This is a genomic window from Neobacillus pocheonensis, from assembly GCF_050477905.1.
Classification (GTDB): domain Bacteria; phylum Bacillota; class Bacilli; order Bacillales; family Cytobacillaceae; genus Neobacillus; species Neobacillus pocheonensis_A.
In genome coordinates, this window is record NZ_JBCNAD010000047.1 from 57,672 (window position 1) to 115,342 (window position 57,671).

51 protein-coding genes and 2 pseudogenes (2 of these 53 cut by a window edge) are annotated in these 57,671 nt (G+C 39.7%); 19 read left to right on the plus strand and 34 right to left on the minus strand.

Annotated features, from left to right (window positions below; all coding sequences use genetic code 11):
• On the plus strand, nucleotides 1-118 hold the 3' portion of the coding sequence (locus ABES02_RS24255) for a hypothetical protein (protein WP_430140340.1). 287 nt of this gene lie to the left of the window's left edge; only the last 118 of its 405 coding nucleotides appear in the window; its start codon lies off the left edge, out of view; it ends in the stop codon at nucleotides 116-118.
• A 267-nt stretch (nucleotides 119-385) separates the two neighbouring features.
• On the opposite strand, the pseudogene ABES02_RS24260 reads toward ABES02_RS24255, so the two are convergent.
• The 8 genes and pseudogenes from ABES02_RS24260 to gvpA all read right to left on the minus strand — a co-directional run.
• A pseudogene (locus tag ABES02_RS24260) lies at nucleotides 386-673 on the minus strand (gas vesicle protein); the annotation flags it as partial.
• Between the two features lie 22 nt (nucleotides 674-695).
• The gene (locus ABES02_RS24265) at nucleotides 696-980 is read right to left on the minus strand and encodes a gas vesicle protein K (protein WP_430140341.1); all 285 of its coding nucleotides are present in this window, start codon (nucleotides 978-980) and stop codon (nucleotides 696-698) included.
• Nucleotides 889-1,170: a gas vesicle protein gene (locus ABES02_RS24270; protein ID WP_430140342.1), complete on the minus strand. Its 282-nt coding sequence runs from the start codon at nucleotides 1,168-1,170 to the stop codon at nucleotides 889-891. Before ABES02_RS24270 ends, ABES02_RS24265 begins: the two co-directional genes overlap by 92 nt.
• 2 nt (nucleotides 1,171-1,172) lie before the next feature.
• Entirely contained in the window at nucleotides 1,173-2,000 is an 828-nt protein-coding gene (locus ABES02_RS24275; protein WP_430140343.1) for a GvpL/GvpF family gas vesicle protein, read from the minus strand.
• 23 nt (nucleotides 2,001-2,023) lie between these two features.
• Nucleotides 2,024-2,266 carry a gas vesicle protein GvpG gene (locus tag ABES02_RS24280; RefSeq protein ID WP_430140344.1) on the minus strand — a complete coding sequence of 81 codons (243 nt, stop codon included), beginning with the start codon at nucleotides 2,264-2,266 and terminating at the stop codon, nucleotides 2,024-2,026.
• Complete coding sequence (locus ABES02_RS24285; RefSeq protein WP_430140345.1) at nucleotides 2,263-3,021, minus strand: GvpL/GvpF family gas vesicle protein; 759 nt, start codon at nucleotides 3,019-3,021, stop codon at nucleotides 2,263-2,265. The genes ABES02_RS24280 and ABES02_RS24285 overlap by 4 nt, the downstream gene beginning before the upstream one ends.
• Complete coding sequence (gene gvpN, locus ABES02_RS24290; RefSeq protein ID WP_430140346.1) at nucleotides 3,018-3,887, minus strand: gas vesicle protein GvpN; 870 nt, start codon at nucleotides 3,885-3,887, stop codon at nucleotides 3,018-3,020. The genes ABES02_RS24285 and gvpN overlap by 4 nt, the downstream gene beginning before the upstream one ends.
• Nucleotides 3,888-3,965: 78 nt before the next feature.
• Nucleotides 3,966-4,217 (minus strand): gas vesicle structural protein GvpA, encoded by a 252-nt coding sequence (gene gvpA, locus ABES02_RS24295; protein WP_430140347.1) that lies wholly within the window; start codon nucleotides 4,215-4,217, stop codon nucleotides 3,966-3,968.
• A gap of 285 nt (nucleotides 4,218-4,502) precedes the next feature.
• On the opposite strand from gvpA, the gene ABES02_RS24300 reads away from it, so the two are divergent.
• Complete coding sequence (locus tag ABES02_RS24300; RefSeq protein ID WP_430140348.1) at nucleotides 4,503-4,796, plus strand: YciI family protein; 294 nt, start codon at nucleotides 4,503-4,505, stop codon at nucleotides 4,794-4,796.
• A 195-nt stretch (nucleotides 4,797-4,991) separates the two neighbouring features.
• Entirely contained in the window at nucleotides 4,992-6,320 is a 1,329-nt protein-coding gene (locus ABES02_RS24305) for a YheC/YheD family protein (protein ID WP_430140349.1), read from the plus strand.
• A 119-nt stretch (nucleotides 6,321-6,439) separates the two neighbouring features.
• Here the strand turns inward: ABES02_RS24305 and ABES02_RS24310 are convergent, their stop codons facing one another.
• The 4 genes from ABES02_RS24310 to ABES02_RS24325 form a co-directional block, all read right to left on the minus strand.
• The gene (locus ABES02_RS24310) at nucleotides 6,440-7,432 is read right to left on the minus strand and encodes an agmatinase family protein (protein ID WP_430140350.1); all 993 of its coding nucleotides are present in this window, start codon (nucleotides 7,430-7,432) and stop codon (nucleotides 6,440-6,442) included.
• Nucleotides 7,404-8,702, minus strand: coding sequence for an imidazolonepropionase (gene hutI / locus ABES02_RS24315; protein ID WP_430140351.1), 1,299 nt, complete (start codon nucleotides 8,700-8,702; stop codon nucleotides 7,404-7,406). The genes ABES02_RS24310 and hutI overlap by 29 nt, the downstream gene beginning before the upstream one ends.
• A 22-nt stretch (nucleotides 8,703-8,724) precedes the next feature.
• Complete coding sequence (hutU, locus tag ABES02_RS24320; protein WP_430140352.1) at nucleotides 8,725-10,401, minus strand: urocanate hydratase; 1,677 nt, start codon at nucleotides 10,399-10,401, stop codon at nucleotides 8,725-8,727.
• A gap of 378 nt (nucleotides 10,402-10,779) precedes the next feature.
• Complete coding sequence (locus ABES02_RS24325) at nucleotides 10,780-12,291, minus strand: helix-turn-helix domain-containing protein (RefSeq protein WP_430140353.1); 1,512 nt, start codon at nucleotides 12,289-12,291, stop codon at nucleotides 10,780-10,782.
• Nucleotides 12,292-12,391: 100 nt separating this feature from the next.
• On the opposite strand from ABES02_RS24325, the gene ABES02_RS24330 reads away from it, so the two are divergent.
• Nucleotides 12,392-13,438: a putative glycoside hydrolase gene (locus tag ABES02_RS24330; protein ID WP_430140406.1), complete on the plus strand. Its 1,047-nt coding sequence runs from the start codon at nucleotides 12,392-12,394 to the stop codon at nucleotides 13,436-13,438.
• Between the two features lie 48 nt (nucleotides 13,439-13,486).
• Here ABES02_RS24330 and ABES02_RS24335 read toward each other — a convergent pair whose 3' ends face one another.
• On the minus strand, nucleotides 13,487-13,894 hold the full coding sequence (locus ABES02_RS24335) for an acyl-CoA thioesterase (RefSeq protein WP_430140354.1): 408 nt from the start codon (nucleotides 13,892-13,894) through the stop codon (nucleotides 13,487-13,489).
• 700 nt (nucleotides 13,895-14,594) lie between these two features.
• On the opposite strand from ABES02_RS24335, the pseudogene ABES02_RS24340 reads away from it, so the two are divergent.
• Nucleotides 14,595-15,167, plus strand: a pseudogene (locus tag ABES02_RS24340) (amino acid permease); the annotation flags it as partial.
• A 198-nt stretch (nucleotides 15,168-15,365) separates the two neighbouring features.
• Here ABES02_RS24340 and ABES02_RS24345 read toward each other — a convergent pair.
• The 3 genes from ABES02_RS24345 to ABES02_RS24355 all read right to left on the minus strand — a co-directional run bounded on the left by ABES02_RS24345 (nucleotide 15,366) and on the right by ABES02_RS24355 (nucleotide 18,067).
• Nucleotides 15,366-16,394, minus strand: coding sequence for an ATP-grasp domain-containing protein (locus ABES02_RS24345; protein WP_430140355.1), 1,029 nt, complete (start codon nucleotides 16,392-16,394; stop codon nucleotides 15,366-15,368).
• A 126-nt stretch (nucleotides 16,395-16,520) separates the two neighbouring features.
• Nucleotides 16,521-17,015 (minus strand): flavodoxin domain-containing protein, encoded by a 495-nt coding sequence (locus ABES02_RS24350; RefSeq protein WP_430140356.1) that lies wholly within the window; start codon nucleotides 17,013-17,015, stop codon nucleotides 16,521-16,523.
• A 140-nt stretch (nucleotides 17,016-17,155) separates the two neighbouring features.
• Nucleotides 17,156-18,067, minus strand: coding sequence for an alpha/beta hydrolase (locus tag ABES02_RS24355; RefSeq protein ID WP_430140357.1), 912 nt, complete (start codon nucleotides 18,065-18,067; stop codon nucleotides 17,156-17,158).
• Nucleotides 18,068-18,259: 192 nt separating this feature from the next.
• Between ABES02_RS24355 and ABES02_RS24360 the strand changes: the two genes are divergently transcribed.
• The 4 genes from ABES02_RS24360 to ABES02_RS24375 all read left to right on the plus strand — a co-directional run bounded on the left by ABES02_RS24360 (nucleotide 18,260) and on the right by ABES02_RS24375 (nucleotide 22,362).
• Nucleotides 18,260-19,567, plus strand: a complete 1,308-nt coding sequence (locus ABES02_RS24360) for an ectonucleotide pyrophosphatase/phosphodiesterase (protein ID WP_430140358.1) — start codon at nucleotides 18,260-18,262, stop codon at nucleotides 19,565-19,567.
• 18 nt (nucleotides 19,568-19,585) lie between these two features.
• On the plus strand, nucleotides 19,586-20,860 hold the full coding sequence (locus ABES02_RS24365; protein ID WP_430140359.1) for an MFS transporter: 1,275 nt from the start codon (nucleotides 19,586-19,588) through the stop codon (nucleotides 20,858-20,860).
• Nucleotides 20,861-21,025: 165 nt separating this feature from the next.
• Nucleotides 21,026-21,601: an RNA polymerase sigma factor gene (locus ABES02_RS24370; RefSeq protein ID WP_430140360.1), complete on the plus strand. Its 576-nt coding sequence runs from the start codon at nucleotides 21,026-21,028 to the stop codon at nucleotides 21,599-21,601.
• Complete coding sequence (locus ABES02_RS24375) at nucleotides 21,598-22,362, plus strand: anti-sigma factor domain-containing protein (RefSeq protein WP_430140361.1); 765 nt, start codon at nucleotides 21,598-21,600, stop codon at nucleotides 22,360-22,362. The genes ABES02_RS24370 and ABES02_RS24375 overlap by 4 nt, the downstream gene beginning before the upstream one ends.
• A gap of 58 nt (nucleotides 22,363-22,420) precedes the next feature.
• On the opposite strand, the gene ABES02_RS24380 is transcribed toward ABES02_RS24375, so the two are convergent.
• The 9 genes from ABES02_RS24380 to ABES02_RS24420 form a co-directional block, all read right to left on the minus strand.
• Entirely contained in the window at nucleotides 22,421-22,948 is a 528-nt protein-coding gene (locus tag ABES02_RS24380; protein WP_430140362.1) for a hypothetical protein, read from the minus strand.
• 153 nt (nucleotides 22,949-23,101) lie between these two features.
• On the minus strand, nucleotides 23,102-25,294 hold the full coding sequence (locus tag ABES02_RS24385) for a PKD domain-containing protein (protein ID WP_430140363.1): 2,193 nt from the start codon (nucleotides 25,292-25,294) through the stop codon (nucleotides 23,102-23,104).
• Nucleotides 25,295-25,357: 63 nt separating this feature from the next.
• Entirely contained in the window at nucleotides 25,358-29,830 is a 4,473-nt protein-coding gene (locus ABES02_RS24390; RefSeq protein ID WP_430140364.1) for a multicopper oxidase domain-containing protein, read from the minus strand.
• Nucleotides 29,831-30,135: 305 nt separating this feature from the next.
• A complete protein-coding gene (locus ABES02_RS24395; protein WP_430140365.1) occupies nucleotides 30,136-31,449 on the minus strand; it encodes a multicopper oxidase domain-containing protein in 1,314 nt (437 codons plus the stop codon).
• A 63-nt stretch (nucleotides 31,450-31,512) separates the two neighbouring features.
• Nucleotides 31,513-33,039, minus strand: a complete 1,527-nt coding sequence (locus tag ABES02_RS24400; protein WP_430140366.1) for a multicopper oxidase domain-containing protein — start codon at nucleotides 33,037-33,039, stop codon at nucleotides 31,513-31,515.
• A 246-nt stretch (nucleotides 33,040-33,285) separates the two neighbouring features.
• A complete protein-coding gene (locus ABES02_RS24405; RefSeq protein WP_430140367.1) occupies nucleotides 33,286-33,477 on the minus strand; it encodes a hypothetical protein in 192 nt (63 codons plus the stop codon).
• Nucleotides 33,478-33,923: 446 nt separating this feature from the next.
• Nucleotides 33,924-34,130 (minus strand): copper chaperone CopZ, encoded by a 207-nt coding sequence (gene copZ, locus ABES02_RS24410; protein WP_430140368.1) that lies wholly within the window; start codon nucleotides 34,128-34,130, stop codon nucleotides 33,924-33,926.
• Between the two features lie 13 nt (nucleotides 34,131-34,143).
• A complete protein-coding gene (locus ABES02_RS24415; RefSeq protein ID WP_430140369.1) occupies nucleotides 34,144-34,482 on the minus strand; it encodes a metal-sensitive transcriptional regulator in 339 nt (112 codons plus the stop codon).
• Between the two features lie 102 nt (nucleotides 34,483-34,584).
• Nucleotides 34,585-36,783, minus strand: a complete 2,199-nt coding sequence (locus ABES02_RS24420) for a heavy metal translocating P-type ATPase (protein WP_430140370.1) — start codon at nucleotides 36,781-36,783, stop codon at nucleotides 34,585-34,587.
• Nucleotides 36,784-37,511: 728 nt separating this feature from the next.
• Here ABES02_RS24420 and ABES02_RS24425 point away from each other — a divergent pair.
• Nucleotides 37,512-38,621 (plus strand): metallophosphoesterase, encoded by a 1,110-nt coding sequence (locus ABES02_RS24425; RefSeq protein ID WP_430140371.1) that lies wholly within the window; start codon nucleotides 37,512-37,514, stop codon nucleotides 38,619-38,621.
• A 227-nt stretch (nucleotides 38,622-38,848) separates the two neighbouring features.
• Entirely contained in the window at nucleotides 38,849-39,013 is a 165-nt protein-coding gene (locus ABES02_RS24430) for a hypothetical protein (RefSeq protein ID WP_430140372.1), read from the plus strand.
• Between the two features lie 49 nt (nucleotides 39,014-39,062).
• On the opposite strand, the gene ABES02_RS24435 is transcribed toward ABES02_RS24430, so the two are convergent.
• Entirely contained in the window at nucleotides 39,063-39,626 is a 564-nt protein-coding gene (locus ABES02_RS24435) for a DNA-3-methyladenine glycosylase I (protein ID WP_430140407.1), read from the minus strand.
• Between the two features lie 239 nt (nucleotides 39,627-39,865).
• On the opposite strand from ABES02_RS24435, the gene ABES02_RS24440 reads away from it, so the two are divergent.
• From ABES02_RS24440 to ABES02_RS24465, 6 genes are all read left to right on the plus strand, one after another.
• Nucleotides 39,866-40,714, plus strand: coding sequence for a MurR/RpiR family transcriptional regulator (locus ABES02_RS24440; RefSeq protein ID WP_430140373.1), 849 nt, complete (start codon nucleotides 39,866-39,868; stop codon nucleotides 40,712-40,714).
• Nucleotides 40,715-40,726: 12 nt separating this feature from the next.
• Entirely contained in the window at nucleotides 40,727-41,857 is a 1,131-nt protein-coding gene (locus ABES02_RS24445) for an amidohydrolase (protein WP_430140374.1), read from the plus strand.
• A 27-nt stretch (nucleotides 41,858-41,884) separates the two neighbouring features.
• Entirely contained in the window at nucleotides 41,885-43,369 is a 1,485-nt protein-coding gene (locus tag ABES02_RS24450) for an amino acid permease (RefSeq protein ID WP_430140375.1), read from the plus strand.
• 20 nt (nucleotides 43,370-43,389) lie between these two features.
• On the plus strand, nucleotides 43,390-44,199 hold the full coding sequence (locus ABES02_RS24455) for a GNAT family N-acetyltransferase (RefSeq protein ID WP_430140376.1): 810 nt from the start codon (nucleotides 43,390-43,392) through the stop codon (nucleotides 44,197-44,199).
• Between the two features lie 4 nt (nucleotides 44,200-44,203).
• Nucleotides 44,204-45,313, plus strand: coding sequence for an o-succinylbenzoate synthase (menC, locus tag ABES02_RS24460; protein ID WP_430140377.1), 1,110 nt, complete (start codon nucleotides 44,204-44,206; stop codon nucleotides 45,311-45,313).
• A 338-nt stretch (nucleotides 45,314-45,651) separates the two neighbouring features.
• Complete coding sequence (locus ABES02_RS24465; RefSeq protein WP_430140378.1) at nucleotides 45,652-46,185, plus strand: hypothetical protein; 534 nt, start codon at nucleotides 45,652-45,654, stop codon at nucleotides 46,183-46,185.
• Between the two features lie 81 nt (nucleotides 46,186-46,266).
• On the opposite strand, the gene ABES02_RS24470 is transcribed toward ABES02_RS24465, so the two are convergent.
• Genes ABES02_RS24470 through ABES02_RS24485 form a run of 4 tightly spaced genes read right to left on the minus strand, consistent with a single transcriptional unit; the run spans nucleotide 46,267 to nucleotide 50,437 of the window.
• Nucleotides 46,267-47,742, minus strand: a complete 1,476-nt coding sequence (locus ABES02_RS24470) for a sodium:solute symporter family protein (RefSeq protein WP_430140379.1) — start codon at nucleotides 47,740-47,742, stop codon at nucleotides 46,267-46,269.
• Complete coding sequence (locus ABES02_RS24475) at nucleotides 47,742-47,939, minus strand: DUF3311 domain-containing protein (protein WP_430140380.1); 198 nt, start codon at nucleotides 47,937-47,939, stop codon at nucleotides 47,742-47,744. Before ABES02_RS24475 ends, ABES02_RS24470 begins: the two co-directional genes overlap by 1 nt.
• A gap of 49 nt (nucleotides 47,940-47,988) precedes the next feature.
• Nucleotides 47,989-49,173 carry a M20 family metallopeptidase gene (locus ABES02_RS24480; protein ID WP_430140381.1) on the minus strand — a complete coding sequence of 395 codons (1,185 nt, stop codon included), beginning with the start codon at nucleotides 49,171-49,173 and terminating at the stop codon, nucleotides 47,989-47,991.
• A gap of 16 nt (nucleotides 49,174-49,189) precedes the next feature.
• On the minus strand, nucleotides 49,190-50,437 hold the full coding sequence (locus ABES02_RS24485) for a Zn-dependent hydrolase (protein WP_430140382.1): 1,248 nt from the start codon (nucleotides 50,435-50,437) through the stop codon (nucleotides 49,190-49,192).
• A 290-nt stretch (nucleotides 50,438-50,727) separates the two neighbouring features.
• On the opposite strand from ABES02_RS24485, the gene ABES02_RS24490 reads away from it, so the two are divergent.
• The gene (locus ABES02_RS24490; RefSeq protein WP_430140383.1) at nucleotides 50,728-52,587 is read left to right on the plus strand and encodes a helix-turn-helix domain-containing protein; all 1,860 of its coding nucleotides are present in this window, start codon (nucleotides 50,728-50,730) and stop codon (nucleotides 52,585-52,587) included.
• A gap of 100 nt (nucleotides 52,588-52,687) precedes the next feature.
• On the opposite strand, the gene ABES02_RS24495 is transcribed toward ABES02_RS24490, so the two are convergent.
• A complete protein-coding gene (locus tag ABES02_RS24495) occupies nucleotides 52,688-53,626 on the minus strand; it encodes a manganese-dependent inorganic pyrophosphatase (RefSeq protein ID WP_430140384.1) in 939 nt (312 codons plus the stop codon).
• 295 nt (nucleotides 53,627-53,921) lie between these two features.
• Nucleotides 53,922-54,773 (minus strand): GNAT family N-acetyltransferase, encoded by an 852-nt coding sequence (locus tag ABES02_RS24500; protein ID WP_430140385.1) that lies wholly within the window; start codon nucleotides 54,771-54,773, stop codon nucleotides 53,922-53,924.
• A gap of 233 nt (nucleotides 54,774-55,006) precedes the next feature.
• On the opposite strand from ABES02_RS24500, the gene ABES02_RS24505 reads away from it, so the two are divergent.
• The gene (locus tag ABES02_RS24505) at nucleotides 55,007-55,621 is read left to right on the plus strand and encodes a TetR/AcrR family transcriptional regulator (RefSeq protein ID WP_430140386.1); all 615 of its coding nucleotides are present in this window, start codon (nucleotides 55,007-55,009) and stop codon (nucleotides 55,619-55,621) included.
• A gap of 44 nt (nucleotides 55,622-55,665) precedes the next feature.
• Here the strand turns inward: ABES02_RS24505 and ABES02_RS24510 are convergent, their stop codons facing one another.
• On the minus strand, nucleotides 55,666-56,877 hold the full coding sequence (locus tag ABES02_RS24510; RefSeq protein WP_430140408.1) for an acyl-CoA dehydrogenase family protein: 1,212 nt from the start codon (nucleotides 56,875-56,877) through the stop codon (nucleotides 55,666-55,668).
• Nucleotides 56,878-56,994: 117 nt separating this feature from the next.
• Nucleotides 56,995-57,671, minus strand: the 3' portion of a protein-coding gene (locus tag ABES02_RS24515; protein ID WP_430140387.1) for an iron-containing alcohol dehydrogenase. It continues 532 nt past the right edge of the window; the window shows 677 of its 1,209 coding nt (coding positions 533-1,209); the start codon falls outside the window, past its right edge — the gene reads right to left on this strand; the stop codon is at nucleotides 56,995-56,997.

Genomic DNA, 57,671 nt, shown 5'->3' on the forward strand with positions numbered 1-57,671 from the left:
GAAAATTGCAAATGATTTTTCAGAAATAAAAAATGAATTATTGGCAATAAAGGAACAAAATGAAAATCTTACTAAGTTAGTAAAGAAAATATATAAATACTATTCGAAAAATAAATAGTATATGATGTTAAAGAAAACCTTGAAATCCAAGGTTTTCTTCATTCAACAGCACTAAATTTTCATTTTAATGTTTTCCTGGCTTTTTCTTATCTGATTTCTTACTTTGTAAGTCCTTCTCTTTCTCGTTTTTTGTTGAATTAGCCTTATTCGATTCTTCCTCAGGCTCATCCGGAATCTGTGGAATTACCTTTTCATCCGTTGAATGTATGCCCTTTTCACTTATTGGTCCAATCAAAACATGATCATCAACTTCGTGAGGGATTGCCTTCGTCTCAACGAGCTGTTCAAGGCGATCGATTCTTTCCAGTAATTGAGTACGCTCTTTTTCCGCCAATCTTCCCTTCGAAGAATAATACGGATCACTTTCCCACCAGTCCATACCTATTTCTTTCGCTTTATCAACCGATGCGACCAGCAGCCTGATTTTAATCGTGAGCAAGTCGACGTCAGCTATAGCTATTTTAATGTCCCCTGCAATCACGACTCCCTTATCAAGGATTTTTTCTAAAACTTCCAGTAAATTTGTGGATTGTGATACATGCTGAATGGGCATAAAAATCTCTCCTGTCAGTGGTTTAAAGAAGTCTTCCCAACGGGCCCAATTCTATATTGAGATCTTCATGTTCTAAACCAAAAATCACTTTTAATTCTTCCATTTTTTCCTCAAGCCTCATTAATGTTAACCCTAATTCCTCCAACTGCTCTTCCGTGAGGGAATCACTTTCCACCCGTCTCATAGCCTGTCGCTCCATTAACTGGCGAAGCAGTTCAATGATCGTAAGTACTAATTTTGCCAATCCTTGCTCTACCGTGTTCGAGTCTAAGGGCATCCGTTCCATTAACGATGACCTCCCCTCCATTTTTCCGATCTCTAGTGCCAAAGGCGCTTTCAATTGATGAAATCAAAAGCTTAAGATCAACAACGATTAAATCGATATTGGCAATCGAGATTAATATTTCTCCCTGAACCACGACCCCTGTATCAATGATTCCATCCAATAAATCCAACAAGGTCATTTCTTTATTTTCAAAAAGATGATTCCGCTCCATACTTAGGTCTCCTTCACCATTTTTGAAAAATGATAGGCCGGCCATGGACCGGTAATATGAAATGTACACCCAAATGGTGTGTATGTTTTTTCTATGTCCTGAATTTTGTTTAAAAAATGATCAACATTATTAGTTTCTAATAGATAATCACAATTAATAATCATCTCATCTTTTCGTTCGGTTACTTCTTTCCCCCAATTTTTCCGTAAATTTATATCGTGGACAAATGGCATTAGTTCTTGATTGATTTCTTGCCACCATTTCATTTGTTCTACCTCAAATTGGGATGCAATCAAATTTTCCAGCTTTTTCTTCATAATAAACTGCTTACCCTTTGGCATCATCGTTAATTTTTCTTTTAATTCCATAACAGCTGGACTATGATCTATGACATATGCTAAGGCTTTCTCCTTATTACAAAACATCTTTACATTCCACTCTTGCTTACCTTTGAGGGAAAGGAGCTTCTGGTAAAAAACATCATATTGCTCAGAAAGTAAGCTTTCTAACGTTTCCTCTTTTTGGAAAATGGTGCAAAAGGACATGGGAAGGACGGTAACTTGCTTGTGGACAGCTTCGATAACTTCATGATGGTGAAAGGCTTTTTCCTTTAACCATTCAGCATTTTTAACTAGAAGGTCAAGTTGCTGCTGAGAAAAATCAGGGGCATTAACCGGTGTAAGGACGACAGCTAAATCTTTGTAAATTTTCGTATAAATGGGTTTTTGGTCAATTCCCTTGATTGAAGGGACCTCTGAATATTGGAGTTCCTCTGTTAAAATGACCCCGTACATATATAAAAAGTCTGTTCCAATCTTTGTTAGAGTCATAATGCATCCCCCTTATAAATGCTCTAATCTTCTAATAGCTCATTTTTTTCACGTTCTTTGGCTATTTTATATCTTTCAAGCAATTCCTGTTCCCGAAGAACATAGGCTTCTTCATCAATTTCCTCCAATTCGTACATCATATGCAACTCGATGAGCTGTTGTTGAATAATATGGAGATCGTACAATTCTTGGTCAACTTCTTCTTGGATTTTTTCACCGAGCTTGATGATGGAACGGAATGGTAATGTGAATAGTTTGAATATCATATTTTCCCTTCTATCCTTAATCGAATATCGACAAAATTATATGCCGGCCATGGTCCGGTATACTTAAAATCTACCTTATCCTTCCATAATTCATATAGATCATTTACCCTTTGATCGAATGCTTCTTCCTTATCACGGTCGACCAAAAAGGCGGCATTTAAAAGAGTTTTTCCTGGAAGGGTTGCATTTTGTTTCCCTGCTTCCGCTAACTCTAGTAATGAGTGATAGATTTCTTGTTCTACCTTATTCTCCAGCCCTAAAACAAAGTTATGGGCTTGCTCTCCTATTTGAATCTGGTCATAAAAAGAAGCAGGATTTGAAATGTCTATTTTCGAGGACTGCCATTCATTTAAAAGCGGATTATTTTTCATCTCTTCCTTCATCCAATCTTTTTTGGCAATAACCTTCAATCCGACCTCGATCTTGTTCTGCAAATGGATAAACAATTTTTCAAATTCATCATGCATATGCTTTGTGATCAGCAATACATCCTCTTCTGAATGAAATACATTTCCAAAGCTCATTGGGATTATGCTGTATTGCTTAATGATTTCAGTTATAATATGCTGATGGGCAAATAGGTTATTTCGGTCAGGTAAAAGATCCCCATTCACCTTTGTCACCACCATGGCTATATTCTGGTAGTGAATCGTATAAACGTCATTTTCTAAACCATTGAAATTTACTTTTCCAAATTGCTTTGGAACATTTTCCTTTATGGCACAAAAAACATACACCCCACTTTGGCTATTCATTGCTGCTCTTCCTTCCTTTTCAATTCTTTAATAATAAGCTCCTGAACACCTTTATGATTCAAATCAGGTAAAATTTGCATAACCGGTCTTGTTAATACATCTAGACAAAGCGCTTGGTACTGTTTATCCTCTGATATAATTGGAATGTTTGCTTTCTGGGCTATCGTTGCAATCATCAATGAAGCCCGTAAACTTGGACAAAATCCCTTTCCATAGGATCGTAGCTTAGAAACAATCCGCACCACTTCCTCAGCCTCTTCCTGGCTGATTCCTGTTTTATTGTGAAGAATTTTTATTTCATCTCCTGTGTCACATGTATCTAAGCTGATGGTGATTAATCGGTCGAGGAGAGCATCTTGAGTATGGAAGGTTCCTGCATACTCATCCGGATTACTGGTAAAAATGATGGCAAAATCAGGATGACAAGGAATAAATGAGTCTTTTTCTTTCCCATAAAGAGGCAAGACTTTTTCTTCTAAAAGGGCTAAAAATATATTATTCGTTTCAGGAAGGGAACGTGAAAATTCATCATAAATAACTACATGTCCATGTTTTACCGCTTCAATAAGCTGTCCTTGGACCCAAATGGGTTTAATGACCTGCTCTCGCTTATAAACGGAGTGAATATAATTATCGATGATCTCTTTTTTCGTTATCCCATAATGTTGGCCTAATAAATCCTTATTCGATAATTCATGGTGGCCCCTTATGATAGTAACTGGCCTGTTCAATTGAGAGGCAATATGGACTGCCAAGCTTGTTTTTCCAATGCCCGATGGTCCAACAAAATGAACTGGATAACCGGCTTTCATATACTTTATCGTCTTGGTAATGATTTCCTCTATTTTTTCAGTCTTGACGAACATCATCACACCTCCTATTCACTGTTTTTTTCAAGAAAGGAGCCAAGGCGTCACCTGCCTTGGCTTCACCTTTCCAATTGTTTACGATGCAGATTCTACTTCGCTGCCCTCTTCAAATAAATGATGAGGACTATCTTTTAATAATCCAACCGCTTCGGCATATTTCAGCCATGTTTTTACGCTGGCAATGACAATCCGGGCTTCAATTGTTAGCAGTTCAATGCCAACCAATGAAACGACAGCCCAAATGTCAATGACAACACCCTTATCCAAGATGCGGTCAACTACCTCTGCTAAACTGGATGTATTTACACTCTTTTGTATAGCAGCCATTCATGATCTCCTCCTTTCGTTGGCTGCGTTCAAGGGAAATCTATATAGCTTATTCTTCATTTCTAGCTAATGTGATGAATCTATACCTTTAACTACAGCAGAATTCTTCGTTTAAAACGAATTACTATAGTATATGTTTACTAGTAATTATTGCATGGACAAGTGTTTAAGCAGTGGCGCAGATGGTTTATTTTAATTGTAGCTGTTTGAATTAAAATGACTTTACAAAGCCTAAAATTGATCTTACTCTATCAGTAGTTAACTTTTTTGATAGGAGGGTTATCTTTGGAGGAGTTTGTTTATTTGATTCGACCAAACCGCAGTAATTTTATTGAAACGATGACACAGGAAGAAGCTAATTTAATGGATGACCATTTTCAATACCTTAAAGATTTATTAGCAGAAGAAAAATTAATTATGGCAGGACCTTGTTTAGACGGAGCATTTGGGATTTGCGTTTTTAAATCAGATTCATGGGAGAATGCTGAGGCCATTATGAATCATGACCCCGCTGTTTCCAACGGAATCATGACTTCAGAATTACATAAATATCGAGTTTCTCTAATACAAGGGAAATAAATATTATTTCTTAATAATGCGGGTGACAATTAGTCACACGCTTTATTTTTGTCATTATCAAGGCTAAGTTAAAGGAAAACTAATAAACTAATGACCAATTTAACCCCCTTGTCCCCCATTTTTTGTTCAGATTAAAACAATATTAATAAAGTATTCATATAATAACTTATCCACATTTATGTTAGGGGGTTAACTATGGAAAGTTTTTTTCGCTTACGGAGGGATACTGTTGGCGAAGGTGTAATGAGCCTGCATCCCGAAGTTGCAAAATTCATAGGTATCACTCGCCCAGCTGAAAGGTTAATTTGCTTTGGCAGCCAATCGGTTCGAGCAATTGTTTATACATCTCAAAGCCTTAAGGAAAATTATGCAAGCATATCTTCTGATTTACTCGATGAATTAAACATTCCTCTCAATTGTCATTATGAAATTCTACTAAAAGGTAACGAAATTCACTTCGGACCCTTTATCAGTTTACTAGCCGGAAATACGGATAAATCTATCGAAAAAAAACTGGACGATCTTTTGGATTATTTATTATATTACAAAGAAATAAAGGGAGCTGTGTTAGTTTTTTCAATTGAAGGAGTCAATAAGGAAACTCAAACGATCAATGGTTATCTTTATAATCCCAAATCTAAACAATGGGAAAAAGGGACATATCCCTATCCATCCTCAATTTTTGTCTTGACGAAAAAGGCAAGTTCTAAATGGATTAAGCATTTTAAATCTATTATCGGTGACGCTGTTTTTAATGATTTTCATTATAATAAATGGAATATCCATAAGATATTAAAAACATCTTATAATGTGAAGGAATCTCTGCCACATTCCATTCTTTACGAATCTCCTGATGATCTCTATTCCTTTCTACAGAGATACTCTAAAATAATGGTTAAATCGATTAGCACCTCTAAGGATTCCTCCATTTACAAAATCTCGAAAGAAAATAACTATCTCGTGATTACCCATCCACAAAAAGGCGAATCTAAAAAAATAAAATTCTCTGAACAAGAACAAGTCTATGAATTGTTTTCAAAGTATTTTAAAAATGGACAGTATATGATCCAACAATCCATAGAATTACAAACGACGCATGACCGTACTATTGATTTTCGGGTGATTGTCATTAAGAATCCCGATGGTAAATGGCAGGTCATGAACATGTTTGCCAGACAAGGTAAACCAGGGACTGTATTAAGTAATATTTATCCTTATGTGGAATTAGGCAAGGAGACACTGCAAGAAGTTTGGGATCTTAATGACGTAAAAACGGCGATGATGATGAAGGATATTTCCGATAAATCGATTGAAGCGGTAAGGGTAATCGAGGAAAAAGGTGTCCACTTTGCCAATGCAAGTGTGGATATTAAGGTGGATGAGAATGAAGATATTTGGATTTTAGATGTCCAGCACCGTAATCCTTCCCATGAAATAGCTCTTGTTGCCGGATTCCCTGACCTTTACTATGAAATCCTTAAAACCAATATGCTATATGCCAAAAAACTTGCTGGGTTCATTTAATTCAAGATTATCAGTTAACATAACATTATTATGTATTTTATTTTTAAAAGATAGCAAAGCATTTGTCGACCTTAGGCGGACAAATGCTTTTGACTATCTTTTTTAATGTGGCCTCTCACCTATCGTAACATTACCCCAGTTACAAAGGTTAGGAATACATGCGTTCCTAGTTTTACAGTTGGTTGGACGGCTGTATCTTTTAGTGGGTCGAGACAGACGATGTCCATGGCTTTTACTTTTGGATGGCGACCTGCTGCTAGTACCCCGTCTAGCAGTTCAGCTGTTGTCATACCCCCTGGTGTTGATGCCGGTACCCCCGGTGCGTAGGCAATATCAAGAACATCCATATCGACCGTTAGGTAAATCGTATCAACTTTAGCTGAAAGCTCTTCTAAGCATTGAAGAACAGTCTCTTCGATGCCTTTTTTCCGTGCACGGCCCAATGTAATGTAGTTAACACCCTTTTCATCTGCGTATTGCTTTAATTCCTTCGTATTGAAAAAACCGTGCAATCCGATGTTGTACATGTCTGTTCCGTTCAGAACACCGCTCTCAATCAGATTCCTCATCGGTGTTCCGTTCGATGGACCGTTATCGCTCATATCCCGCAAATCAAAATGAGTATCAAACTGGAGGATCCCAATACGCTCCTCTGGTTTCGCTTTTTTCAGCCCTTTCACCATCATTGCGGTAATGGAATGGTCACCGCCAATTGCACACACTTTGGAATTGACAAAATGACTGTGAAGTGCTGTAGAGGCCTCAATTATATTTTCATGACAACGAGGAATATCAGTGACATGCATTGGGACGTCACCCACATCCAATGCGGTCATTTCTGCCAAATCAACATCTTCGTCCAGATTATATGTTGTAAATCCTTTCCAAGCCCTTCTAAATGCGTCTGGAAATTCAGATGCCCCGGAAGCACTTATCGATGAACGGGATAATGGCACACCTACAACCACAATCTCTGCCTCTTTGCTCTTTTCAGGATCTGCCGCTGAATCTATCGGCTGAATCCATTCATGGACCTTTTCCGGAATACGCCCCTCCGGTCTTACCCATGTAAAGCTATGAGAGTTAATTTTTGGATAAAGAAAGCTCTTCACTGAGCTGACCTCCCCTGACAACCACTGAACCATTTTTCACAACAGTGTCCACATGGTTAACCCCATAAGAGTATTGAAGCTTCATATAGTTTGGCACATTAAAAATCGTCAAATCGCCTTTTTTGCCTACCTCCAAGCTGCCGATTTCACCCGCACGATTAATTGCATGTGCCGCATTAATCGTCGTTGCCGTAATAACTTCTGCTGGAGTCATCCCCATTTTCAAACAGCCTAGACTCATTATGAATGGCAATGAAACAGTTGGTGAAGAACCTGGGTTACAGTCAGTCGATAAGGCAACCGGTACACCTAGATCAATCATTTTACGGCCATTCGCTGACTCAGCCATTAAAAAGTATGCTGTTCCTGGAAGCAACACGCCTACAACGCCCTTTTCCGCCATCGCTTTCATGCCCTTTTCTGATGCCTTTAATAAATGGTCAGCAGAAACGGCGCCAACTTCGGCCGCTAGCTCCGCCCCTTCATATGGCTCAATTTCATCAGCGTGAATTTTTGCCAGCAGACCGTGGCGCTTACCCGCTTCAAGAATCCTGCGAGATTGCTCCGGAGTAAACACGCCATGCTCGCAAAATACATCATTGAATTCTGCAAGGCCGAGCTCTGCCACCTTTGGAATCATTTCATCAATCAATAAATCCACAAACGCATCTGGATTTTCCTTATATTCCTTCGGTACCGCATGCGCACCCATAAAGGTAGAGACAACATCAATTACATGCTTTTCGTTCAAATCTTTTGCCACTTCAAGCTGCTTCAATTCCGTTGCCCATTCCATCCCATATCCGCTTTTTGCTTCTACCGTGGTAACACCGTGTCGTAAGAACACGTTCAAACGTTCATAACTTTCACTAAAAAGCTGCTCATGACTTGCAGCCTGGGTAGCCCTTGTTGTAGCATGAATGCCCCCGCCGGCATTCATAATTTCCATATACGTAGCACCTTGAAGACGCATGTTGAACTCGTTTTCCCTGCTTCCGGCAAAAACAACATGCGTGTGTGGATCTACAAGTCCTGGTGTTACAAGCTTACCGGAAGCATCTACAACTTCCGCTTCTGCAATGCGTGCCCCATACTTGACCGCAAGCTCTTTATCTGTACCAACAGACTGGATCATACCATCTTCAATCCAAACACTGCCGTTCTCAATTATGTTAAGCTCAGACATCGCACCCTTAACAAGGGGAGCCTTGGAGCTCCCCTGTAAGGTAACGAGCTGAGAAGCATTTCTAATAAAAATTGCTTTACTCATTCGTAATCAATTCCTTTCAAGATTAATCTTGTTGCAACATTGGCATTTTAATGCCTTTTTCTTTTGCTGTCTTAATCGCTAGTTCATAGCCGGCATCTGCGTGACGAACAACACCCATACCAGGATCCGTTGTTAATACGCGCTGTAAGCGAACCTCAGCATCCTTTGTACCATCTGCTACAATCACCATACCAGAGTGTTGAGAATAACCCATACCAACACCGCCGCCATGGTGTAAGGAAATCCAGCTTGCACCGCCGACAGCATTAATCATTGCATTTAGAATTGGCCAGTCAGAAACAGCATCACTACCATCCTTCATTGCTTCCGTTTCACGGTTTGGCGATGCAACTGAACCAGCATCTAAATGGTCACGTCCGATAACAATAGGTGCTGAAACCTCACCTGAAGCAACCATGTCATTGATCACTTTACCAAATCGAGCACGATCTCCATAACCTAACCAGCAAATACGTGCAGGCAGACCTTGGAAAGAGATTCTTTCTTGAGCCATTTTTACCCATTTACAAAGGTGCTCATCATCTTTGAATTCACGTAGTAATGCTTCGTCAATTTTGCGAATATCTTCAGGGTCGCCAGATAATGCAGCCCAACGGAAAGGTCCTTTGCCTTCGCAGAATAAAGGACGAATATAAGCTGGAACAAATCCAGGGAAGTCGAATGCATTTTCAACACCTTCATCTTTTGCTACCTGACGAATGTTGTTTCCGTAGTCAAATGTAACGGCGCCCTTTTGCTGCATTTCTAACATCGCTTTTACATGTGTGGCCATGCTTTGTTTAGAAAGTTTCACATACAATGTTGGATCTTCAGCTCTTAACTTCGCCGCTTCTTCTAATGAATAGCCAACTGGCACATAGCCGTTAAGCGGGTCATGGGCAGATGTCTGGTCTGTCAATACATCTGGGTTGAAACCTTTTTCAATCATTAATGGTAAGATTTCTGCCGCGTTGCCAAGAAGACCGATAGAAAGTCCCTTACCTTCTTTTTTCGCTTCAAAAGCTAATTTCAAAGCTTCGTCCAGATCATTGGTTTTTACATCAAGGTATCTTGTTTCAATACGACGGTCAATTCTTGTTTCATCCACATCAATGGCGATACATACACCATCGTTCATGGTTACAGCAAGAGGCTGAGCGCCGCCCATGCCGCCGAGACCTGCTGTTAATGTGATGGAGTGTTTTAATGAGCCGCCGAACTCTTGTCGAGCAAGCTCTGCGAAAGTTTCATAAGTTCCTTGCACGATACCTTGGCTGCCGATATAAATCCAGCTTCCTGCTGTCATTTGCCCGTACATCATTAAACCCTTTTTATCTAACTCGTGGAAATGTTCCCAGTTTGCCCAAGCAGGTACAAGGTTTGAATTTGCAAGTAATACGCGTGGTGCATCCTTGTGGGATTTCCACACAACAACAGGCTTACCTGATTGAATTAAAAGTGTTTCGTCTTCCTCTAACTCTAAAAGCGTTTTCACAATTGCATCAAAAGATTCCCAGTTCCGAGCTGCTTTCCCAATTCCACCATATACCACTAGATCTTCTGGTCTTTCTGCAACCTCTTGGTCAAGGTTATTTAAAAGCATGCGAAGCGCAGCCTCTTGAATCCAGCCCTTGGCGTGAAGTTCAGTTCCTTTATAATTTTGAATTAAGCGTGGTTTTGAAGTATTTGTCGTTTCCATTTATTTCACTCCTAATTAAGATTCTATAAGTATTATAAAAATAAAATCTTCAGAAAAATACGAATGAAAAATTGGATGAAGGATAATATTTATGTTTTAATCTAGAAGATATTTAGAGGACAACCCTATAAAACTATAAAATTTTTAGATAGATGTAATTTTTTTAGAAATAGGCTCTGTTAAATTTGGCTGTTGATTTCCGCTCCAGGCGCTCGCTTTCCGCGGCCGTGCCGGGGAGCCTCCTCGGCGCTTTGCGCCTGTGGGGTCTCCCCTGCCCCATACTCCCGCAGGAGTCGAGCGCCTTCCTCTCCAATCAACAGAGTATAAAAAATGAACAATATCGTTTAACAGAGCCTAGAAATAAAAATCAGACTCAGTTTATTCCGAGCCTGATTCATCTTGAAGCATATTGATTTTTTTCATACGAAATTCTCTTGGTGAGGTGCCAATGGCTTCTTTAAACATTCTGCTAAAGTAGTTAGCATTTTGAAAACCCACTTGATTTGAAACTTCTTTTATCGGCATATTTGTTTCTGTTAATAATCGTTTCGCTTCTTTCATTCTTATCCTCGTCAAAAAATCAGTAAAGCTTGAGCCCGTTTTCGTGATCAAGAGATGGCTAAAATAGGACGGATTTCGGTCCACATATTGAGCTACATCCTCTAGCCTTAAATGGCTGTTCGAAAAATGAGCCTCAATAAAGGCGATCCCTCGTTCAATCGGGTCTTGCTTAAAATTGCGAATGCTTGCCTGCGCCGCTAAAAATAATTTTTGAATAAACAGGATAAGGTTTTGGACCGTCCGGTACAGGACCGCATCATATAAAATGGAATTAAAAATATAGCGATAGTCCTGTTCACAGCTTTGATCCTCATCAAGATTATAGGTCATCATATATCTTCTCACTTGTGCTAGAATGCTTGTTAGTCTGATTCTAACTAAGCCTGGGTCTGGATACCGCTCTTTTAATTGAAGAAACTCATCATAAAGCCACTTTTTAATTTTTTCTAAATCAAAGTTTGCGAGCATATCCACCCAGGCTCTCTGCTCAGGTGGAGCTAAGAAAGGATCAATATGGACCCAATCGGGTGAATAATCAAGCTCCACCACTTGTTGATAACCCTTATAATAAGTAAACTCAAGCATTTTTCTCGTTTGCATGTACTTCTGGTTAAGCGTTTTTGTAGAATTGTTCCCCTTATGAACTACAATGGCAAGTGGGTCAGAGAATTCTTCCTCCCACTTTCTCATCACTTTTTGGCATTGTTCCGTTACATTTGGACAAGTTTCCTTAAATATAAGGACGACCATATCACTAATGGCAAAAATCCCATGTAAATCTTTGAATGGATATTCCGTTAAAAAAGAGTACAATTTATCAATTGTTTCGATACTTTCTGTTTGGAATGCGGCCATATGGTAATTCCCTAACACAGAATCCTGTGGAATAAATAATGCCTCATACGACATGTCTTTATATGAGCTCGTATGATAACTCCCATTGGTGGCGTTTTTTGTCCCAAGCTTTCGCGAAGCTTTTTGGTAAGCAGACTTGACCTTGGTTGTCGAAAAAGGTTTAATCATTAACTCCAATGCCAGCATATCAATCGCCAGTCTCGCCTTTTCAAAAGTCGCCTCGGCACTTGTAAAAAGTAGAATAGGGTCATAAATTTGCATGAGTTCACGGAAGTTATACCATTCCTGCTTGCCAATCATATCAAGTTCCATCAGCACAACATCAGGAGTTTCTTTTTCAAACAAAACGATGAATTCCTGAAAATTCGATGCTAAAAAAATATTGGTTACTGGAATTGAAGAGGTTTTCAATAACCACTTTAATCCTTCGCGCTCATTTAAATCGCGATCGGCGATCAGCCATTTCCCTTCCATCGTCACTCACTCCTATCAGTCACATTATACATAAAAAATGTTGTCATTGGTAAACGATAATAATAATGGAAAAGGATGTGACTCTGTGAGAAAAGTCTTTATGTTATTAATCTTCCTGATTGCTTTTTCAATCAATAAACCATATTTAACAAACGCACAAGAACCAATTAGAGGAATTTATGTTAAGGCAGAGAACACGAATGGTCCAAAATTTGAAAAGTTACTGCACCTCGTTAACCAAACAGAATTAAATGCGATGGTAATCGATATTAAGGATGATAATGGCAACCTAACCTTCCAACCCGGAAAAAATTCACCCTATTATGCTGCCAGTCGACCATATATTAAAGACACTGCTGTACTTATGACGACACTGAAGAAAAATAATGTCTATCCAATAGCCAGAATTGTGGTCTTCAAAGATACTGTCTTGGCGAATAACCATCCAAACTGGTCATTTAAGACGACTCAAGGTATTTGGAAAAATTCACGGGGAGATTCGTTTACCAATCCATTTGTCAAAGAGGTTTGGGACTATAATATCGGCATGGCAATTGAGGCCGCGAAATTAGGTTTCAAAGAAATTCAATTCGACTATGTTCGATTTCCAGAAAAATTTGCAACATTTGAGAGTTCATTGACTTATACAGGACAAAAGGAAGGAAGCAGCCGAGTAACAGCGGTTTCAGGGTTTGTTAAATATGCTAAAGAAAAATTAACGCCATATGGTGTAAAAATGTCAGTCGATACGTTTGGCAATACCACTGTCATACCTGAGGCGCCCGGAATTGGCCAGAACTTCTCTAACATTGCGGAGCATGTGGATGTCATTTCTGCGATGATTTATCCAAGCCATTGGACCGGCATTTTCGGGATTACTAAGCCTGATTTAGAGCCCTTTCGTTTAGTTTCCGAATATGCGAAAGTGGAAAAAAAACGCTTAAATAAATTAGCCACACCACCAACCTCAAGACCATGGCTTCAGGATTTCACAGCGACCTGGCTTGGGAAAGGAAACTATAAGGTATATAGAAAGCAGGAAATTGAAGATCAAATCCGTGCGCTCCATTCACAGGGAATCGATGAATATTTACTATGGAACGCAGCTAATATCTATACCGCAAATGTTGACTATACACCTTATTAAAATAAGAAAGGACAAATACCAATTAGGGTTGGAGTTTGTCCTTTTTGTTTACTTAGTAGTTGAAATGAGTTCACTATGGTTAAGAACAGCATCATTTTTGAGGAGACTGCGAATTTCATCAGGCACGCGCGTTTTTTCTCTTGTTTCCCGATTAATGGCAGTAAGTACTGCTTCAGCAGAAACGACCAGTTCTTTTTGGTCTCTAATTATTTTTTGAAGGAGCGTGAAGCTTGAATTTCCCACACGTTCCAACGAAGTAGTAATAAATAGCTTGTCTCCTTGGAACACTTCCTTTTTAAAATCAACACTAATATGTACAGCAACCCCTTCAACGCCTAGCAAGGTGCAATAGTGATACCATTCCTTCCTTGCCTGATCCAAGTAATCATATAGCTTCACATTACTTACGTGACCATGGCTGGATTCGGCGATGAGTTCCAATTCCGTGTAAGTCAAAAAACTTCCCCCTTTGTTCTGATTGTCAGGATCTTATTTATAATTTATAACAATCTTTTATTATTTGAAAGATTTAATAAAAAAACTGGTCAAAATTCGGACCAGTTCTCACTATTTCCCTTTATCTATCTTGGTGAAAATGATGCCAAAAATTAATCCAAAAATAATGGCCATAAACTTTATAGAGCCTGTTGAAAGAGATAGAAAATTTAGGATCATCCGATTGCTTTCATTCACTATCTTAAAAGAATAGCCTCCAGAATGGGCTGGTATATGAATAAACATGGAATGAGCACTAATGGAACAGCCAGCCATTTTCGACCTATCAAATATTTAGTTAAAAGAATATAAATGACCACAAACAGAATGGCGAATCCATACACAAACCAGTTGATATATTGAAGAGCACGGCCAGGTTGATTAAAATACCCCAAAATATAGAGATAGATAACCCAAAAAAATGAAAACAAAAGTGCAAGAACTTGAGTCCTTATAAAAAATATCATTTAAAACTCAACCTCGATTCTCTCAAAGTGATAATTTTTATCATAACCAAAATCTGTGAATCTACCCTTATACCTTCAGATAACAGACTATTCTTCTATAATTATTTAAATATTTCAAAAAAATAAAAAGGAATGTTTTCATGCTATAATGCGTGGAAATCTAGATAATACAGTTGTTTACGGGAGGCGGACTTATGGGGAATGAGGCACATTTAAAGAAAAATATTGGCTTTGCGGTTGCGACATCTTTAGTGGTTGGTACAGTAATTGGTTCTGGAATCTTTATGAAACCTGGAATCGTTATATCTTCTACAGGAAACTCAACTCTTGCGCTATGGGCATGGATTATCGGTGGAATCATCACGCTTGCAAGTGGTCTAACAATTGCAGAGGTAAGTGTGAAAATCCCAAAAACAGGCGGTTTGTATGCTTATATTGAAGAAGTATACGGAAAGTTCTGGGGTTTCTTGTGCGGCTGGGTTCAGACATTAATTTATGGTCCTGCCATCATGGGAGCTCTTGGACTCTACTTTGGTTTGCTCGTTGCAAACTTGTTTGGTTTTTCTGAAGAAAGTAACACTATTTTTGGAATCATAACAATCCTCTTCCTAGGCTTCATGAATCTACTAGGCACACAGTATGGTGGATTTATTCAAAACATTTCAACCATTGGAAAATTGATTCCGATCATCCTGATTGCGGTGTTTGGTCTGTTTCAAGGAGATGTTCAAATCCTTAATATGGATAGCGGTGTTTCCCAATCCATTCCAGTTGACGAATTACTGTCCATACTAGTAACCGTAATTGGAATCCCAGTCTACCTGGTATTAAAATCAAAAAAACAAGAACAACAGTCCCTTTCAAAAGTAAGCTAATCAAACGACTCACATTGTCCACCCTTGGCGGACAAAAACACAAAAATGTCTTTCTTTGGTGCCTGTCACCATAGAAAGACATTTTTTTATTTACCCTATATCCTGGTATTTCAGGATCATTTCTTTTTCAAGATGACTGGCTCGAATTCCATAGTGTGGCATCAATGGTTGAATTTTTTCTCCCAGTAATATCTTAATTGCTAAATAGGGAAAATTGATACCTGATAAGCAGCTAAAGTGCAATCCGCCACTCATCCTAGGATTAATTTCAAGCAACTTTGGTACCCCATTATTATTTTTCACTTGAATATTATAGACATATGGCACTTTAAATTCTTGATGAAACGCACTGGCGAGACTAATTAATTCAACACTTTCCACTAACTCCCTTACCCTGCCATCATCTTTCATTCGTGGAATAGCTGCATATAATTCGTCTTGAGATGAAAGGCAATCAATACTAAATTCCCTTCCGGCTAAGTATTCCATCACTAATATATCAGGAAAGAATTCCTGCTGGCTAAAAATTTCGCATGCATATTTGTACGGTATCCGACTTCTACTCCCATGTCTAAGAAGTTGGTTAATGGAATCAATATCTTCCTTGATAACACGAAACCCCTGAGCCCCTTCGCCTATTACAGGTTTAAAGCAAACCTCATGTCCTTTTTCCTTCAACCGTTCATATGCTTGTTTAAAACCTTCAATATTATTAACCACATAATAATCCGGAATTATGATAGAAGGAACCTGTTTCACTATGTTTTGATAGGTCGCTGCTTTATTATCCATTGTTTCCATTAACTCTGCATCAGGGCATACTAACACTTTAACTCCCAATGCCGTAAAATCAGCCAACCTTTTGGAAATCAGTACATTTTCTTTCCGAGGGATAAAAATATCGATCCCGTGCTTTTTACAAAAATCAAGACAAAAGTCAATGTATTCATCACCAGAAATATCAGGTTCTAAAAAGGCGTAATCGCAATTCTGCAGATATAACGCATCTTTATTAGGACTTGTTCCGTAAATTATAAATTTCCTGCCGTCTTCGTTCGCACGAATCAAATCCATATAGTGCGAAACAGTCGTAAACCAACGATTAAACCAAATCTTCATCTGAATCCTCTTTCATGTTGTAATTTTAGACCTTTCCATTATTGCCAACACATCCATTTTTATAATCATAAAAACACAAAAAATTATTTTAGAAAAAGAAAAACGTTCTGCAGAAGCAGAAACGTATTAAACACAGGTTTTTACATTATTAATCTTCGAAGCGAATTCTCGAATGGCTTCAAAATCCAAGTTTGATTGTTCCGTTGTAACCCCGACCACTTTTTTTACAATTTGTTTTTCAAAGTAGTTCATTTTTGAGAAGAGAAATTCTCCGCCAAACAAGCCCAAAGCAACCGAATTCTTTCGTAAATCCTGTGGGAAGGCGTTGTTAAATTGTTCAATGGCTGTATCCCCTTCGCGCATGCAACATAGGAAGAGCCCAAAGTCTTTTTCAAGAAGTTCGTCATGGTGTTGTTTAATAAACTGTTTAATCCTTCTTTGGATGTTGCCGGCATGAATCGAACCGCCAATGATGACAGTATCAAAATCCATTAACTCCAACTTAACATGATCCCTCTTCAAATCAACCGCCAAAACCTCTCCTATAAGCTGTCCTTTTAAAAACTCTACGGCTTTTTCTGTAGTCCCATGGGATGAGCAATAAACAATGATACTTTTCATTTTATTGACCCTCCTTTTTTTACAAAAGAACCAGCCTTAAATACTAGGAAGTTATTCAATTTTATTATATAATCCAAATCTAAGCATTCGTTGCATAAATATTGGCAATATTATTACAATTAAAGATCGAGTTTTTCAGCCTACTTATTAAGTGTCCTCTTTACAAATTCCCCAATCTCCTGAATCGCTCTCCTCGATTCGGGTAACAAATCCCCACTCATTTGCCAAACATGCCACATCCCGTTCCAAACTTTAATGGAAACTGGAACCCCTGCTTTATGGGCCTGAATTGCAAGCAGTTCCGCATCACTTTGTAAAATTTCATGACTACCGACTTGGATAAACATTGGAGGCAATCCTGTTAAATCAGCAAAAACAGGTGAAATCAAGGGATGATCAAGAGACTCACCGCCTGCATATTCGCTCGCAACCTTTCTAACACCATCGACATTTAAATAGGGATCCACTTCTTTGTTTTTAATATAGCTTTCACCGCTACTTGTTAAATCCACCCATGGTGAAAGACAAACAATCGCAGCCGGAAGCGGTTCATTTTGGTCTCTTAATACCAGAGCGGCAGCCAGGCATAATCCCCCTCCAGCAGAATCCCCTGCAAAAATGATATTAGAAGATTGGTAGCCCTGCTCAAGCAGCCAATGATAAACGCGAACGGCATCTTCAATTGCTGCAGGAAATGGATGTTCTGGCGCAAGACGATAATCAGGGAGAAGAACCTTGATACCTGCTGCCTTTCCAATACCAGCCGCGAGCGTTCGATGGGTATGGACCGAACAATATTCATATCCACCGCCATGCAAATACAAAATAACATGGTCATTTTGAATATCCGGAAGAGAAAGCCACTCTGAATACATACCATCAATCTGAAATGCTTCAACGATACTGTTTTTCGGCATCTTTAACCTTGAGGCCGCCTTATCAAGCTTTTGCCGCCTTTCCTCTATTCCGGATTTCAGCATACGTTTGCCCAATACTCTTTTAACCGATAGCTTAATTACTTTTTCTAAAAAATAACTTTTCAAACTAGGCACGATTCCGCTCCCCTTTTCAGCCTTTGATCTATTACATACATTATACTAGAAAATCCCTTTTTACATATTATTTCCAAGCCAACATAGGGCTAATTTTTCTAAAATTTCGTAATTATTTTGTAACAATTCTTTCAATTCTATCATCCTGTAGTACAATTGAAGTGACAGGTACAACCTATTCGGAGGTATTTCATGAATCGACTTACCGATCACCTAATCATTATTTCCTTTGACTGCCTTTCAGCACTAGATTATCCCATCATTCAGGACCTACCACACTTCCAGAAAATTCTTAATCATGGTGCCTACGTCCAGCATGTTGAATCGATTTACCCATCTGTTACCTATCCCTGCCATGCCACCATTGTGACTGGTAATTATCCGAAACGCCATGGCGTCGTGAATAATACACTCCTTCAGCCTGGCAGGCTTTCCCCAGACTGGAATTGGTTCCGAGATTCCGTAAAAGGGACAACCTTGTATGATGAAGTAAAAAAAGCCAACATGACGACAGCTGCGCTATTATGGCCTGTTACGGCTAAAGCAAATATTGACTATAATATGCCCGAGATTTTTGCGAACCGCCCATGGCAAAATCAAATCCTCGTTTCCCTAATGAGCGGCACTCCCCGTTATCAATGGGATCTCAATAAACGGTTCGGACATATTCGCAATGGATTGAATCAACCGGAGTTAGACGATTTTGTTTTAGAGTCAGCGGTAGATACGATTATAACAAAACAGCCTAATTTGATAATGGTTCACTTTACGGATTTAGACTCCCAGCGTCATTATCACGGATTCTCCTCCGATGAAGCAATCGCAGCGATTCATCGCCATGATACCCGTCTCGGTAGAATTCTTAGTGCACTAAAGGAAAGTGGTATTTACCAGGATTCTACTGTCGTGATATTAGGGGACCATAGTGCTATGGATGAAACTAAAGCGCTTAACCCGAATGTTCTTTTACACAAACAAAAACTAATTACCACGAACTCGAAAGACAAATTAATTAATTGGAAGGCCTACTGCAAAAGTTGTGATGGCTCCGCATATATTTATGTAAAGGATCGGGATGATTCTGAAACGTTGGAAGCAGTCAAACAGCTGGTAACTTCCTTGCTTCAAGATCCTAATTCAGGAATTGAGTCCATACTCACTGGGGAACAAGCCGCAGAAAAAGGGGCAGATGGCTCTTGTGCTTTTATGCTCGAAGCACAAAGAGGGTATTACTTTTTAGAAGACTTCAATGGAGATTATCTAAAAACTATCACCCCCGATGATGTAACCCGAGATAAGAAATATACGCTCGCCACCCACGGCTATTCACCAGAAAAAGAAAATTATGGCACCATTTTAATGGCAGCTGGTAAAGGGATTCACCATACTACCCTCCCTGCTATCCGTCTCATCGATGAAGGCCCTACCTTCGCAAGGCTTCTTGGTGTTAGCTTAGGCAATACTGATGGAAGTGTGATTGAAGAAATATTAAATCTATAAAATAAAGGGGGATAAGAGATGAGTCGGATGACTAAACAAGAAAAGAGCTGGGTTTTATTTGACTGGGCTAACTCCGCATATTCGATTATGATTACCACAGCCGTTTTTCCATTGTACTTCAAAGCAGCGGCCAAAGAAGCCGGAATTGCTGCTGTAACTTCAACGGCTTATTGGGGTTATGCCAATTCGTTTGCCACACTGCTAATTTCAATTTGTGCACCAGTTCTAGGAAGCATTGCCGATTTTAAAGGCTTTAAGAAACGATTTTTCACCTTCTTTTTTGCATTAGGCATTATTTTTACGCTTTTACTTGCAATTGTCCCTAGTAATCAATGGTTGATTCTCTTAATTTGTTATATGGTTACGGTTATTGGATTTGGCGGGACGAATATTTTCTATGATGCTTTTCTCGTCGATGTAACAACTGAAGATCGAATGAATCAGGTTTCATCCAAAGGATATGCGATGGGCTATATCGGAAGTACGATTCCGTTCATTATTGGGATTGCGCTCATCATATTAGCGCAGCAAAATATCCTGCCCCTCTCGGTCACGGTCGTCAGTCAAATCTCCTTTGCCATCACAGCATTGTGGTGGGGGTTGTTCACCATCCCAATGCTAAGAAATGTTGATCAGATTTATTATAAAGAACGTGTTCCCAACCCAATAGTGAATGGGTTTAAACAATTTTTTGGAACCTTTGCCAAAATTAAATTGTATCGTCCTGTGTTTCTCTTCTTACTTGCCTATTTCTTTTATATTGACGGTGTTAACACAATCATTACCATGTCCACCACCTACGGATCCGATTTAGGCATTAGCTCTACCAATCTACTAATTATCTTGTTTGCTACACAAGTCGTTGCCGCACCATTTGCTGTTCTATATGGTAAACTTGCCGATAAATTCAAAGCAAAAACGATGCTTCTTGTTGGGATCTTTGTTTATATCGTCATATGTACGTACGCCTATTTTTTAAAAACCACCTTAGATTTTTGGATTCTTGCTATGCTTGTGGCCTCTTCACAAGGGGGAATTCAGGCACTAAGCCGCTCCTATTTTGCAAAGCTTGTACCAAAAGACCATGCAAATGAATTTTTCGGCTTTTATAGCATCTTCTACAAATTCGCCGCGATCTTAGGACCTTCCCTAATGGGTTTTACAGCCTATATGACAGGCAATACAAACAGCGGCGTATTCAGCTTAGTCGTCTTATTCATCATTGGCGGTCTCATACTATTCCGAGTGCCAGAAAGCAACACCATTTCAAAATCAAATTCAATTTCTCAATAAAACCAATCTGACCTTGCCCCGGCAAGGTCTATTATTTATAAAAAAATGAGGCTTGTCACCATAAATTTATCTAAAATTCAATATAATGAAACAAACCGATTTTCTTTTTGGTTCGTTTATTTATGTAAAGGGACCTAGGAACAAACAAGGGGGATTGCCTTTTTTATGCAAAATAAGAGTGATGCCGAATTGATGCAATTGATTAAAGAAAAACACCGCTCAGCCTTAGAAGAGATATATGATCGCTATATTAAACTGGTATACTCGTTTAGTCTTAAAGCGACCAAGGACCCTGAGAAAGCAAAAGTGATTGTCCAAGCCGTCTTTACTCGCATTTGGACGACTGAAAATGGGTACAACCCAGACAAAGGTCTGTTTGTGAATTGGCTATTAACCATTACACGAAATATCACCATTGACCATCATCGCAAAGAAAAGAAGGAATATGTCTTCGTTTCCATGGGGCAGGAGCAATTGGAACAAATACCAGGATATCCTAGCAATAATCCGGCTGAAATCGTTTCAAGAAAACTCCTCAGAGAGCAAATACAGAAAGCCTACCAATATCTATCAAACAATCAAATCGAGCTTATTCAGTGGCTCTATTGGGAAGGCTATACTCTCCGTGAAATAGCAGAAATGAAACAAGAACCAATCGGGACGATTAAAAGCCGCTTGCATCAAACACTTAAAATCCTAAGAACTCGAATGGTAACGGAGATGGGGGGAATGAAAAAATGACGATCAATCACATCTGTTCATTTTCCAGTGATTTAGTCTCTTATTTGCTCGGTGAAGCATCTGAAGAAGAAATGAATCTATTTGAAGAACACCTTCTAACTTGTTCAGATTGTCGGATTGAAGTCCAAGAGATGCGGGAGGCGTGGAATTTGATCCCTTTTAAATTGGATGACGTAGAAGTACCTTCTGATTTAAAGGCTGAGGTGATGAATGCAATTTTTAAAGATGAAGACTCTCCCATTATCGACAAGGAAGAAAATAGCACAAAAACAATAACTAAACCTAAATCGGCTGGGGGTATTCGTAGAACCTTTTATGGAATTGCAGCTGCTGCCTTTCTCCTATCTTTTGGAGGCATCATCTGGAACAATTTCCAGTTAAGGGAAGAATTAGCGGAAGTAAAAGAACAAACTCTCCCCCTTCCAGTAGTCGTTCAGGGTTATATGTTAAAATCGGCTGACCCCCTTGTAGCAACAGCCCAAGGAAATGCATTGCTTTACAAACAGGGTGATAAAAAACAAATGGTCTTTAAGTTTCAAGGTCTTGCCTCAACTAAAGGTTCGGAAGCCTATCAAGTGTGGTTAATCCATGATGGTAAACGGATGAGTGCAGGAACATTTCAAGTAGATCAAAACGGAAATGGCTCGCTCTCCTATGTAATTAATGATAACCACCTGGCTTTTGAAGCAATTGGTGTGTCACTTGAACCAGATGCCAACGGCACTCAGCCCCGTGGAAAAAAGGTGCTTGGTACTACTTAAATGTGGAAAGCCCATGAATCTCGTAAATGAGAAGCATGGGCTTTTTTCATAAGTATCGTTACTTTTTAACGCTATGTGTTGGTGAAGTTATCACCCATCCAACTGGAGCTCCAGCAATCGGATGTGTTAATGTTCTACCGTCAATGACGGCCGGCAACTGATTCGGAGCAATTATCCCATCCGTTGTTACGTTATTATAAATACTCCACTGATTAACATCCTTATCTTTAAAACTAAACATAACTGGCCTATTAAACTTTGCAATGATTTCATTTGTCTTGGAATCTACTACTCTAAAGGCAAAATTCATAATGACAGTTTCTCCTGCAGGAGCATTTACTTGGAAATGACTGTTATCCCCTTCAAGTAATTGAAATTTTACGTCAGTGGTAAATGCTCCTTCTGGAATATCAATTTTAATCCCACTATGACTTATTTTGGCTGCATTCCCTGCATCAATTTCCTTTTCGGCTACTACTTTAGGGAATCCGAATTGCGTAAAATCTGTCGCCGCTAAAGCAACTGCACCAAATAAAATCATAGATATTAACGAAAATACTGTAATAAAGGTAAAACGAAATTTCATAAACTTACAACTCCTTCTTTTTCCGAATTGGGCTTTCGTTATAGGAAACGTAAGGTAATCCCAAACGGTTCGAAGAAATTTGAAAAAAAATCCCCTTGAATAGGAGACTCTAGCTACAAGAGTCCTCTTCAAAGGGGATCATAAAAAGCTTCATTATTTTCGAACAATACTTACAGATTCAAAAACATCTCCTGAACTTGAATAAACTTTGATTGTGCCACTAGTAAATATTGGACCTGGTCCTCTATATCTCCAAGCTTTTAGAGGATCTACATCTGCTGATCCAATTTTTTGTTCTTTTATCGTACCGTCCGCATTCTTTACATTAGGATCTAAGAAGTAAAGGGTGACGGTTACACCTGGTCCAGCTATATTTGTAGCTCCATCTAATCTCCACTCACTTGTCCTCGTGCGGTATTCTGCTGGAGCCACAACGGTCAATTCATCAGGGACCGGAGTGATGAGAACTTCATCCTCAGATATAGAGCCATCCTGTCCTTTTACTTGCAACTTAAATTTCAGCGGAGTAAATTTTTTAGGAAAAGTAAATGTCGGATGTGCTGAATCTGGTGAATTAATAGTTACTTTTGGTACATTTGGCTCGTCAACCTGGGTCCAAGTATAGGCAATTGCATTCAATGAGCTACTTCCATCCAATGTAACATTTGTCCCCTGCGTTACATTAGATTGATCAGGACCAGCATTTGCTTGAGCCGGATCAATGACCTTATCCTTAACAGTAACTTTAACAGTGCTAGTTTCAGAGACCCCATTAGGTCCGGTAAGCTTTAGTTGGAAAAGCAAATCACCCATTCCATTTTCTGCAGTAAACCATGGTGATAACGTGTTAGCATTATTCAATACAACCTGTTTTGTAATAGGTGGTAATTGTGCCCATTCAATTGTAGTGTCTGCACCAACACCCAGTGATTGCTTACCATTAAGTGTAACTCTATCACCTTCTAAAACGGTTTGATCAACTCCTGCATTCGCTTTTAGTGGACCAGAAGGATCCCCATCAAATGTTACAGGGATTGTAGCAGACCCACCTATTTTAGAATTAATTGTAATGGTTTGCGGGATAAATTCAGGTATTTTTAATCCAGCTTTAGGTATTGGTCCCAATTTATCAAAACCTTGAACATACAAATCTGGATGGTTTACTTTATCACTAGATTCAGCGGTAACTGTAAGTTCCTTTGTTGAGAAATTGTAAATGGCATTCCCTGTTATTTTATCTACAGGTGTAATATCTTTTTTAATCGTAACAGGTTTATCATCTCTATTCGTAACGGTTATTTTCGGTGGATTTTCTCCTGTAAAATCAATCCGGGCATAATATTTACCCGTCCCCCCGTTCATTTGCACAACTTTATCTCCTTCGATCCCAGTGGAAACTTCAATGTTGTAGCGTTTATCGTCTTCAGTGGAGGCAAACACATCAATGGTTCCACCGGTCACATTGCCATTACTATCAACATTGTGGCTATAAGTAGGTGTTAAGACATCAACACCTGCTGTAGTAGCTATTTTTCCCATTAAACTAAAAAGATTCGTTTCAGCACAGTTCGTTCCGCATGTATTTCCAACCCCCGCCCCTTCAATTTTGAATTTGTCTACAAATCCGCCGGTAATCGTATGTTCTTGGTTTGGATCACCAATATATCCATCAGGGGCACCCGTATCCCATTTTAAAAATCTTCCCACACGACTTTTCATGGAAGCACCAAACCCGCCTGTAACGCCAATGTCTTCAACGAATCTAATCTCTCCATTTTCTGGATTATCCCGATCCGCAGATGTAGCCACTATTTCATCGACACCATATGGATGTGTGATTTTGTATGTCTGCCCTGTTACTAGTCCATCAATCCGAAAGCGAATCCTTCCGAAGACAATCTGATCCCCATCTTGAACGATACCATTAGCCCAAGTAGCTTCAAGTGCAAAGGTTCCAACCGCTCTACCATTAGGGAGATCAATCACAGAACTAGCTAACTGATAAAATGATTCTTCTGGGAAATTTTTTGTTTCAAGTGAAATTGGTGCATCAGGGTTAGGAATTTCTTCTGGGGCTAAAGCACAATTTGGGTCATTTACGTCTAAACAAAGCTGTAACCTTGTACCCTGGTCATCTTTATACCACACTGGAAATTTATTATCCGCGTCAAGCGGACCAAATGCTTTTAGTCTATAACCAGGATCTGTAATAGTATCTGCCTCAGCCCCAAAAATCCCACCACTAAGCATAATGAGCACGGATAGTGTCACTAAAAACAACCGTTTTAGAGGATTTATTCTCCGGTACCTTTTTTTTCTAGAATGGGTATTTTTCCTTGGTTCCAAATATAACCGCCCACCTTTACTATTAGATATATAATTTTATAAAAATCTCTCTTTTCGGGATTTCTATATTCTCTTATCCCGTTCCTCAATCGGTTTACTGAAACCTGGAAATTCCCTTCCTATCTTTTTAATCTTCTCGATTCTAGAATTCTGGAGAATAGGTGCTATGAATCTAGTATCCTCACTTTTTATCTTGATATCTTCATCAGGTTGCATCCCATAATTGTTTATCATTTGACCCGCAAGAAATAAAACCATTTTTTTGCTCAGCTGTGTTTTTATCCTTGATGGATTCATGATGATTTCCTTACTATATGGTGATTCATTTCCAAAACGGTCTACTGCCGTAACCGCATAATAATAATTACTAAAAGGCAGATTGTTTGTCTCGATAAAGGAATTGGTATTGAGTATCTCCTCATTTACCTTCTTGAAGTCCTTTTCAAGTACCGCTTTCCGATAAATATTGAACCCGACAATTTCTTTGTTTTCTGAAAGGTCCCAAGCAATTGTTTTGGATTCTTTTGCCACTCTTACATTTAGCGGAGGGCTCGGCTGACGGTCAGGCAATGAAAGCAATTGATATTCTGGCTTGTCATGTATGCGAAGAATCCCCCATAATCCGCCCTCTAAATATCTTCTTAGTTTCATTTCACGATAGAGATAATCCCCTGCAGGGTTCAAGATTCCTTCTTTTTGAATCGGAATAATATCCAGCGTTTCTCCAGGTGTCAGGGACCCTTGACTTGAGACAAGCTTGGAATTCGGATCCGTCCACTGATAATGCCAGCGGTTACTATGGAGCGTAAAGACACTTCCTCTGGAACGATCGGCCGTTTGCATAACTCTTAATCGAATCGGATCCCCTACATAGGCCTCCGGAATCGGAGTGGAAGGGTCTCCGTGAATGACCGAACTGAATACCAAGGACTTATCAGGATTTGCAGCGAGACGATGTTTAAATGGTTCTGAACTATAATTAATCCCTTTTTCCCCTCGGTCCTCCATATCAGCATGCTCACCCGTTTTCGGATCTACCTCTCCAGGGGTTGGCGCACTGCCATCTTTTCCAATCGTATAAAGACCGTCGGCAAACATCAGTGCTTGCTCTCTGAAATCAGGTTTTTCCGGAACAATGATATCGGCACGTGCTCCAGAGAGTAAGTTTTTCCCTGTTAGTGGATCTCTGTACGTAGAACCCTTTGGTTCAATAATGAGTGACCCATAGGCACCGTGTAAGCGATGACTCCGTATGTCGCCATAATCATAAAGAATTGTTCCCCCATACTCTTTGTCTGCATACCAATTATAGGTAATGATTTCTCCTGGTCCGATAGTTTGGTCATGGTTATAACCAATGGTTGCACCGTCAGAGCCCTGGACATCGTACTGAACCATTTGCGGATGCAAAGATACACGGTTTGAGTTCTTCCAAACGACCTGACCAGCCATTAATAAGTCTGGGTCATTTTTATTTTCTGGCGGATTAAAAGGTAAGTTATTTTTTAACGTTACTTGGATACAATCGCCTTCATTTGCCCTTATGACGAGGGGTTCTGCATTCTTCGTCCCTTTTTGAATAGCGGCCACGTCCTGGGTTAAGGCAAACATCATGCCAAATGGATCATGGTCCCCCGCTTTATTGTATCGAAGGTCCTTCATGAAGGCTGTAATATCATATTTTTTTACAGGTGCAATTTTAGGACAAATATTCCCGGCGATCCTCGCTTGCAGCGGTTTTCGATCCGTTTTTTTCATTTGTTTAACCTTTTCAGGATCTGTTTTGCCCTTCAATTGTTGACGGTCAGGCAGGTTTTTCAAACTGGCATTTTGTTCGCCCCATACTCGAACAAAGCCCCATAGTCCGCTCCATAAATCTTCGATGGGTTGGGAAGACCATAGGTAGTCTCGTTGTTTTACGCCCACTGGATTTGGTTGAATATCCATCGAAAACTGTTCAGACATTCCAATCGACTGAGTGGAGGATATTTCTGAATCTGGATTCCCTGATTCTTTTTTCCAACTCAATCCGTGGACATTAAAGTTATGCTGCGTTTCATGGGCACCTTGAATTAACCGTATTTTTATTGGATCACCTGGATAACTTTCAATAATCGGAGTTTGAGGGTCGCCGTGGACCCACGAACTAAATACATAGGCAGCGTCGGCATTATTCCTCCTGAAAAATGGTTCGTTCGAGTAATTCACAGCGGCATATCCATGGGCTTTATAAACCTCTGATGGATCTGCCTCTAATGGAAGCAACTTTCCATTTTTATCCCACATTCGGGCAAAATCGTGATAGAGAAGTACCTGTTCCCGAAAATCCTCCTTGTCAGGCGGTACAATCATCGCTTCCGTTCCTGATTGAATCTCGAGTCCGGTCTTAGGATGCAACCATTTGGAGCCTTTAGGTTCAACAATTAATGCCCCAAATGTTCCATGAAACCCTTTTTCGCCAGCCGACATATGATCATGGAAAAAGATATTTCCCTCTTCATCTGCAAACCAGCGGTACCGAATTTTCTCACCCGGCAGGACACCCTGGTTATAGTTCCAACCAACGGCTGTTCCATCCGACCCAAGCGGATCAAAGCCAACAAAATGAATATGGATCGACAGCCTATTCGGCTCTTTAGCCTGGAATAAATGGTTTTCCAGGGTCACTTCAACGCAATCCCCTTCGTTCGCACGAATGACTAGTGGACGAGGCCTCATGGTTCCATTTAAGACCTTCGCTTCATCCTCTTTCAATACATACATTCGTCCTTCTCGATCATGATCCCCAGCGTTATTATAGACAATGTCCGTTTCAATCCCTACAATGTTATATTTCCGGACTGGTGAATTCTTTGGACAGCGATCAAAATTTGGTGCCCCAGGTACTAATGCTCCCAGCGCTGCTTTTTCGCCATCAGTTGCAGGACGAAGTTCTGGGTCCGGCGGTTTTGGAGCACGTTTCCCAATTTCTCCAGGAATGTATTTTGGAAATCCTGGGTTTGTTTCAGTTGGGTCTTCAGGAGCCTTTCTGTCCTTTAGCGGCAATAAATCAGGCTGCCGCTTATCAAAAACTCTTAAGAGTCCCCACATGCCTTGTAAATAATGTGGGAATAAATGACAATGCCATAAATAATCCCCTGGTGCCCCCTTCCCATCCTGGATATAACCAGCGTTATTAGTCAAATCAAGCGTTTCGGCACTACCGATATTCAGGGTTTCAGAGTCCACCGTATTCGTCTTTTTCGTTTCACTTTTCCAACGATGTCCATGAAGATGAAACACATGGTTTTCTTCTTGATTGGCGCCAATAATTCTAAATTTAATTGGATCACCAATGTAGGCAGGGGTTATGGGAGTTGCCGGATCACCATATACCCAAGAAGAATAAAACATAGTAGCGTCTTTGCCATCTTCCGTCATGGCATTTTGCATTCGTTCATCTAAAGGCTCGGCTCGATAATTTACCGCATAAAGCTCTTTTTCAATTCCTGCCCCTTCAACTCCGTCAGCATCAGGTGGCTCAGTGGTGCCATCTGGTCCTTCATCCGGTTTTGGTTTTGGAATACCTGGCTGCAAATTACCACCAATGGCATCTACCCCATCATGAAAAAATAAAGCATACTCTCTGAAATCCGGTTGATTAGGTAGTTCAATATTGGCGTAAAGTCCACTCTTTATCTCTTCCCCGGTTTGCAGATCAGTCCATTTCGCCCCAATGGGTTCCACGATTAATGCACCGAACAAACCGTCTCCCATTGTTCCTTTACCATGCATTGGGTCGGTAAAGAAAGTAAAATCAGCACCATTGGAAAACATAAAGGTCCCTTCTTCATCTGCATTCCAAACGTAGTGAATCTCTTTGCCTGGAGCAGCCGTAGAATCGGGATTATAACCAACAACCGTACCGTCTGCCCCTTTAACGTTATATCCTACACCTTGTATATGAATTGAGGCCTTCTCTTTTAACTTGTTGGTAAAAGAAACCTCAATACAGTCACCTTTGTTTGCCCGAATGGTAAGGGGCTCCACTTCCTTGACTGGTTTCCCAGGATTTCTTTCGATTGCGCTCTGTATTTTTTCCACATCTTCTTTTAAGGCATAAATTTTGGCATTTGGATCGTGAGCAGAAAATTTGTTGTAAACCATGTCGATGTTCATGGCTACTATTTCGTAATAACGAACACGTGCGCCTTTTTCACATTTATTCTGTAAATTACTTGTTAATTCCGTTAATGAAGGTGTATACGCCTTAGTGGCATTCGTTTTTAGTGTTGGAAGGCTTTGTTTACTAGATTGAGATTGATCCGAAGAAACTTTATTGGTCACGGGTTGATTTATGTGGCTATTAGAATGCACTTGTATGCTCGCTAAACTTTGATTCGTTGACACCTTTTTTACAGCTGAATTTATACCTTTTTCAGAGGCTACCACTTGCGGTGGTTTAGATGATTGCATGATATAAACAACGGATATGGCTGAAATGGTCATTAAGATTATTAGGCTAAACACTAGCATGAAAAGTGACTTTCTATCCAATATAAGACCACACACCTTTTATTAAAAAGATAAAAGTTTCCCAATAAGTTAATTTCATATTTTGGCATAATGGATGGATAAAAACACTACAAAAATTTATATGTATAGGGCTAAACTAATATTACTTTTATCATCACGTAAGCTAGAATTAAGGATAATTATCTTATTTAATTCTCAAAATATCCCACAAATCCTCCTTGTTTTAGAAAATTCTGATAAATAAATTTATTCCTCAATTTTATAAACTAGGACAAATATCCTTAAAAAATGCCCCCCAATGGAATGGGAAGCTAGTAAATAAGTATCTATTCTACCGTAATTGGGATCTGTCCATTTAATAGAAATGCATCACTCAAGTGATGTCTGTACTCAACTTGAGCAAAAGTGTTCATTGGTTTTTCAGTCCTGAACAAAACATCGCAGCGCTGAGCGGTACTCATCTCAAATGGGGTTCCAGCCTTAAGCGTGTATGGATGATTATACTTTCCAAACGGCGGGACGCCAAATGAACGTCCATCACAGGCAATAACAATAACATCCACTGGGAAAGTAATTTTTATCTTCACATAGGCAGCACACAGCATGCGGACAAGGACTGTCTGGTTTACCTTCGCATTAATAGAAACCTGCATTCCTGCAACCCCGCTATTATATCCGGCAGGGACAGTTACTCCAGGGCGCATTGTTGCTGTACTCCCCACTCGACCAGGGAAGTACTCACCCGTAACAACGAAGTAATCTGGATTATAATCATTAAAGGCAAAGAATTTGTATTTCCCACTGTCATTCGTGTGGAAATCATCATTTACTCCTGGCTGATCTCCATGCTCTGGAAAGGTCTGGTGCGCATCCTCTGCCTGTTCACGCCAAACAGAATCAATATCGTCTATGACCCATAAGGCCTCCACATCGTAAGGAACGGTCATCGCATGAGGGTCACCGCTTTCAAGACTACCGCCAACAAAACCTGGAAAATTAGGGAAATTAGTAAGGTTTGCGGCAGTACGGCGCGGATAACCACCTGGATTTTTACCAACACCCGTATCAAAAGCATCTGGCGGCTCGATAATCAGAAAGCCATACAGCCCATATTCAAAATGCTGAAGGGTATTCCTGTGACAGTGGTAAAAGTAACTGCCGATATGATTCGGCTGCCATTGATAGGCATAGTCGCCTATTTCCATAGAGCAATGCCCTACCCCATCATTAATAGCCGTTGGCTCAATGCCATGCCAGTGGATAGTATGAGGAGGCTGCCCATGCCCTTTCACTTGACTATGAAAAACGGCACCTCGAGGAACCCGAATCGTTGGACCTGGAAAGATTCCATTCGCTGCTTCTGGGACATCAGGATTTGCAATAAGAAAAAATTCCATTTTTTTCCCGTCCCATGTTGTTAAGTCAGTGCCATGCATTAAGTCAACCCGTTGCGTGTTAGGAATTTCCATTGTTGCACCCGGAACATTCGCAGCTACAAATGCTGGTACTGGATTCGTTGGTGCCAAGAGCTCTGGAGTGGGTGGACTAGCCTTGGGTGGGTTGAACGATTTAACCCAGTCGGATTCATGGCCCTTTACTGATCTGCGCGGGATTAGATAACCTGGTTTTGAAAATGACATAGCTTTTCTCCTTTGCCCAATTATGAATTCTCTTCTAAACTTAAATATTCTTAAATATATTAACTAGTTTTCATGCGATTGATGTTCATTCTTAACAGGATCCGTTTTAATAGGGGCCTGGATAATCTGCGTTCTTGCATTACTATTTGTGGTATTGGAAGACATCGTGTGCGAATCACCCATCCCCATTTCTGGTCCTGCAGCGGTTCCCGTTTGATCCGGTCCATGATAGGTTGGAGCATTCGGAAAAGTCGTTACTCCACCAGGTGTATTCCGATCCCCAATAAAATGAATTCCGCTCATCATACCCAGTCCGTAGTTCCCTCCCTGAGAAGATTGGCTTGCTTCAGAATGGTCATGCATCGGATAACAAATCGGTGATAATTGTACAGCTAAATCATAATCCCCGACCTTTTCACCAATGTCAGGCATGTGCATGCCTAGTTCTTCTGTTGGCGGCCAAACCGGGTGAGGTGTAGAACCAACAATCCTTGGATTTGGTATCGATATTAACGGCTTATCTGGAAGCCCAATACCACGTTCATTCGGAACATCAGGTGGTCTAATAAACGGTACTGCCCATTCAAATATTTCCAGTGGATTAACGGTTAAGGTGTCCATCCAAATCGGATTCTCATTAGCGATACCATTTACACCGATTAGGTAAACATGGTTTGCGTGAATGTGTAAAGAATGCATCGAAAGACCTGCGTTTAGTATTCTAACCACAACCGGTTCCCCCACCCTTTGATTAGGGGTAATATAGGGATTATGAGCCGCGAACCAACCGGAATGTCCATTGATGGTGAAGAATTCCGGTTTTTTATTTAAACCATCTGGTCTGTACCGATCATATTGAAAGGCCTTCATAAATTGTGCGGCCGGATAATCTTTACCAGGGGTATAATTCCCTACCTCCGCAAATAAACGGGAACTGGCTTCATGAAGAACCCAGACATACTGTCTAAATGCAGGTGTATGGGTCGTCGTGTCTCCTTCCTCCCAGGCTAATCCTGGAAAATGGGCAGAAGATCCAAAATCATCAAACAGCTCTTGAACTCCCGGTGTCGGTTTAGAGTATGGGGTGAATTTATGACCGCTAACAGCCGCTAATGGCATAACTACTAACGCCCCATGCAGCCCCATCACTCGATTCACAGGGGCATTTAAATTATCGTAATATAAATATGTCCCAGCCGTTTGCGGGGTAAATTCAAAAGTTTTCGTATCTCCTGGCCGAATTGGACCACTATCTACCAATCCACTTATGTAAAAGGCATGCGGCTCATCGAGGGAATTGGTGACTGTCACTTTTACTGTATTTCCTACAGTTGTAAAAATATGGGGGCCTGGAACCTCTGCAGGGAAATTTTTCTCCTTATAGAACCAAAAGTAACATTGTGCTTTGTTAATAGAATTGTGTGTGACCATGTCCTTTACAGCATCTGTAATGGTGAAGTTTAGTTCTTGAACCTGTTTTGCAGTGGTAGCCAGCAGCGGGTTTTTAGAGATCCATGATGGCATAACGCTCCCTACAACTAATGATGCTATGCCGCCCCCAGCATACTTTACAAAATCTCTTCTCTTCATGTTTTCCTCCTTTACCCACATAAAAGATAAGATATATTCTTCCCATTTGAATTTGACAAGCGTACCATCCAAAAATCCTGTAAATAAGTCTTCATCCTCATTCCTTGGTTCATATCTACTTGACGGTACTTTATTACTATTCAAATCTAGTTGGGAAAATTCCTAATTTAATTTTGAAACTTCAATAGGTAAAATTAACTAGTTTCAAGTTTTTAAAATAACCCCGGTTCTATTCACCGAGGTCATTTATTTCAATTTATAAAAGGTATCTGTATAGCCTTCTTTCGTATCTGGATCTTGTTCTACCATGAAAAGAAGTTGAGAATCCTTTTTTGGATAGGCATAGGATTGATACCTTTCGCTCAAAAAATTATAACTAGTCTTCTTTATTGCGAACTCAGCTTGATATTTTTCTTCTAAGTAATTTTCCATGTTCATTGCTTGTTGTTTTTTCTCCCATGGCGTTCCATAAAATTGTGAGTATACATAAAAACAAATTACTAGTATCAGTAAGGATAACAACCAAAAAATAATTTTAGTGGCTTTAATATACCTCACCTCACAATTATCTGAATATTTAAAATATAATATTCGACGTTTTTCTGAATTATTCCTTCCTCTTTTACAGCTTGTCTCAGAAAAAATGTTAATAAAAAGGCGCTGTTAAATTTGGCTGTTGATTTCCGCTCCAGGCGCTCAGCAAACCCGCGGGCGTGCCGGGAAGCCTCCTCGGCGCTTTGCGCCTGTGGGGTCTCCCCTGCCCCGTACTCCCGCAGGAGTCGAGCGCCTTCCGCTCCAATCAACAGAGTATAAAAAACAACAATATCGTTTAACAGAGCAAATAAAAAAAGAACGAACTTTATCGCTCGTTCTTACTCAACAAATTATTTTACATCATACCCTTGGTCATCTATGGTTTCTTTTATGGTGTTTAGTGAAACTACATTCCCATCAAATTCCACGTCCACTTGACCCTTATCCAATTTAACAGCTACTTTCTTTACACCCTGGAGAGCTCCTACGCTGCCCTCAACGGCTTTTACACAATGGCCGCAAGACATACCACTAACATTTAATGTTACATTTTCCATCTTTATTCCTCCATTATTTTTTCATCAATTTTTGGATGGTTGTTAGCACTTCATCCAAGACCTCGAAATCTCCTTCTTGGATGCGCTCCACAACACAGCTTTTCATATGACCTTCAAGTAAAACCTTTGCAACGCTATTTAGCGCCGATTGGGTGGCGGAAATTTGGTTGATGACGTCATCACAGTAGGTGTCTTTTTCGATGAGTCCTTTAATGCCGCGGATCTGGCCTTCAATCCGATTTAGTCTTGTGATCAAATTATTCTTTACTTTATCTGAATGATGGCTTTTCCGATGGCTCTCACAATGTTCACTGCATGATACTTCCTCTTTGTGAAAATCTTCTAAAGACATTTTCCCGCCCTCCTTTTTTCACATTATATCATACCCCGGTACCGTAATTCGATGAAGATCAAGTGACATTACCTTGTTTCTATTTTAATTTCTCCGTTATGATTAGAGTTTTATTTTTTGAAGTCTTAAGGCATTTATGACAACTGAAACGGAGCTGAAGGCCATCGCTGCTCCGGCAAGCCACGGTGCAAGAAACCCGATTGCAGCGACTGGAATTCCAAGCGTATTATAGCCAAATGCCCAGAATAAATTTTGTTTAATATTGTTAATGGTTTGCTTGCTGATCAAGATGGCATCGGCAATACTTGTTAGGTCTCCCCTCATTAACGTGATATCGGCAACTTCCATGGCGACATCTGTTCCTGTTCCAATTGCCATTCCGATATCAGCGATCGCTAGGGCTGGAGCATCATTAATACCATCTCCAACCATCGCAACGAGTTTTCCGTGCTGTTGAAGCCTTTTCACTTCCGCTGCTTTTCCTTCTGGTAAAACCTCGGCTATGACAGAATCAACACCAACTTCTTTGGCAATCGCTTGAGCCGTACGGATATTGTCGCCTGTCATCATGATCACTTCAAGACCCATATCTTTTAATTTCTTGATTGCCTCTTTTGAAGTCTCTTTAACGGTATCAGCAACGGCGACCATGCCTGCGAATTTACCATCTATCGCTACTAACATGGCAGTCTTTCCACTTTCCTCAAGGGCAGCCATCTTTTGATTTAATGATTGAAAAATAACACAATGTTGATTTAATAATGTTCGCGTGCCAATAATTACTTCCTTTCCGGCGACGGTTGCTTTAATCCCATATCCAGGAATCGCTGTGAATTCGGTTGTTTCTAATAAACGAATCCCCCTTTCTTTCATGGCATTTACAATCGCTTCCGCAAGAGGGTGTTCAGATTGCTTCTCGGCCGAACCAACCAATTGCATGAATGATTCTTGATTAAACTGACCTTCTACTACAATATCTGTTAGCACCGGTTTGCCATTCGTTACAGTTCCTGTTTTATCCAGGACAATGGTTGTAAGTCGATGAGTCATTTCCAAATGCTCGCCGCCCTTAAATAACACGCCAGCCTCTGCCGCACGTCCAGAGCCTGCCATAATGGAAGTTGGTGTCGCAAGTCCTAACGCACATGGACAAGCAATGACAAGCACCGCAATCATTTTTTCTAAACTTTCCGCAAAGTTTCCCGGCTTTACCCAGATGAACCACACGAAAAATGTCAGCAAGGCAATCCCAATCACAATAGGTACGAAAATCCCTGAGACACTGTCGGCCAATCTTTGAATAGGAGCTTTCGAGCCTTGTGCTTCTTCAACGACTTTAATAATTTGCGCTAAGGCAGTATCTTTGCCGACTTTGGTCGCTTTGATTTTAATGAAACCGTTTTTGTTCATCGTTGCGCCAATAACGGAATCACCTATTGTTTTATCAACCGGAACGCTTTCCCCGGTTATCATTGATTCATCAAGTGAAGAATGTCCCTCGATTATTTCACCATCGACGGGAACCTTTTCACCAGGTTTTACAAAAATAATATCGCCTGACACTACTTCCTCCATTGCAATCGCTAGTTCCTTACCATCTCTGAAAACTGTAGCGGTTTTTGCTTGAAGGCCGATTAATTTTTTAATTGCTTCAGATGAGCGGCCTTTGGCACGAGCTTCAAACAATTTTCCTAATATAATCAGCGTAATAAGGATGGCGCTTGTTTCAAAATAAAGCTCGATTGACTGCTGACCATTTCGGATTGAAAGAATTGAAGCATACAAGCTATAAAAATAGGCAGCCGATGTCCCAAGCGCCACCAGGACATCCATATTGGCACTTCCATTACGAAGGGCTTTATAGGCGCCGATATAAAACTGCTTCCCAACAATAAACTGAACAGGTGTTGCAAGGGCTAATTGCACCCACGGATTCATGAGCATTTCTGGCAGATAGATAGATGAGGTAAATTCAAAATGGCCCACCATTGCCCAAAGTAATGGAAAGGATAAGATGAGTGATAAAACAAATTTACCTTTTTGTTTTTCAATCTCTTTTTCGCGCTGATCCTCCGCTTTTTCGGTAACTACTCCGTAGCCTAGGTCATTAATTTTTTGAACAAATTTATCCACATCCGTTTGTTCTTCCGCATACTTGATTGTCGCCTTTTCAAGCGCCAAATTTACGTTAGCCTCTTGAACTCCTTCGAGTTTATTTAAACCCTTTTCTATTCGGGCTGCACAAGCCGCGCACGTCATCCCTGTAATCGGTAATTGTACTTCTTTCGTGATAGAACTCATAATCTTTCCCCCTATCTATGGAACCTTAGTTGGATGCTTTATTGTTTGTTTTATACTTTTATACTATACCCCCCTACCCTATTTTGTCAATGTAATTTTCCCTTATACATTTTAATTTATAATCTTCGGGGAATGAAACCATCTCAAACATGCTCATATTGGAAGGATTTGGGTCAATCTTTAAGCATACAAGAGGTATTTTATTGTGATGCTCTCTCAGTCCTCCATATACCTCCTCTCCCCTTTTTATCGACTTTGTGCAGCATAATCCTTGATGCTAAGATAGTAACTGTGCAACACAATAAGTCGCTAAGAGCGATCATAGCCGGAGGGATTCGTTATTCATTATTTAAAGCTGAATTACACAAATGAAATGGAAAAAGCGATGATGAAAGCCCATGGAGTTTGTTACGAGGTTTATCGGAGAAACCATCGAGTAAGGATGCTAGTGGAACAACGAAGAGAGCGAGATCATCTTAAATATCAACAAATACTTACAAATTTGGATCGGAAATTACACTTAAACTATATTGAAAGAAGAGCACACCATTTAGCCTCATTATAGATAAATCTCGGTGCCTGACACCCGCCCAAAATTTATGTTTGGCTGGTTGTCAGGTCTTATTTTTTCTGCAGTTCTGATTTGTTGACAGGACCTTTTGACCATGCAATACTTGAACTACCTTTCAGGTTCTTCTCCTAATGAAATCAATAAAAGGGAGTTTTCTATGAAGCCACGGATAATCATGAATTTCGCTTTAATTATTACACTTTATTCAGCCTTAACGTTTTATATTGGCTGGAATGGCTGGATTTGGCTCCATACTGCATTTGGACTTCAGGACAAATGGATATTCGGAGTCATTCTCGAACTCATTTCTTTTTCCTACATTATTGGTCATTTCCTAAAAGGAATCCCCTTTTTTAAAGTGATTGGTGCTTATTGGTTTGGCTTATTACAATATGCCATTCTTTTTCTGCCGCTAGCAAATCTCATCGCTTTGGTATTGATCTACCTTAACCTTCCTACCACAACAATCGTCAAATGGGTCGGAGCATTTGTACTAGCTGCTTTTATTGTTCTATTTTTATATGGATCATTTAATGCCTATAGCCCCGTCGTACGAAAATATTCCCTTGCCATTCCCAAAAACGCGGGTAAGCTTACAAAACTGAGAATCGCCATGGCATCTGATATGCATTTTGGAAGATTGTCGGGTATATCACACGCAAGAAGGCTTGTTCGTGAAGTCAACGCACTTAAACCAGATCTTATTTTAATGCCTGGTGACATCATTGATGATGATCCAGAGCCATTCATTCAAAAAAACTTTGGCGATGTGATGAAGGATTTATCTGCTCCATTAGGAGTATTCGGGGTCCTTGGTAATCATGAATATTATGGAGGCGGCATTCCAAGATATTTAACCGAAATGAATCGAATCGGGATAACGATTTTGCTAGACCAGGTAACAAACATCGCAGACAGTTTTTATTTAGTGGGACGGAAAGATAAAACCGATCGTGATCGAATGCCGATTGAAGACTTATTAATGAATACCGAGATCAATCTACCGATCATTATGATGGACCATCAACCTGCTGAACTAAAACAAGCCGAAAAAAATCATGTGGACCTGCTATTGTCAGGTCATACTCACAGAGGACAAATGGCTCCAAACCATTTGATCACTAAGAGAATGTTTGAAGTAGACTGGGGTTATCTAAAGAAAAACCAGCTTCATACGATTGTTTCATCAGGATTTGGTTTTTGGGGTCCTCCACTTCGAATTGGCAGCCGCTCTGAAATCATTCAAATTGACGTTACATTTGTATAATCGGTTTAATTTTAAGCTATGTTAAAGAACATTGTTGATTTTTAATGCTAGTTGATTGGAGCGGAAATCAACAGACAAATTTAACAGAGCCTAATTATAAGATAAAAATTTTTCAAAATAAGAATGCAGAAGAAGGAAATTTAAATATTTTTTCGAATAATATAGTGTAACTTTAGTGGTTTTTTTCTTTTATCAAAATCTGAATAATTTGAAAGGTGTTGGTTAATTTGGCAAATCAAGCTGAACCAAAAAAAGTCTCTGTAAATTCTACGATTTCTTTAAAAGGGATTGTAAAAGCCATTTTCCACGATACCATTCATGTCCAGATTGGTGGTAAAGTAATTTCGCTGCCAACTTCAGATTTCCTTTTGGAAAACAAACTAAGTAAATAGAAAAGAAGGCGATATCTCTTTTTAGGGATGATCGCCTTTTTTATTAGGTTTATGACGCTGCATGTTGATAACAGTCACAGGTAACGATATGGTCATTCACCATTCCTACTGCCTGCATAAATGCATAACAAATCGTCAAGCCCACAAATTTAAAGCCGCGTTTTTTTAAATCCTTGCTTAATTTATCACTAATTTCAGTTGACGCTGGAACATCCTTTAATTCTTTAAAGTGATTTTGAATAGGTTTGCCATCAACAAATGACCATAGGTACTTACTAAAAGAACCAAATTCCTCAATTACCTTCAAATAAGCTTTTGCATTCGTAATGACTGCATTGATTTTTAGTTTATTTCTAACGATTCCTTCATTATGTAAAAGCTCTTCAATCTTTTTTTCATCGTAAGAAACAATTTTATCCGCCTCAAATTGATCAAAGGCATTCCGGTAATTCTCCCTTTTTTTTAATATCGTATACCAACTAAGTCCAGCCTGTGCCCCCTCGAGATTTAAATACTCAAAAAGCAAGCGATCATCATAGACAGGCACTCCCCATTCATGATCATGGTAATCGATATACAAGGGATCTTGATTCACCCAACCGCATCTATTCATATTTTCACGTCCCTTTTTCTTTCTTTCCCTTCTATTATCATCCATTTTCCCCATTTTATCTAGACCCGACCAGTTCACATCCTGACATCCCATATTCTTACATTACTCAAAATAATCTAAAAAATAAAAATACTCCTTCTATTTTTTCTGAACTTATGATAGTGTATATATCAGAAAAAGGATTGACTGCAACAAAAATTTTAAATGAAGGATTCCCTTCATTTGGAAAGGATGGGAGAATGGAACAAATCTCTTTTCAACAGTTGGTTAGAAATAAATTCTCCGATTTATCAGCTGGTCAAAAGAAAGTGGCCAAATATCTGATTGAAAACCTCAATCAAGCTGCCTTTAAGACCGCCTTTCAAATTGGCCGGCATGCAGCCGTTAGTGAAACCACAGTGATACGTCTCTCTTACGCGTTAGGATTTGAAGGGTTCAGCGAAATGCAAACAACCATACAACAAGGGCTTATCCAGGAAAATCAAGCAGAAAATGAATATAGTATCCGCTTGCCTTTTAGGAACAGCGATCCTTTTAAGAGAGTGATATTAAATGAGATTCAACTTTTAAAGCAATTAATCAACAGGGCCAACGTCGAGGAGATTTGGAAAGCCGTGGATGCCATCATTAAGGCAGATCAAGTGCTAATAGCCGGGCATATGCTTTCCCATGCAGCAGCCTATTGGTTTTCTTATATGCTTGGGTCGATTAGAAATCATGTTACGCTTGTCTCCCCGACTGGAGAGTTTTTCGAAAAATTTTCTAATCTTACGAAAGAATCTGTCGTAGTGGTTTTTTCCTTCCCTAGATACTCTAACGACACGATTAAATTAGCTGAGTTTGTTGCAGATAATGAAGTGTGTTTAATTAGCGTAACCGATCGCCTTCTTTCCCCTGTTGGTAGAATTTCAGATATTGTTCTTACGACAGAGGAGAATGCCGAAACCGGTAGCAATTCTATTGCTTCGGTTATTAGTTTAGTTGATTTAATTATTGAAGGCATTCATGAAAAAGACCAAGAACGAATTCATCACCACCAACAAAAGCTGGAAAAAATGTATTCTAGTTTTAATGTATTCAATGATTAAGGAGCTTCTATTTTGGAATTTCTTCATTATATTAAAAAAAATAACGAGAACATACTTCAAACGTATCATCAATTACATACCTTGGCTGAACCAAGCTGGGAAGAAAAGAACACTTCTCACTATTTGGCTGGCCGTCTGAAGCAAGCTGGCTTCATAGTAAAGACATTTCCGAACCATTTTGGAATCATAGCAGAAATTCCCGGAGAATCAGACCAAGTGATTGCATTAAGGGCTGATATGGATGCGCTTGTTCAGGAAGTCGATAGTGTGGTAAAACCAAATCATTCTTGTGGACATGACGCCCATAGCACCATGGTTTTATATGCAGCACTTTCGCTTGCTTCAAGTGGAATGAAACCGAAACACACGCTTCGCTTTATTTTTCAACCTGCTGAAGAAAAAGGTGAAGGTGCCCTTCAAATGATAAAGGATGGAGCTTTACAGAATGTATCCATGTTATTTGGAATTCATGTCCGTCCAAATGTTGAGGTCCCTTTTATGAAAGCTTCCCCTGTTATCATACATGGTGCAGCCGGAACCATAAAAGGAACGATCAAAGGACTTCAGGCACATGCATCCCGTCCCCAAGATGGAATCAATGCCATTGAAGCAGCTGCTTTGCTCATTCAAAAACTTAAAGAGATTGATTTGATTACGAAGACCCCTTATTCTATTAAAATGACACAGCTCCAAACTGAAAATGCGGCTACGAACGTAATTCCAGAAACAGCCACCTTCTCGATTGATGCCAGAGCGCAAACCAATGAGACAATGAATGAACTTAAATCTATGACAAAGAAGATTATGGAACAGACAATGGAAGAATCTGGTGCCGCAATCAATTGGTCAATGGAAGAATTTGTCCCGGCTGCCTCTGTCCATCAAAGTGCAATAAAAATTGTTGAAACCGCTATCATCGACGAACTAGGAAAAGAAAATCTGATTCCAGCCACTGTTTCTCAAGGAGGTGAGGATTTTCATTTTTACACTGTCGATAATCCTGATTTAGCAGCAACGATGGTTGGACTAGGCTGTGATCTATCACCAGGTCTTCATCACCCACAAATGAAATTTAATTTAGATGCCTTACAATATGGAGCAAATATTTTAATAAGAACCATTTTATTAGCCTTAGAAGAATAATAAATTCAAAATAAAAGAGGTGTTTCTATGCAAAATACTGTTCGTAAATCTGACGTTGTTATTCAAACTTCTGGAACTGAAAAAGAGCACTTAGAACGCAAGCTTAAAACAAGACATCTAACCATGATTGCTATCGGGGGAACTATTGGTACCGGTCTCTTTTTAGCCAGTGGGACGACCATTCATGATGCTGGTCCTGGAGGAGCGCTTGCTGCCTATCTAATTGCAGGGATTATGGTATATTTCCTAATGACAAGCCTTGCTGAAATGGCTTCCTATATCCCTATCACTGGATCATTTAGTACATATACAGCAAGATTTGTCGACCCTGCCTTAGGATTTGCAGTCGGCTGGAACTATTGGTACAACAACGCTATCATTCTAGCTCTTGAATTATCTGCATCAGCCTTAATCATGAAATACTGGCTGCCGGATGTACCTGGTATTGTCTGGAGTGCAATTTTCCTTGCGCTAATTTTTGGATTAAATGTTTTATCCGTTAAAGGATATGGCGAATCAGAATTTTGGTTTTCGATTATCAAAGTGGCCACCATCATCATTTTTATCGCAGTGGGTGTATTGATGATATTTGGCATTATGAACGGCCATACTGGTGGATTTGACAATTTCACTAAAGGAGAGGCCCCATTCAAGGGTGGTCTATTATCTATCTTCAGTGTTTTCATGGTTGTGGGCTTTGCCTTCCAAGGTACAGAAATGGTTGGAGTTGCGGCTGGGGAAAGTGAAAATCCAGAAAAAAATATTCCGAAAGCGATCAAGCAAATCTTTTGGCGCATTCTATTATTCTATGTATTAGCGATCTTTATTATCGGTTGTTTAATCAGCTACAAAGATCCGAACTTATTAAGTGGCGATCTTGAAAATATCGCTGTTAGCCCGTTCACACTTGTATTTAAACATGCCGGCCTTGCTTTTGCAGCTGCTGCCATGAATGCTGTTATTTTAACATCCGTTTTATCTGCTGGTAACTCATCATTATATGTGGGTTCACGAGTTCTTTGGACATTAGCAGAAGAAGGAAAAGCTCCTGCATTTTTGAAAAAAGTTAACAAAGGCGGAGTACCAGTTAGTGCGCTCATTCTTACTACCCTTGTAGGAATGCTGTGCTTCCTGACTTCTCTTTTTGGTGATGGAACTGTATATTCTTGGCTATTGAATGCGGCAGGTTTAGCAGGCTACCTTTCCTGGTTAAGTATCTCAGTAACTCACATCCGATTCAGAAAAGCTTTTAAAGCACAAGGTAAAGATTTTAATGAACTGCCATATGTAGCGAAATGGTTCCCATTAGGACCGATTTTGGCAACTGTGCTATGTTTAGTAGCGATGCTTGGAACGAATTACGGAGCATTTATCGGTGTCAAGGTTGACTGGTATGGAATCGCTGTCTCTTATATTGGACTTCCATTATTCATAATGGGTTACTTAAGCTATAAAATTACTAAAAAATCAAAGATGGTGCCATTACAAGAGGCAGATTTCAGCAGAGAATAATTTTTCAAGGGGGAATCGCTATGAATAAGATTGAAATCCGTTCCCTTCAACAGATTGACGAGCTTGAGGATGTAAGAAGGCTTGAATGCGAAATTTGGGGAGAAGCCGACTCCATCCCTACTCACCAAACCATTACCGCCGTGAAAAACGGCGGTTTGGTTTTAGGAGCTTATGACGGAGAAAGATTGGTTGGCTTCCAATATAGTTTTCCCGGGTTTAATGGAAAAATGACTTATCTATGCTCTCATGTTTTAGCTACTGATGTTGAATATCGGAATAAAAAAATTGGAGAAAAACTCAAGCTTGCTCAACGAGATGAAGCATTGAAGCTTGGTTACTCTCTAATTACTTGGACTTACGACCCGTTAGAAAGTATTAATGGATATTTGAATATCGCGAAATTGGGTGGCAGAGTTTCCACTTATATCGAAAATTGCTATGGCGAGATGGAAGATCTATTAAACAATGGAATCGCTTCAGACCGCTTCTTAGTTGAATGGTATATTCGTGATGAAAGACCATTTGAAATTGAGGTGGCATCGGACTGCGTCATAAGCCAATCTCTTATCGAATGGGATATGAATCATGATTGCTTGCCAGTACCTTTATCTCCCCTTCCTCTCCCGCAAAGTGAAAAAACTGTCTATGTTCCTGTCCCTAAGGCTTTCAGGACCATTAAAGAAACCAATCTGGAACTTGCAAAAGAATGGCGAATGAAGACAAGAGAGATTTATCAGCATGCTTTTCAACAAGATTGGCAGATCACTGGTTTTATCAAAAACTCGGAGCCTAATGTTCCGGTTCATTTTTATGTTCTAACAAGGAGATAATAAGATGAAAATAAAAAAAGTAGTTTTACGTCATATGAAAATGGATTTACTTTATCCATTTACGACTAGTTTTGGGACAGAATATGACCGAGATTTTATTCTCGTTGAAGTTATAAACGAGGACGGCCAGTCAGGATGGGCAGAAAATGTCGCCATGCCAACACCCTATTATAATGAAGAAACTGTAAAAACCAACTGGCATATTCTTGAGGATTTTTTAATTCCAATCTTATTAAACAATGAAATTCATCATCCCGATGAGCTTTCGGAAAAGTTCTTCGCTCACATCCGTGGAAATCATATGGCAAAGGCTTCGCTTGAAATGGCTGTTTGGGACTTATATGCCCGGGAGCAGAACGCCACGTTAGCAAGTGTACTCGGCGGGACTAACAAAACGATTGACGTTGGAGTAAGCATTGGAATTAAAGATACCATCGATGAAACATTAGAAATTATTGAAAAACGTCATGAGGAAGGATATAAACGTTTTAAACTAAAAATTAGACCGGGCTGGGATGTTGAGTTAATTGATAAAGTTCGAAAGGTCTATCCTGATATTCCCCTTATGGCCGATGCAAATTCTGCTTACACACTAATGGATATTGAAATGTTAGCAGCCCTTGACGATTACAATTTAATGATGATTGAGCAGCCCCTCGCCTACAATGATATTATCGATCATGCAGAGCTGCAGGCAAAATTAAAAACACCAATCTGTCTGGATGAAAGCATCCACTCCTTAGAGGACACGAGAAAAGCGCTGAAATTAGGAAGTTGCAAAATCATTAATATTAAGGTTGGCCGTGTAGGCGGTTTGACGGAAGCGAAGAAAATTCATGATTACTGCCTAGAACGAAACGTTCCTCTCTGGTGCGGCGGCATGCTTGAATCGGGTATCGGTAGAGGCCATAACATCGCCTTAACTACCCTGCCTGGATTTACGCTCCCTGGAGATACGGCTGGCTCCTCTCTCTATTGGGCAGAGGATATCATTGAACCTGAAGTAACGGTGGAAAATGGGACGATCAAGGTTCCTTCATCCCTTGGATTTGGTTATAAAGTTGATTTGGACAAAGTAAAAAAATATATGGTATCAAGTAAAATATATAACTAAAAGAAAACCAGGCTAGGTTGCCTGGTTTTTCCTTTGGAGCTTATTTTTTTATCCGATAGGCTCTTCGCTCAGCATACTGGGAACAAGGTATACACACCTTCATTGTTTCTCCTTTATCATTGATATACGTGCGGAGAGGCTTAACCTTTCTTTAACATATCGCGCATTTATTATTGAAGAAATTAAAAATAGACACACTCATTCACCTTCATCTATTGGTTACCACCATTTTATTCTCAAATGAATCGCAAAGAAATAGACCATAGCCCATCTTTGTCCCTTTTATGGGTTTAAGGCATAAAATATGATAACTATATAAACAAAGGTTGGGGTGAGGTATGGGATTATATATTAACAATCGTGAGCACCCAGAGGTTTTTAAAAATAAACAAACTATTAAAGAACCTAATCAAACATATTCACGCAAGGATTTTTTAACAGAAATATTGAATGAACTCAAAATCCAAACAGAGCGGCAACTAGAAACGGAAGTTAATCATTGGAAACACGTTGATAATCAACTACATGACTTGAGGGAAAGAAACCAATATCAACAGGAATTTGAGAGCCAGGTTATCGAATCATTAAATGAACTTAATAATAAAATTTCCAAACAAGAAGAGTTCCAAGGCGGGGTTTTGCAGCGTTTAGATACGCAAGAAGCGTTAATTGACAAACTATCACTGCAGCTAAACCATATCCGTTCGATTCTCTTCGAACGAGCGAATTATTTAGCAACAAAAATAGAAGATGGCTATAAAGTAACTTCATCCTATGTATATAAACTTATGACCGGCTCAGATCAGCCGTTAACATTTTTCCTTTTAAATAAAAAGAAGGATGAAATCCAAAATCAGCCAGATCAATCCTAATTCACATTACTGAATATAAAAACCTCCCATGTTGTCATTAAGACAAATACTTTTGGGAGGTTTTTTGGTTAGTAAATTATTTTAAGCCACGCGTTCAGATGTCGTTTTTGTAGAACTTACGGGTTTTGTCACAAGGCTGACAACGATGGTAACGACTAAGTTTATGATTAGTGCGATTACCCCAACATTTAAGTCCTTAACAAATTGTGGGAGAGCAGGGAAAAGTGTTCCGATTGTTGATGCGCTAATTGTAATATAGGCAACAGTAAACACCCCTACTGCGATACCAGCAAAAGCTGCTGGCTTAGTCACAAAGTTCTTTTTAGCTAAACTGAATACCATTGCAGGGAACAGTTGTGTTACAAGGCTATAGCCCATTAATAATAAAGTTACCAGCGTGTCCCCACCTTTAAAAGTGAAGTAAAGTGCGATGATTGCCACAACTGGTACAAGGTTTTTAGCTAATTTTGATACTTGCTGATCAGAAGCCTTTGGAACAAAAACCTTATAAACGTTTTTCGCGAGCAATGTTGCTGCTGATAACATAATCATTGAGCCAGGAACTATCGCTGTTAATAGGCCGGCTGCTCCAATTAAGCCTACTACCCACGGATCAAAGGTCTGCATCGATAGCTTCAATAAGGCAAGGTCACCTGCAGGGCCTTCTAATCCTTTCACCTGAAGGATTGCAGCAAAGCCTACAAAGAATACAAACAATAATACTAACTGATAAAGAGGCATAATGATTGCATTTTTACGGAATACCTTAGCACTTTGCGCTGAATAAATAGACCCGAACGTATGTGGCCACATATAGAAACCAAGTGCAGTTAAAAGCACTGTCGAAATAAACCAAGAAACACTTAATCCAGTATCAGGAAGAGCAAGGAAGCCTGGTTTTGCAGCCTCAATGGCTTCAAACATTGGCTGGAAGCCGCCATAATAATGGATTGGTAAATAGATACCTAGGAATAAAACGACACCGAGGATCATAATGTCTTTGATTACTGCCGTCCAGGCTGAACCGTGAATTCCAGAAATCATAACGTAGGCCGTTACGGAAATGACACCGATCCAAATAGCAGCTGTTGATGAAATGGAACCGCCTGATGCTTCGGAAACGATAATTCCTAAACCTTTTAATTGAAGAACAAGATATGGAATTAGGGCAACAACACCAACTAAAGATACAAAAACACCAAGTAAAGGGCTTTTATATTTGCTTACAAAGAAATCAGATTGTGACATCAATTTCTTTTCTTTTGCATATTTCCAAATAGCAGGAAGTAACCAATAAGACATGATATAGGCTAAACAGCCATAACCTAAAATATAATATGTTGGACCGCCTTTTCCGTAGGCCCAGCCACTTCCTCCTAAGAAGGTAAAGGTTGTATAAATTTCACCGGCCATTAGCAGGAATACAAAGATTGTTCCAAATCCACGGCCGCCAATTGACCATTGCTCAAGACTCATCTCCTTCCCTTTTTGCGCTTGGACACCAAGGAAGATAGATAATGCTAAAAATCCGAAAATAATAATTAATGCTGTATTCATTAGATCTCCTCCTCCTTATTTGCTGGGTCCATTTTAAATACGAGAGCCATAATTCCAGAAGTTAGTACAACCCACAAAACGATGTAAAAAAGTACAAAAGGCATCCCGAAAATATAAGGAGTGACTTTATTGGCAAAGGGTACGCCGCCAAGTAACCCAATGAAAGGTAAAAGTGCAAGAAGCTGATGTAATTTCATAATATAACCCCCATTTATATATAATATTGATGCCTTTTTTTATAAAAATTTAAGCTAAAAACTTAAAGGTTGCATGAAGGAATGATTTAACTCCGATTTCTAGCGCATCCTCGTCGATTGTAAAACGAGCGTGATGATGCGGATAAGTAATCCCTTGCTCCTCGTTGCCTGCCCCAACATAGAAATAACAGCCTGGAGCTTTTTCCATGAATGCCGAGAAATCTTCTCCACCCATATTTGGTTTCATCATATCAAGTGCTTCTTCGCCAAAAACTTCTCTTACTGTTTCTTCTATTACTGCTGTCACTTCGTTATCATTGATAACTGGACGATAGCCAAATTCATATTTGAAATCATAAGTTCCTTCATGCGCTTCAGTGATCCCTTTTACGACGCGTTCCATTTTTGCTGGAATCGAATCACGCAGTTTCGGATCAAGGGTGCGAACCGTTCCCCAAAGTTTTACAGATCCCGGAATAACATTATGGGTTGTCCCAGCGACAAATTGGGTTACGGAAATAACCAAACTGTCTAGTGGATCTGTATTTCTTGAAACAATATGCTGGAGGTTTGTTACAACTTGTGCCGCAATCGCTATGGAATCGATTGTCTGGTGCGGAAGTGCGGCATGTCCGCCTTTACCGTTTACGGTAATCCAGAAAGTATCTGGTGCAGCCATCATTGGGCCGTAAACCACACCTACCTTCCCAATTTCCAATGGTGACCACAGATGTGTGCCAATGACTAAATCAACCCCATCCATTACTCCTGCCTCTACCATTTCTTCCGCGCCGCCTGGGAAAAGCTCTTCGGCATGCTGGAACAAGAAACGAACTTCCCCTTTGATTTGTTCCTTTAGTCCTGAAAGAATTTTTGCTGTCCCTAAAAGCATCGCAGTATGTCCATCATGCCCGCAAGCATGCATGACCCCTGGGGTCTGCGAAGCAAACTCAAATGTGTTTTCTTCCTCTATTGGAAGAGCATCCATATCTGCACGAATAGCAAGGGTTTTTCCAGGTTGTGTTCCAATCAAACGGGCCATGACACTTGTTTTTGTTGGACGAGAAAGCTCTAAATTTCCAAATGTTTGCAATGTATCATAGATAAATTGGGCTGTCTTTTCCTCATGGAAGGATAGCTCTGGATTTTGATGTAAATGTCTTCTCCATGAAATGACCTGGTCTTTTAAGTCACTAGCCATTTGATTAAGATCTACTGTTGTATTAACACTCATTGATATCATCTCCATTTTATTTCATTGTTAAATTTACTTTTTGAACGGCTAGATTCAAGACGGTTTGATAAAGAACATTCGCTCCATCGGCACAGTCCTCTTTAGAACTCCATTCAGCCGGATCATGGCTAATGCCATTCTTTGAGCGGATGAATAGCATTCCCATTGGACATAAATCCATTAATTGCATCCCGTCATGACCTGCTCCACTCGGAAGATAATGCGCTTCAAGACCAAGCTTTTCAAACGCTTCACTAGCAGCCTTTTTGATTATGTCTGAGCAAGGTGCTGGTGCAACACGCTGCAACTCTTCAATAGTTAACTCAACACCTTGTTTTTCACAAATCTGCCCTGCGATTTTCCTAATCTGATTTTCAACCTCATCACGGACTGTTTCACTTATATCCCGCAGGTCTAATGAGAATTCAACACGGCCAGGAATGATGTTGATTCCCCCAGGAAGAACAAGAACTTGTCCAACAGTCCCCACAGTAGTCCCCGTTTTGGATGCTTCCTCTTCGATCACGAGCATCACTCTTGCTGCTGCAGTTAAAGCATCATGCCTGATTGGCATTGGGGTCGCACCGGCGTGTCCAACTTCCCCTTCAAAAATAAACTTTAGCCATAACGGACCCGCTAGTCCTGAAACAATACCTGTTGAGAGATTCAATCCCTCAAGAACTTTCCCCTGCTCTATATGAAGTTCAACATATGCTTTGACCTCTTCAGGTTTAAGGGCTGCTTTCCCAATCTCATCAGGGTTTAATCCACTTAAAAGGAATGCCTCTTCGATTGAGATGCCCTGCTTATCCTTATTAAGAAGTTCTTCTCTCGTAAGAGTGCCTGCGATTCCTCTGCTGCCAATCATCCCAAAGCTAAATCTTGCTCCCTCTTCATCAGTAAAAGCAATTGCCTCAATTGGGTGTTCAGTCTCAATTCCCTGTTCATTCATGACTTGTAATGCTTCAATGGCTGCGAGTACACCTAATGGTCCATCGAAATTTCCGCCATTAAAAACGGAGTCCACATGGGAACCAGTCAGAACAACAGCAGCCTCTGGATTTAATCCTTCTTTTCTGCCAATCAAGTTACCGACTTCATCTTCTCGGACCTCTAATCCTGCTTCCTTCATATATGAGGCTACAAGATCTTTTGCGGCCCGTTCTTCCTTAGTGAATGACAAACGAGTAACTCCACCAGATTCTGTTCTTCCAATTTCGCTTAAGAGCTGCAGTCTCTTCCATAATCTTTCTTCGTTTATCAAGGTTCGATCCCTCCTGCCAAAGTCCCCTGTTGTTTATCACTTTAATGGAGTGGCGTTTATTTTTATTATTGATTATTTATAATTATAAAACTTATCAGAATATTTGTTATGTTCTTTTGCACAAAATTATTAACAAACAATTTGTGTAAACACACAAAAAAAGTATATAAAACACCCTTCCCCTTTATAATACCTGATAAAAAGCACACATTTCTTTTCAATTTTTGTTACAATAGACAAAAGAAATGAAATATTTTATTATTTTCGACAAATGAATTGTGAGGTGCAACATGAAAGAGACACTTAGTCATCGCCAACTGCAGTCATTAATACATGTTTCCAATGTTTTAAACTCATCTTTAGATATCGATACCCTAATCGATTCTATTATGGTACAAACTGTCTCGGTGATTGAAGCAGCCCACGGTGGTGTATTATTTATTTATGATCCCATTCAAAATCTGCTTATTCCAAAATCTGATAGCAACTTTAAATCGGAAATTTCGGATGTGCGGCTAAAACCTGGTGAGTCCATGACGGGCCTTGCTTTTACCGCGCAAAAATGCCTGATTTTTCATAACAGAACAGAAGTGGAAAAAGCAACAGCCACACTATCCAAAGAAAATATGGCACTTATGTTAAAAACCATTCCAACAGTCCCATATTCAACCATTTGCGCTCCTATTCTACTAAAAGGAGAATGCATCGGAGTAATTACACTCGATTCTTTCGACCCATCGCTTCACTTCATCCCTGAGGATATTAATCTATTAACGGCGATTGCCCACCAGGCGGCCGTTGCTTTAGAGAAGGCAAGCCTTTATCGGGAACAGGAAAAGACGGTAAGACAGCTGGAATCCTTAAATAATACAATATCTATGCAAAACGAGATGCTTTCTCGCTCAGTGGATATTCATAAGCGACTGGCAAGACTCGTATTAAACGGTGAAGGTCTTGATTCAATTATTAGTTATCTGCATGTCTCAACCGGGAATACGGTTTTATTGTTAGATGATCTTGGAGAACTGATTTCGTCTGCCTTGCAAGCCACACTTTCAAATGTGGACTTATTAACGATTAAACAAATGGCACAAGAGTCCATCAAAAATGTTGGGACAGCCCGTTCTTTCCTTGAAATAACAATAAATGAGGAAAGACAGTATTTAACGGTACTGCCAATTGGGGCAAAACCAACACTTTTCGGCTCCCTAATTATTGTAACACCTGAAGAAATACCTGAAGTGGAGATTGCCGCACTCGAGCATGCTTGTACGGTTATTTCACTTGAATTAGTTAAAGAACAGGCGATTTTTGATGCACAGGAAAGAATGAACGATGAATTTATCGATGTCCTTTTTTCCGGAAAAATGGATAGTACCATTCTTCAAAAAACAAAACAGATGGATTTCGATCCTATGGGAGACTATATGGCTGTTATCATTCGTTTGGACGAACTGGATAATATCCAAAAGCGAAACAGCATTATCCGCCATCTAGTCCAATTGGCCAACCTGCTGTTTTTAAGAAATTTCTTAAAGGGAATTGCCGTAAGACACCACGATCAAATCGTTATTCTCTTAACCTTTCAACAAAATGTGTCAACTACTTATGCTCATCATCAGGTTAAGGAGCTTGTAGCAAAATTCCAACAGGAAATTCATTTAAAAAATTGGGGATCGACCGTCTCAATCGGCATTGGAAGGATTCATTCAAGCTTATTGAAGGTGACAAAATCTTTGCAGGAAGCGGCGAAATGTTTACAATTTGTTCGTAGTTACGGAGGGAATAACCAAGTTATTAGTTATAAAGATCTTGGGGTCCAACGACTTCTGCTTCAAAATAGCGAAGAAGAACTTATCGATTTTATCAGCGAAATACTTGGGCCACTATTAGAGTATGACCAATCTCGCAAGGGTGAACTTCTTCCTTCCCTATTTGCTTACCTTGAACACAATCAAAATGCAAAAGAAGCTGCAGAATCGATTCATGTTCACACCAATACATTAATGTATCGATTAAAGAGAATTGAAGACATCCTTTCAACTGATTTATCGGATAGTCAACAATTTTTGAATATTCATTTGGCAGTAAACCTTTATCCTTATATGAAAGACAAATTACAAGAGTATAATGTCATCTCCAAAACATAAAAAATGGGCGCTACTATTTGTAGGGGCGCCCTTTTTGTAAAGAAGGAATTTATTTATAAGAGAAAAAAACGTCCATGCATGATTGCATGGACGAAACAATTTACATTTCACCTTTAGTAAAAATGTCTGTTAAAACAGGGACAATTTGTTTTTTACGAGAAACTACGCCTTTTAATGTTGCTGTGTTGTTGGAAAGAGTTACATTATATGCTTTTTCCACCGCAGCCGTTTTGCTTCCTAACGCTAAACCAACTGAATCGTTCGTTAAAATATCTGTTACTACGAATAAGAATAAATCTAAGTTCTTTTCTTCAATGATGTTTGTAATCGCCGCTTCTAATTCTTCTTGACGGGCAAGTACATCGGCTGTATCAACCACATTCACTTGAGCAATTTCCACTTTACTTGAGCCCATTTCAAACCCTTTAGCATCAAGGCTTAAAAGTTCTCCAATGGATTTATCGCGTACGTCGGCCCCAGCTTTTAGCATTTCTAAGCCATAGCTTTCTGCATCGACACCAGCAATTTCTGCTAATTCGCGAGCAGCATCTACATCTTCTTGTGTGCATGTCGGTGACTTGAATAACAAGGAATCAGAAATAATCGCAGATAACATAAGACCTGCAATTTCAGGCTTAATTTCTTTGCCGTTTTCCTTGTACATTTTATTTAAAATAGTCGCTGTACAGCCAACAGGCTCGCAACGGTAATAAAGAGGATCACTTGTTTCAAAGTTAGCAATCCGATGGTGGTCGATTACTTCCAAAACACGGACTTCGGTAATATCGTTTGCACTTTGCTGGCGCTCATTGTGGTCAACGAGAATAACTGAATTTACTTCCGCAGCGACTGCCTCAACTAGACGAGGAACCTCGGCATTGAATTTATCCAGCGCAAATTGTGTTTCGCCATTAATTTGGCCAAGGCGAATAGGTTCAACATCCAAACCTAGTTGTTTTTTTAGATCTGCATAGGCAATCGCAGAACAAATCGTATCAGTGTCCGGATTTTTATGACCGAAAATAAGTACTTTTTCCATTTTTATGACTCCTAATCGTATTAAAGTATGTAAGGCCATCCAATTAAATGAGATTGGCCCTATTGGAAATTATATAATATTACGAAAAAGGATTCAAAAAAAATTTATTCGTTTATTTTTTTACTCTTTTAAACATGGCTGTTGATTTCCGCTCCAGGCGCGAGCGGTTCGCGGGCGGTACGGGGAGCCTCCTCGTCGCTTCGCTCCTGCGGGGTCTCCCCTGCCCCGTAATCCCGCAGGAGTCTTCGCGCCTTCCGCTGCAATCAACAGATTTTTATATTTAATTTAATACAACTTATTTTTTAACCATTTGAACTTGTTCTGTCGCTTTGGTAAACCCATTCTCTAAAAGATATTGAATGGCTGGATTGGTTAAGGAAGCATTTATGGTCATTAAATTAACTGCAACATCGACATGATCGGTTATCTTTGTAAATATTCCATCTATGGTTTTACCACTAACATCAACTAAAAGTTCAAGCTGATACAAAAATACCTTTTCCAGTTTTCCAGCCTGATTCCACACTCTTTTAAATAATGAATAACCTAAAGGATTTCCCGCCTCATCATAATAAACCTGTGCTACCCCTGACTTTACACTTTGCCACTGGCATTGCCATGGAAGGTCCTCTTTATAACATGGAAGTAATGGGAGCTGTTCCGGTCGAATCGAATCGGTTTGAATTGAAGTCATGGTAGTAACCTTTAATGCACCACTTAAATAAACAAGTGAATCCGTTATCTCATATCCATAGCTTTGGTATAATCGAATCGCTCGTTCATTCTCTTTTATTGCTTCAAGAGTTGCTACCTCGACACCCTCTTCTCTATAAATTTTCAAGGTCTCTTCCATTAAAAGTTTAGAAACACCTTTCCCACGGTAGTCAGTTGCAATCCCCGTACCGCCATTCCAAGCAGTTTTTTTACCGTTTATCGTCCGGAAACCATTCATCAAGATGGCGATTGGTTCATCCGAATCAAATCCCACAATGGAATGGTTCAATGAAAGCCCCTCATTTACCACCCGATTGAAAAAGAGTTCGGGTGTCATGTCTATTTTGACAAAATAACCTTCGAATCCTCTGTTCCAAGCAGTTACCACGTCTTGAATGGTGCATTCGGTTAATTTTTTAAAAGTAATTTGCAACTTCTTCTCCCCCTATTAACAAAAATAATAAAATGCATCAATATGATCTGACTGTGCTGATGGAAGGTTCAATTATGGCTCGTCTATCCTTTAAACCGACTATTCAGTTTATATTAATTAAATCAAATCGGAAGTCTTTTTTCAATATTTTCTGATAAAAAACTTGCATTACATTTTAAGCGGTTTTTTGTTAAGATTAGTCTTAGTCAAGTTATTTTTTGGGGAGGATTTTTATGCCACCTGTTGTTTCCGATAAATATAAACAAGAAAAGAAAGCGGCAATCCTCAAGAGTGCCTTCGAATGTTTTGCTGAAAAAGGATTCCAAGTTGCAACCATTGACGATATTGTTGCCCATTCAAAAATTAGTAAAGGGGCCATTTATAATTATTTCAGCTCTAAAGATGATATTTATCTTGAATTAATGAACCAACATACAAACGAAAATATTTCTAACCTCAAAGTAGAACTCGAAAAATTGTCTTGTACAAAAGATAAATTGGATTATATTTTTCAGCTTTATAGTCAACTTAATGAACAACCGCAATTTGCCAATTCCACCCGCGTTCATATTGAGTTTTGGCTGTACTCCACAAGAAAAGAAGATTTACGGGATTTAATGTTAGACCGGTATGAGATGTATAAAACTCTTTTTAACACGATACTGGTAGAAGGAATTAAAAAAGGTGAAATTTCCTCGAGTGTTCATACAGATGAAATCGCACAAATTTTCTGGGGACTGATTGATGGAATTTCACTGCATTATTCAATGCTCTTAGACAAATATCCATATAAACAAGTATATAACGAAATGAAAGAGCTTATTTATACTAAATTAGACATGAAATAAAACCCATTATGGTTTTTGCCATAATGGGTTTTTCTTTTTTCGTTTTACTTCACGGTCTCTTTCGCTTCTTCAAATGGCCATGCTGGCAGCGTATTGGATAAAGGTTTATCTTCTCGATAGCCCAAAACATATTCCGCTTGCATAACTGTATGAATTTCACGCGTTCCTTCATAGATAACTGGCGCTTTAGCATTCCTTAAATAGCGTTCAACCGGATATTCATTGGAGAAACCATATGCCCCATGAATTTGGACAGCATCATTAGCGGCTTCATAGGCATAATCGCACGCCTGCCATTTTGCTAATGAAGTCTCACGAGTGTTTCGTTTGCCCTGATTTTTCAACCAACCAGCTCTAAAAACAAGCAAACGTGATTGCTGAAGGCCTGCCTCCATTTTGGCGATCATTTGCTGGACAAGCTGGTGCTTGCCAATTTCTTTTCCGAAAGTACTTCTTTCATGACAGTATTTTAAGCTCGCTTCAAGGCTGGCCATAATCGTTCCACAAGCACCTGCTGCCACTGTAAATCGACCGTTATCAAGGGCGGACATGGCAATTTTAAAACCTTCCCCTTCTTGGCCAACCAAATTTTCTTTCGGTATTCTTACATTATCAAAAAAGATCTCGCCTGTGTTACCCGCACGAATTCCCAGTTTTCCTTTTATGGCTTTGGAGGAAAACCCTTCCCATTGTCTCTCAACAATAAACGCGGAAATACCGTGGTGCTTCTTACTCTTATCTGTGTAGGCGAACACTAAAAAGTGATCAGCTACATCACATAGGGATATCCACGTTTTTGACCCATTTAATATGTAATAATCGCCTTGTTTGACTGCCGTTGTTTGCATGGCGGCAACATCTGATCCGGCATTAGGCTCGGTTAATCCAAAAGCGCCAACCTTTTCACCTTTTGCTTGTGGAGTGAGGTATTTTTGTTTTTGTTCCTCAGTACCCCATTGCAGCAAGGTCATGCTGTTTAGACCCGTGTGAACGGAAACCGCTGTTCGGAAGGCAGTATCTCCTCGTTCCAATTCCTCACAGACAATTGCTAAAGAGTTATAATCCATGCCGCTGCCACCGTATTGTTCCGGGATACATACACCCATAAGACCTAAATCGGCAAGTCGCGTTAGGATATTCGCTTCAAATATCTGTTTTTCGTCCCATTCGCGAATAAATGGCATTATTTCTTTGTCTACAAACTGTCTTACTGTCTTTCTTAGTAATCCTTGTTCTTCTGAAAATGAAAAATCCATCATTGTTCTTTTCCTCCTGCGTCTATTGTTAGATTTTTTGCGAAAATCACTGGTTTATTTGCGAGTCGACCTAGCCAGCAAATTTTCCGAAACCCGCTGGCTAGGACTATCTCTAAATTACTTAACTGTCAACGGGACTACCTTTTGTCCAATCGCAGCAATCAATTCCTTTGGCATCGGGAAGCTCAGGGCTGCCGGGTCCTTCATAACAGCTGGAATCGTCAGCTGCAGTGATTCTTCCGTGATATTGTATTCTTTAAAATCAGCTGGAAGGCCGACCTTGTGCTGAAGTAAGCGAATTTTTTCCACTACCTTAGACAAAGCTGTTTCAGGTGAATCTCCCTTCACGTCTACATCCAACGCTTGTGCCAGCTCAGCAGCCTTAGGCAAATACAAATGTGGAACAAGCTCCATGACCACCGGTAAAAAGACAGCATTTGCTAAACCATGTGGAATCCGGAACAGAGCTCCATAGGCGTGCGCCATATTATGAACTGGAATAGCATTTAAGGCAAAACTGAAAGCAGTGATTCCCATTAAGCTTGCCTGCAATAAATCCATCCGCGCGGCAATATTCCCACCATCAGCGACAGCAACAGGTAGATTTTTCTCAATTAAGCGGATCGCATGAAGAGCATAAGCATCCGTTAAGCCTGTCGCAGTCGGGGATGCGAGAGCCTCAATCGCATGAGTTAATGCGTCAAATCCAGTAAAAGCGGTGATGACAGGCGGCAGCCCTACTGTTAAATCCGGATCCAAGATTGCCATATCAGCGTTAATAAACGGATTAATGA

Bases quoted from the DNA above. Each gene is read 5' to 3' on its own strand.
- ABES02_RS24325 (WP_430140353.1), bottom strand. From the start codon at position 12,291: ATGGAAGGGAAATGGCTGATCGCCGATCGCGATTTAAATGAGCGCGAA.
- ABES02_RS24285 (WP_430140345.1), bottom strand. From the start codon at position 3,021: ATGAATAGCCAAAGTGGGGTGTATGTTTTTTGTGCCATAAAGGAAAAT.
- ABES02_RS24370 (WP_430140360.1), top strand. From the start codon at position 21,026: ATGCAAAATAAGAGTGATGCCGAATTGATGCAATTGATTAAAGAAAAA.
- ABES02_RS24400 (WP_430140366.1), bottom strand. From the start codon at position 33,039: ATGAAGAGAAGAGATTTTGTAAAGTATGCTGGGGGCGGCATAGCATCA.
- ABES02_RS24360 (WP_430140358.1), top strand. From the start codon at position 18,260: ATGAATCGACTTACCGATCACCTAATCATTATTTCCTTTGACTGCCTT.
- ABES02_RS24440 (WP_430140373.1), top strand. From the start codon at position 39,866: ATGGAACAAATCTCTTTTCAACAGTTGGTTAGAAATAAATTCTCCGAT.
- ABES02_RS24415 (WP_430140369.1), bottom strand. From the start codon at position 34,482: ATGTCTTTAGAAGATTTTCACAAAGAGGAAGTATCATGCAGTGAACAT.
- ABES02_RS24480 (WP_430140381.1), bottom strand. From the start codon at position 49,173: ATGAGTGTTAATACAACAGTAGATCTTAATCAAATGGCTAGTGACTTA.
- hutI (WP_430140351.1), bottom strand. From the start codon at position 8,702: ATGAGTAAAGCAATTTTTATTAGAAATGCTTCTCAGCTCGTTACCTTA.
- gvpN (WP_430140346.1), bottom strand. From the start codon at position 3,887: ATGTTCGTCAAGACTGAAAAAATAGAGGAAATCATTACCAAGACGATA.
- ABES02_RS24475 (WP_430140380.1), bottom strand. From the start codon at position 47,939: ATGAAATTACATCAGCTTCTTGCACTTTTACCTTTCATTGGGTTACTT.
- ABES02_RS24305 (WP_430140349.1), top strand. From the start codon at position 4,992: ATGGAAAGTTTTTTTCGCTTACGGAGGGATACTGTTGGCGAAGGTGTA.
- ABES02_RS24280 (WP_430140344.1), bottom strand. From the start codon at position 2,266: ATGATATTCAAACTATTCACATTACCATTCCGTTCCATCATCAAGCTC.
- ABES02_RS24365 (WP_430140359.1), top strand. From the start codon at position 19,586: ATGAGTCGGATGACTAAACAAGAAAAGAGCTGGGTTTTATTTGACTGG.
- ABES02_RS24350 (WP_430140356.1), bottom strand. From the start codon at position 17,015: ATGAAAAGTATCATTGTTTATTGCTCATCCCATGGGACTACAGAAAAA.
- ABES02_RS24470 (WP_430140379.1), bottom strand. From the start codon at position 47,742: ATGAATACAGCATTAATTATTATTTTCGGATTTTTAGCATTATCTATC.
- ABES02_RS24275 (WP_430140343.1), bottom strand. From the start codon at position 2,000: ATGACTCTAACAAAGATTGGAACAGACTTTTTATATATGTACGGGGTC.
- ABES02_RS24465 (WP_430140378.1), top strand. From the start codon at position 45,652: ATGGGATTATATATTAACAATCGTGAGCACCCAGAGGTTTTTAAAAAT.
- ABES02_RS24330 (WP_430140406.1), top strand. From the start codon at position 12,392: ATGTTATTAATCTTCCTGATTGCTTTTTCAATCAATAAACCATATTTA.
- ABES02_RS24345 (WP_430140355.1), bottom strand. From the start codon at position 16,394: ATGAAGATTTGGTTTAATCGTTGGTTTACGACTGTTTCGCACTATATG.
- ABES02_RS24405 (WP_430140367.1), bottom strand. From the start codon at position 33,477: ATGAACATGGAAAATTACTTAGAAGAAAAATATCAAGCTGAGTTCGCA.
- ABES02_RS24265 (WP_430140341.1), bottom strand. From the start codon at position 980: ATGGAGGGGAGGTCATCGTTAATGGAACGGATGCCCTTAGACTCGAAC.
- hutU (WP_430140352.1), bottom strand. From the start codon at position 10,401: ATGGAAACGACAAATACTTCAAAACCACGCTTAATTCAAAATTATAAA.
- ABES02_RS24435 (WP_430140407.1), bottom strand. From the start codon at position 39,626: ATGAATAGATGCGGTTGGGTGAATCAAGATCCCTTGTATATCGATTAC.
- menC (WP_430140377.1), top strand. From the start codon at position 44,204: ATGAAAATAAAAAAAGTAGTTTTACGTCATATGAAAATGGATTTACTT.
- copZ (WP_430140368.1), bottom strand. From the start codon at position 34,130: ATGGAAAATGTAACATTAAATGTTAGTGGTATGTCTTGCGGCCATTGT.
- ABES02_RS24495 (WP_430140384.1), bottom strand. From the start codon at position 53,626: ATGGAAAAAGTACTTATTTTCGGTCATAAAAATCCGGACACTGATACG.
- ABES02_RS24270 (WP_430140342.1), bottom strand. From the start codon at position 1,170: ATGGAGCGGAATCATCTTTTTGAAAATAAAGAAATGACCTTGTTGGAT.
- gvpA (WP_430140347.1), bottom strand. From the start codon at position 4,217: ATGGCTGCTATACAAAAGAGTGTAAATACATCCAGTTTAGCAGAGGTA.
- ABES02_RS24490 (WP_430140383.1), top strand. From the start codon at position 50,728: ATGAAAGAGACACTTAGTCATCGCCAACTGCAGTCATTAATACATGTT.
- ABES02_RS24455 (WP_430140376.1), top strand. From the start codon at position 43,390: ATGAATAAGATTGAAATCCGTTCCCTTCAACAGATTGACGAGCTTGAG.
- ABES02_RS24380 (WP_430140362.1), bottom strand. From the start codon at position 22,948: ATGAAATTTCGTTTTACCTTTATTACAGTATTTTCGTTAATATCTATG.
- ABES02_RS24375 (WP_430140361.1), top strand. From the start codon at position 21,598: ATGACGATCAATCACATCTGTTCATTTTCCAGTGATTTAGTCTCTTAT.
- ABES02_RS24510 (WP_430140408.1), bottom strand. From the start codon at position 56,877: ATGGATTTTTCATTTTCAGAAGAACAAGGATTACTAAGAAAGACAGTA.
- ABES02_RS24505 (WP_430140386.1), top strand. From the start codon at position 55,007: ATGCCACCTGTTGTTTCCGATAAATATAAACAAGAAAAGAAAGCGGCA.
- ABES02_RS24395 (WP_430140365.1), bottom strand. From the start codon at position 31,449: ATGTCATTTTCAAAACCAGGTTATCTAATCCCGCGCAGATCAGTAAAG.
- ABES02_RS24450 (WP_430140375.1), top strand. From the start codon at position 41,885: ATGCAAAATACTGTTCGTAAATCTGACGTTGTTATTCAAACTTCTGGA.
- ABES02_RS24425 (WP_430140371.1), top strand. From the start codon at position 37,512: ATGAAGCCACGGATAATCATGAATTTCGCTTTAATTATTACACTTTAT.
- ABES02_RS24420 (WP_430140370.1), bottom strand. From the start codon at position 36,783: ATGAGTTCTATCACGAAAGAAGTACAATTACCGATTACAGGGATGACG.